A 57,671-nucleotide genomic window follows, 5' to 3' on the forward strand; every position below is an offset into this window, starting at 1 on the left:
TTTTCAGTCCTTTGCTCTACCGACTGAGCTATGGCACCTTTAAGTTTTTGTTTTTAATCTGTTACTTTCAGATTTTTTTGGTGGTGCCAGCTGGATTCGAACCAGCGACACAAGGATTTTCAGTCCTTTGCTCTACCGACTGAGCTATGGCACCTCTTACAACAACTCTTCATTTAAACCCCTCTTTTCCTTTGTTGCGATGCAAATCTAGGTTCTTTTTTCGAATTCTAAAACTTTTGTTGCAATTATTTTTAATGCTTTTTTCAACTGATTGATTCTGATTGAGATAAAATTACATCAAATAAACACTGCAATAATCCAAATACGCTATCTTTGCACTTCACAAAAATGATATGAGTAAAAAAGGTAGAGTTTTGGTAGCAATGAGTGGTGGGGTAGACAGCTCCGTTGCAGCTGTTATGCTGCACGAACAAGGCTACGAGGTTATTGGTATTACTATGAAAACTTGGGACTATGCATCAGCTGGTGGCTCATCAAAAGAAACTGGTTGTTGTAGTCTAGATAGTATCAACGATGCGAGAACACTTGCCGTTGGATATGGCTTTCCTCACTATATATTGGATATACGCGATGAATTTGGTGACTATGTAATCGATAATTTTGTTGATGAGTATATCGCAGGTCGCACACCGAATCCCTGTGTTTTGTGCAACACGCACATCAAGTGGTCCGCATTAATGAAACGTGCAGATAAGTTGGATTGTGAATTCATAGCCACTGGACATTATGCAAATATTCGCATGCATGACAATGGACGTTATGTTATCTCTAAAGGTCGGGATGAAAATAAGGACCAGTCCTACGTACTATGGGGGGTCTCCCAAGAAAATCTAGCCAGAACACAATTTCCACTGGGAAATTTCACAAAAAAAGAAATCCGTCAAATGGCATTGGAAATGGGACAAGAAGAGCTCGCTAGCAAATCGGAAAGTTATGAGATCTGTTTTGTGCCAGATAACGATTATAGAGCATTTTTACGTCACAAGAGACCAGCTTTGGATGAAGAGATAGGTCCTGGTAATTTTATTTTATCAGATGGAACTGTAGTCGGAAAACATATAGGCTATCCATACTTCACCATCGGTCAACGGAAAGGTTTAGGAATTGCGCTTGGAAAACCCATGTTTGTTATCGAAATATTGCCTGAAAGTAATTCCGTGGTTTTGGGAGAAGAGCATGAACTTGAAAAGTCCCAAGCATTTGTTCGGGATATCAATTTGGTAAAATACGCATCATTGGACGAGCCACTAAATGCGGTTACTAAAATACGTTACAAAGATGCTGGAGCGCAATCTATATTGACTCAACAAGGTAATATTATGCAAGTAGACTTTACACATCAAGTAAAAGGAATAGCACCAGGACAATCCGCAGTGTTCTACGAAGGAAATGATCTTCTTGGAGGTGGCTTTTTGATGAAGTAGAACGTTAAATTTCGTTATAAATAAAAAAGAGGGATGCATGACACATCCCTCTTTTTATTTTATGAATCTTTTCGTTAGATTTTAGCAATCTCTTGTGCAAGATCAATGATTTTGTTTGAGTATCCCCACTCATTGTCATACCAAGAAACAACTTTCACGAAGTTGTCATTCAATGAAATACCAGCTTTAGCATCGAAAATTGAAGTACGTGCATCACCTAAGAAATCTGTAGAAACAACTTCATCTTCAGTATATCCTAAAATACCTTTTAATTCGCCTTCAGAAGCTTCTTTCATAGCTTGTTTGATTTCTTCATAAGAAGCACCTTTTTCCAAACGTACAGTTAAATCAACTACAGATACATCGGCAGTAGGAACACGTAAAGACATACCAGTTAATTTGCCTTTCAATTCAGGAAGAACCAAACCTACAGCTTTAGCAGCGCCTGTTGAAGAAGGGATTATATTTTGATAAGCTCCACGGCCACCTCTCCAATCTTTCGCAGAAGGACCATCTACTGTTTTCTGTGTAGCAGTAACAGCGTGTACAGTGGTCATTAAACCTTCAATAATACCAAATTTATCGTTCAATACTTTTGCTACAGGAGCTAAACAGTTTGTAGTACAAGATGCATTTGAAACAATTGTATATTCTGGTTTCAATTCTTTGTGATTAACACCCATTACGAATGTAGGCGTATCGTCTTTTGCAGGCGCAGACATTACGACTTTTTTTGCACCAGCGTCAATATGTTTTTGCGCTAACTCTTGCGTTAAAAAGAAGCCTGTAGATTCGATAATTACTTCAGCACCAACTTCATCCCACTTCAAATTAGAAGGGTCTTTTTCTGCAGTGATACGGATCGTTTGTCCGTTTACGATAAGGTTACCATCTTTTACCTCGACAGTACCATCAAATTTACCGTGTGTAGAATCATATTTAAGCATGTAAGCCAAGTAGTCAGGTTCTACCAAGTCGTTGATTCCAACAATCTCGATGTCGCTACGTGTAATCGCTGCTCTGAATGCTAAACGGCCAATACGACCGAATCCGTTAATTCCAATTTTCATTTTATTAATTTTTATTAATGTAATACTTTACTAAATTTTGAACTGGCTCTTTGATTATGTCACCAATATGTAAGCCATATTCTGCTCCCAGTTCACGAAGCACATCGGCATAATTGCTAGCGACAGATCCCGTAAAATTAAAAAGATTGTCGGGGTATGTTTCAGCCAAAGGTAGGAGATAGGTTTTAATGTAAACTTCTAATCCCTTTTTTATATGCTGTGCAAAATATGTCTCTTCTCTATTTTCGTAAATAAAGTCCGCAAAGCTTGTCAGGAAAAGATTAGGATTAGGGTTATAGTAGATACGGTCTAGAATAAGTCGGCGGTCCAAATTATATTTATGAAGGAGTTTCTCACGGATACCAGTAGGCATCACGTCGGTCAAAAAATCCTTTAACAACTGTCTTCCAAGCCAATTCGTAGATCCTTCGTCAGCCAATATATACCCTAAACCATAATTGTTAGGCATAAGCTTCTTTCCATTATAAAACGCAGCATTTGAACCACTTCCTATAATTCCGATAATTCCTTTCTCGTCACCAAATGTGGAAATAGCAGAAGCAAGCACATCATGGCTCGCTTTTATCTTCGCATTTTTAAAAAACTGTGAAAAAATTATTTCAATTTTTTCCTGCCGTTCAGGTGAAGAAGCTCCTGCTCCAAAAAAATAAATCTTCCTTATTTTTTCTGCATTATTTATTAAATGGTTGCTTTTGTTCAACAGTTGTAGGATATACCGCTCATCCTGTATATAAGAATTGATACCTGCAGTACGAAAACCGTGCAATACACGACTTTTGTCCGCAATTCTCCAGTCAGCATACCTAGAACCACTAAAAACAACTACAATCATACTCTTCTTTAAATAGCCATTACTTTTGCAATCTCCACCAAATCCTCGTTCAACTTAAGTTCTTTTTTACTTAAGGCTTCCTCGAGCGGAGTTGTTACAATCTCAGACCCACGAATACCGACAGTTGCTCTTGAGTTTCCTTTCAACAGCTCATTAACAGCTGCGTAGCCCATACGTGTAGCTAAAACGCGATCTGCACTACTTGGTGCTCCGCCTCGTTGTAAGTGCCCTAAGATACTAACTTTTATGTCAAAATAATCAAATTTTTCATTGACACGTTTGGCGACGTTAGAAGCTCCACCATTTTTATCACCCTCTGCAACAATTACGATCATAGATGACTTATTCCGGTCAGCGCCATGAGCCAGCATCTCAATCAATTCTTCAATTGCTGTATCCTTCTCAGGAAGTAAAATAGCCTCTGCACCACCTGCAATACCTGCGTTCAACGCTATACACCCCGAATCCCTACCCATTACTTCAACAAAAAAGAGTCGATTGTGAGAGGCTGCTGTATCGCGGATTTTATCAATAGCATCGATAACTGTATTGTTTGCAGTATCATAGCCAATTGTTAAATCAGTACCATTTAGGTCGTTGTCAATTGTACCAGGGATACACATTACTGGGATATCATATTCTCTAGAAAATATTTCCGCACCAGTAAAAGTGCCATCTCCACCAATAGCAACTAACGCGTCAATACCTGCTGCTTTCAGATTTTCGTAAGCTTTTGCTCTCCCTTCAGGTGTTCTAAACTCTAAACAACGTGCTGTTTTTAGAACTGTACCTCCTTGTTGAATAATAGAGCTCACCGATTTACTCTCCATATCAAACATGGAGTTTTCAATCATTCCTTGGTAACCGTGATATATACCTGTTACTTTTTTTCCATTGTACAAGGCTGTTCTTACTGCTGCGCGAATTGCAGCATTCATTCCCGGAGAGTCACCTCCGGAAGTAAAAACACCTATTCTTGTTATTTCTTCCACTCGATTAATCATTTTAGGTATTACGAATATAGTGTGTATTTTTTACACTATTAAATTTTTTTTTGCTTTTTTTAGATTATTGTAATATAATTGATAAAGTTTGTAAAGAAATTAGCAGACAGGTCATCTTTGAACTATTTACACTTTACTTAAAATTTGAGATTATTTTGCAGACCCATTTTACCATAGACTGTGTTATTTATAGCTTTAATGAAGGAAAATTACAAGTGTTACTTACAGAAAGAAACCAATATCCTTACAAGGATTGGTGGGCCTTACCCGGCTTTTTCGTAGAAAAGGAAGAGGAAATGGAGGATGCTGTAAAACGTATCCTTTACGAGCATACGGGGCTAAAAGATATATTTATGGAACAGTTGGGTGCATTTGCAGGCGTAAAACGACATCCCCAAGGTAGAATTATGACTGTTGCTTTCTCAACGATTGTAAAATATGACGATGTCAAATCCAAAATTCGACCTATTACATCTTATATGAAGCAGGCGAAATGGTTTGCTATTAACGAACTCCCAGAGTTAGCCTTTGATCATAACCAGATTATCCAACAAAGTCTTCAAAAATTAAAGTACAGTATTAACTATTCAACAGCAGTCTATGAATTGCTCCCCGAAAAATTTACACTGACACAACTACAACAGGTGTATGAAGCGATCTTAGATAAGACGCTAGACAAACGAAATTTTCGGAAGAAAATTGCAAATTCAGGCTTTCTTAAAGAATTGCAAGAAGTTCAGAAGGGGGTGTCGTATCGAGCAGCGCGTTTATATAAATTCGACAAAAGGAAGTTCCTTAAACAACTAGGCGTAGAGTAAGCGCTAGAAAACCAGATAGATATCTTTTTGTATTAATTTACTATTAAATTACAATTCATTTTGAGTTGTAGCTTGGTATGTATTGCTCTTTTTTTTATTTTTGAACGTTTTTTGAAAAAAGTCAGAAAGTACAAAGGTAAAAATGGAGAACAAAAAGGACCATATTATTCAGGTTGCACTTAAAAGATTCGCACATTATGGGTTCAGTAAAACGACCATGAGCGAGATTGCAGCAGATTTAAATATTACCAAAGCAAATCTATATTACTATTACCCGGACAAAGATTCGTTGATAAAGGATGTACTTGTTCACATATCAGAAGAAATTGTCAATAGGGAATACGGTATTTTAGAAACCTACGATGGTAATTTATTAAATACATTAAATAACCTCTTAGAAGTTCGTGCAGATTTCCTCAAAGAATATTATGTATTGCACATTAGCGAAAATTTAGAGTGGATCAAAGGACAAGGCGTTGGGACTATCCTAGAAGCTTTACATCAAAAAGACATTGAACTGATGTCTGATTTATTTGGTCGAGCTGTTAAAGCAAGAGAAGTATTGTTAGATGATGTTCAAGCGGATGCAGCATCCTATGTTCATGTTATTAAGGGGCTAAGTCTTTTGTGTAGCGTAGGTGATGTTATTTCAGGCATGCCAAATAGTCGCAATGTCGAAGAGATTTTAGAGAGCCAGAAGCAGGCTACTAAATTTATATTTAACAATAAGATAATAAACAAAAACTAATTTTACAGATAATTTTTTTCAAAAATGAACTTTAAATTTTTGAGTGTTTTAACCGCAGGCATACTTCTTTCTTGGAGCCATCTACAAGCTCAAGAAACATTGACACTGCAACAGGCTGTTAAATTTGCTTTGGAGAATAAAGTGGAGGCGCAGAAGTCAAAACTTGACATAGCAAATGCACAGTATAAAATTGATGAGGTGAGGGCAGGTGCCAAACCTCAGGTTTCTGGTGCAGGTACATTAACGTACAATCCGATGCTCCAGCAAAGCGCACTGCCAGGAGAGTTGTTAGGTAGGCCAGGAGAAACGCTAATGGTCGCCTTTGGCCAAAAATGGCAGTCCAACGCAACTTTAAGTGTAAATCAGCAGATATTCAATCAGGCATTATTTACAGGTCTAAAAGCGGCGAGTACAACACGAGAATTTTATCAAATCAACAAAGATTTGACTGATGAGCAATTAATCGAAAAAGTGGCTACTGCATATTATCAGGTGTTTCAATCGCGACTGCAAGAGCAAACTGTAGAATCAAATTTGCAAAACACCGAAAAAAACCGCCAAGTTATTCAAGGTCTAGTTGAAGCAGGACTTGCTAAGCGTATAGATTTAGATCGAACAACAGTACAAGTAAACAACCTTAAAGCTCAACTTCAACAAGCTATAAATACTTCACAGATACAAGAAAATGCTTTAAAATTTGCTATTGGTATGGATGTCTCAGCAGATGTTGAACTTCCGTCAGAAACCTTTGCAATAAATCCTCAAGTAGCAGATTTGCAAAACAACACTATAGAAAACCGTACCGAAATACGTGTTTTAGAAAAGCAAACAGAGCTTCTTGAATTGGATAAAAAAGCAACATTAGCTGACTATTATCCAACACTTTCCTTTTCCGGAAATTTAGGTTATCTTGGAATGGGACCGGCTTTCCCGATTTTTTCTCAAAATTCTAATGTATCTTGGTCTGGTTTCTCTGGCCTTAGCCTCAATCTATCTATTCCAATCTACAATGGAGGAAAAACGAAAGCTCAAATTGGTCAAAAAAATGTAGCTATCATGCAAGCAAAGGCTGATCTTGAAGACACCAAGCTCGCTTTGTACATGGCAAACGATAATGCAAGAACACAGATTAAAAACAGTTTGTTGACCATAAACTCTAGCGACGCGAATGTAAAACTTGCAAAAGAAGTTTTAGAGAATACGCAAAATAACTATCGCAATGGATTAGCTACTTTAACGGATCTGCTCGATGCGGAAAATTCTTACGCTGACGCACAGACAAACTACAACACGGCCTTATTAAATTACAAAGTTGCCGAGGTCGCTTTAATTAAAGCAAACGGAAATTTAAAATCTTTAGTAAACGAATAACTAACTTATCATATGAAATGTCCATTATCGTAAAACACGAATGAAATTAACCCTGAAGGGCCCATCGAAGATAATCTGGATATTCCATATCAACTTAAAAAAACAAATTATTTACATATGAAACGAGTAATAATCGCTGTCATAATTATAGCTGCTGCATTAGCAGGAATCATGTTTTTATTAAACAAGAATAAGGCGAAAAACGAACAACAAACTGCTGTTGTAGCGCAGAAAAATGCTGCAGTTGCTATACGAGCAGATTTAGTAGATTTACGCGACGTAAATACCCAATATATCACAAATGGGGTTTTTGCACCTAAACAAGAAGTTAAACTTGCAGCGGAAGCAGCAGGACGAGTTATTAAAGTATTGGTAGATGAGGGCGATTTTGTACGAGCGGGGCAAACATTGGCAATTGTAAATGGAGATAAACAATCGGTAAATGTTAATAATGCGCAAGCAAATTACAATAATGCGAAGTCAGAACTTGCTCGTTTTGAAAGTGCTTATGCTTCAGGTGGCGTAACACAACAGCAAGTAGATCAGGCTAAACTGCAGTTGGAAAATGCGAAAAACAACTTGAAGACAGCGGAGCTATCTGCATCTGATTTGAATGTGACGGCGTCTTTTGCTGGGGTTATAAACAGTCGAAAAATTGAACCAGGTTCTTATGTAAACGCAGGTACTGAGATGTTTGAAATTGTTAATATTTCTACCTTGAAACTTATGATCAATGTTGATGAAAAAAATATTGGTCAAGTAAAGATCGGTCAATCAATTAAAGTTGAATCAGCAGTACTTGCAGGAAAGACTTTCAATGGTATTGTAAAATTCATCGCGCCAAAAGGCGACGCTAGCCTGAACTTCCCTGTAGAACTAGAAATTCAAAATAATTCATCCAACGACCTAAAAGCTGGAATGTACGGCACCGCTTATTTTGGTAGCGAAACTACTATGCAACTTTTAACTGTTCCCCGCAGCGCCTTTGTCGGAAGTATCAGCTCAAATCAAATTTTTTCCATAGAAAACGGTAAAGCTGTATTAAAGAAAGTAGTCTCAGGAAGAAGTTTTGGTGACTATATAGAAATCGTTTCTGGACTTGAAAAAGGAACGCAAGTTATCACATCTGGACAAATCAATTTATTAGATGGTACTCCTGTTGAAATTATTAAGTAGTTATCGCAATCCTATTACATGAAAATATCTGAAATATCTATAAAACGACCAAGTATAATTATAGTATTATTTATTATACTTACGCTTGGTGGTATTTTCTCTTATACCCAAATGGGATATGAGTTGATACCCAAATTTGAAGTGAATGTTATCACTGTTCAAACTGTTTATCCTGGCGCTGCACCATCAGAGGTCGAGACATCGGTAACTAAAGTTATAGAGGACGCTGTTGCAAGTTTGGAGAACGTCAAAAAGATCGAATCTAAATCCATGGAATCTGTTTCGGTCGTAATGATTACTTTGAACACAGGGGCTGATGTCAATTTTCTACTGACAGATGCACAACGGAAAATCAATGCAGTTGTAAATGAGTTGCCAGATGATGTAGAAACACCAGCTTTATCGAAATTTTCGATTGATGATGTTCCTATCATTAATTTATCTGTAACGTCCAAGTTAACAGAAAAGGAGCTTTACGACCTACTTGATCAAAAGATTCAACCCATTTTCGCTCGTATTAACGGTGTCGCTAAAGTAGATATGATTGGTGGTGAAGAACGTGAAATACAGGTCAGTGTAAGTCCTGAGAAGCTCGAGGGATACGGCCTTTCTATTGTTCAGGTTCAACAGTCGATTGCCGCTGCAAATCTTGATTTTCCAACAGGAAATGTAAAAACAAGAAGCAATCAAACGACTTTACGCTTATCTGGTAAATTTACATCGTTAGATGAATTGCGAAATCTACCTCTTACTACACCTAAAGGTATTCAGATTCGCTTAAGCGATGTTGCAGATGTGCAAGATGGGATTAAAGACGTTGAAAAGATAGCACGTTTAGATCGCCAGAATACCATCATTCTTCAAGTTTTCAAACAATCAGATGCGAATGCAGTTGAGGTTTCGGAACTTGTCCAAAAAACAATCGGCACTGTTCAAAACGATTATAAAGAGCAGGGTGTGCAAGTGGAAATTGCTAATGATACGACGGAGTATACCTTAACAGCTGCTGACAATGTGGTGCATGATTTGATGATAGCGATAGCCTTAGTTGCATTCATCATGTTGTTCTTCTTGCATAGTTTACGGGATGCTTTTATTGCTGTTGTTGCGATTCCTCTATCGTTGATTGCTACATTTATTTTCTTAAATGCTTTAGGGTATACGTTGAACCTTATGTCTTTACTAGGGCTTTCACTTGTAGTAGGGATTCTCGTAGATGATGCGATTGTGGTTATCGAAAACATCCACCGTCATATGCAAATGGGAAAAAATAAGGTACGTGCAGCTTTTGATGGCGCAAAAGAGATCGGTTTCACTGTATCGGCAATTACGTTGGTTATTGTAGTCGTATTTTTACCGATTGCAATGTCGTCAGGATTAGTTTCGGACATCTTACGTCAGTTTTGTGTTACTGTTATGGTATCCACATTGCTTTCTTTACTTGTATCTTTCACTATTGTTCCATGGCTTTATTCGAGAATGGGACAATTGACTCATATTGATAAGAAAACCTTTTTTGGACGTATTCTTTACGGTTTCGAAGCAGGCTTGACAGCCTTAACACATTGGATAAGCGGACTATTAGAATGGGCTCTTAAAAGTCGACTCAATAAAGTGTTGGTATTGATCCTCTCATTGGTTTTACTTGTCGCTTCTTTCATGTTGGTTGGCAAAGGTTATATAGGTTCTGATTTCTTCCCGGGAAATGATAAAGGAGAATTTTACTTACAAATAGAGATGAACAAAGATGCGTCATTGGAACAGACAAACTTCATGACGCAGAAGGCCGAGAACTATTTGTCACAAAAACCTGAGATAGCGCGTACTATTACAACAGTAGGTCAGGCTTCTGATGGTACAATGAGTACTTCTGGATCCATGTATAAATCCGAAATCCAAATCATTCTGCAGGACGGCTTCAACCAGAAAGAGCCTACTAAAGTCTATTCAGCGAAGCTGAAACGTGAAATGGAGAATGTATTAGTGGGAGCGAAAGTAAAAACTGTAAACATGGGTATCATGGGGGCAGAACAGGCTCCGTTGTCTTTAACTATTATAGGATCATCTCAAGAAGATGCATTGGAAACAGCTCGTCAGTTCGAAGAACTACTTCGTAATGTTCCTGGTGCCTCGGAGGTAAAATTGACGTCAGAAGATGGTAATCCGGAAATTAGTGTTAAAGTAGATCGTGATAAGATGACAAAACTTGGGCTCGATGTATCCACTGTTGGTATGACGATGCAAACTGCCTTTTCTGGAAATGATGATACAAAATTCCGTGCTGGTGACACAGAGTATGATATAAACATTCAGTTTGAAGAATTTGGACGTGGAAGTATTGATGATGTAAAGAATTTGAAATTTATCAATAAAGATGGACAGGCAATGCGTTTAGAACAATTTGCAGATGTTGAATATACTTCAGGACCAAGCTTATTGGAGCGTCGTGATAAATCGCCTTCTGTTTCCGTTCAGGCGCAGGTTGTTGGTCGTCCGACAGGTACCGTGGCATCTGATTGGCAGACAGAATTCGAAAAAGTCAAACTTAAACCAGGTGTTTCTTATAAATGGGGAGGAAACATGGAAAACCAAGAAGAAGGATTCGGGAGTTTAGGAGTGGCATTGTTAGCATCCATTTTGCTCGTTTACTTAGTTATGGTTGCATTATACGATAGTTTTGTGACACCTTTCGTTGTACTTTTCTCTATCCCGTTATCATTTATCGGAGCGCTACTTGGCTTAGCATTAACTAATCAATCTTTAAACATCTTTACCATCTTAGGTATTATCATGTTAATTGGTTTAGTGGCTAAAAATGCGATTATGTTGGTCGATTTTGCAAACCATAAAAAAGATAATGGTTCTAGTACATATGATGCCCTAATCGCTGCAAATCATGTGCGTTTCCGCCCTATTTTGATGACAACAATTGCCATGGTCATAGGTATGTTGCCTATTGCTCTTGCAACAGGTGATGGAGCCGATATGAATAGAGGTCTTGCTATTGTCATTATTGGTGGGCTTTTGTCTTCATTATTCCTTACTCTTGTCGTTGTACCGGTCGTTTATTCAATTTTTGACAGCTTAGGTCGTCGTTTTGGAAGCAAGGAAAAAGTAAAATATGCAGAACTAATTTCTGCTGATTATGTACATGCTGATGATTTTGTTGACGAAATGGACGTTAAACATTAACGATAGCGATAACAAAAGAAAGGGGCTGTCCACAAATGTTGGATAGCCCTTTTTTATTGGATTTTAAACGGTTCCCCACAGGTATATTTCAACTATTCAATTCCCATGGTATTGCTTTAACGTCTTGGACGATGTACTTTTTTGTCATCGAACATAAAACAAAATTACTGACCAAAATATTACAAAAGTCAATAATTAAAACCAGAGAACTTACTTAATTTTGACACATGTTAAAGCCAGTCAAATTATCAATAATTGAATTACTGACGTTGATTTTTACAGCAACATTGGTGAGTGCCGGAATTGTAATATCGAGAATAGATGTTGCTTGGTTTGAAAATATTTATGCGGTTGAAGACGGTTTTGTCGAGAACTGGACGGTAGTCCCTTTAATTGTGGCTACATTTTATGCGGTCTTCCTTTACAGCAAATTGAATAAACATAAACCGTGGCAATTTAAAGTAATCAGCATACTCATCGCATGCTTTTCCATATTTGTAGCTGGAGAAGAAATAAGTTGGGGACAACGCATATTTAATGTGGAAAGTTCTACATTCTTTCTTGAACATAATGCACAAGGAGAAACTAATTTACACAATATGGTGGTCGGGGATAAAAAGATAAATAAAATTATCTTTTCGCAACTCTTAACGGTATTGATGGCATTTTATTTACTTGTACTTCCTGTAGTTCATAAGAAAAATAAAAAATGGAGAGAGTTCATCGATATGTCCGGTATTCCAATACCTCAACGCTATCAAATTGTAAGTTGCCTTATTCTCTTTGTTTCTATTTCATTAATTCCTTCGGGAAAAAATGCGGAAATCTTAGAAGCGGGTATTACGACTTTATTCTTACTTATTTTTCTTTTTCCTAAAAATGCCGAAGCTTTTGCCCTTATACCACAAGGATCTGGTGAACATTCGAATAAAATCGCACTTAACGCATGATTGAATTGATCCGTGAACACAGTAGATTAGGAGTTACATTTATTCTATTGCTAGCTAGTTTATCTGCTTCAGCGCAAGTAAATGTAGGTATCAATTTAGGTGGTAATCTTTCTAATGCAGATGGCGTTTCTTTTCGTTCCTCAAGACGATTAGGTTTCCAAGCAGGAGGGACTTTAACCATTGGTTTCCATAAGCATATGGCTATACAGGCAGAACCTTCATTCAATCTCACCCGAATACGGGCGAATGATGAAACCAGCAATAGAGAGGATGGCATTCAAAAGGGAAACAAAAGTTTACAATTTTTTAATTTACCTGTTTTGTTCAAATTAAAAATAACACCTGCTTTTGCACTTTTAAGCGGAATTGAATTTAATAAATTAATTAATGATCAACAATATCGCCTGAACAACGATGAGCCGGCTTTCAAAAGTGGAAATCGATTAGGTTATAGTTTAGGAGCTGAACTTGGCAAATTTTATTTTCGATATCGCGGAGTTTCTAAATCGACCAGAGTTGGAGGCAATTGGAATGCCGTAATCGAACAATATCAGTTCGGCATACGTTGGATATTGATTTGATTGCGTTTAGCTCTAAGAAAAATGAAATTGTATCTACTAACTTTTTCAGTATGCCCTAAATTGATCGCTCGTAGAATAGAGATGACCGAATATTTGAGCAAGCATGTGTCGAACCTGCAACTTGTTTCCGTCGAGTTACAAGATGGAATTTCAGCAATGTCTTTCATCGCAAAAGGTCGCGTGGAAGAATTAATTCTAAATTTACTACGTTTAAAAGGTTTCAATCTGAGCTTCATGCAGGCAAAACAAATAGATCCAAAATAAGCCTGTATCACTAAAATGCCACTACATTCATGAACGAAAGAATTGAGAGCTTTCTAATGGAACTTTCTAAGATTTTCCAGTTTACTAAGAAGAGCTGTCGCGAGATATTTTTGCCACCATATGAGTTTAAAGAGATTGTTAGACAATGTTATGAAATAGGCTGGAAGTCGATGTCTTTAATAGGTATGACTAGTTTCATTGTTGGCATCGTATTCACCATGCAATCGCGACCATCTTTAGCGAAATTTGGGGCAACGGCAATGATCCCAGCCATGGTATCTATCGCTATTGTTAGAGCTCTCGCCCCATTGGTAACAGCACTTATATCATCTGGTAAGATCGGTTCGCAAATAGGTGCGGAATTAAGTTCGATGAAGGTAACGGAACAAATAGACGCAATGGAAGTTTCTGGAACTAATCCAATCAAATTCTTAATTTCTACTCGTGTTGTCGCTACAACGATAATGATTCCTATTCTTTGCTTTTATGCGGCTATGTTAGGTCTTTTAGGGGGATATTTTAGTATCGCGGAAAAAGATCAGATGAGTATTTTAGCTTATTTTACACAGGTATTTGGGATTTTGAAATTTGTAGATTTAGGGGCGATGGTATTCCGGGCTGTGACGTTTGGTTTTACCATTGGCCTAACAAGTAGTTATGTTGGCTATTACGCAAAAAATGGTACTCAGGGAGTAGGGAAGGCCTCCAATTCAGCCGTAGTTTCTTCGATGTTTTTGGTTTTTATTGAAGAGTTACTTATTGTGCAATTCCTTTCTGTATTCAATTAATTTTACAAAAGCAACTGAAACGGGATATAAGATCCTTATCATTTCACAGCAAGACCGTATATTCTTATAAAATGATAGACACTATCAAGGAATATAAAAAACGTCGGTAGATCGTGGTATTATTATTGTTAAAACAACCAAAACATATTTCCAATACTATTACTGACTTAATTTAACTATTGGAAATACGTTATATTACTTATTCCTATTTTCGAATCAGAAAAGTCGAAGTTCCGTGGGCATACAAGCGCCCCTTTTTATCGATGAGTTTCGCCTCCATCAATGCAATAGTACTACCAAGTTGGATAATCTTACCCTCTGCCTGCATTTTTCCTCTTTGCTGCCTTACAGGACGTAAAAAGTTTACCTTAAATTCTAATGTTGCAAAGCCAATTCCTTTTTCAAGTGTAGAATGAAGTGCACAAGCCATGACCGTGTCGAGTACGGTAGATACCATTCCTCCGTGAACACATCCCATTTGTGTGTAATGAAACTCTCGTGGTGCAAATTCAAAAATAACAGTTCCCTTTTCTACTAATACAGGAACCATATCCATGGTATTCAAGAATGGGGGCAAAGGTAAATCGCCAATTAATACAGATTTTAGATATTCTAATCCTGTCATTTCTTTTAACTTTACTACCGACGTCGTTGGGTCTTCCCATTTATATGTACGTATTCTTTCAGACATTTTATTCGATTTAATGCATTCATAATACCTTATGAAAGGCGTTTTAATAAATGTAATAATTATGAATTAATGCTCAGATATTAATCACTCTCAACTGGAAATAAAATAAGCTGAATTGGACAAAATTGCAGTTGAAATGTACGAGTAAAGATTTCGAAAAAAACTTCCAGCATGATATTTGCTGGTAAAAGTTGTAAACCTCATTATAAAGCCAAAGAAATGGCAACATTGAATATAAATTTATTCTTAACCAAAAAAAGGAGGCTATTATGAACCTTGTCCAAAAAATTGAACGCTGGGGAGACAATCACCATCCGCGTTGGCTTGATGTGTTACGTATCTTATTGGGAGTTATTCTATTTGCAAAAGGGATTAGCTTCATTGGTGATCGCGATACAGTGGCAGAGCTTATTCGCCAGACTCATTTTCAGTTGTCCATCTGGTCAGCTGTTCATTATGTAGTTTTTGCGCATCTGGTTGGAGGCCTATTTATTATGTTGGGACTCCAAACTCGATTCGCAGTATTAATTCAGCTTCCCATATTATTTGGTGCTGTGTTTTTTGTGAACATCACGCACGGCTTTAGTTTTTTAAATTCTGAGTTTTGGCTATCATTGATTGTTTTATTCCTGTTATTTGCTTTTCTTATCGTAGGGTCAGGAAAATATTCGTTAGATAATATGATGGACAAACCGGGCTATCGACGTTCGATATAAAAAAGAAGAGGCACTCTAAAGTGCCTCTTCTTTTTTTTAAACTACCAAATTTTGATACGTTCTTCTTTTGTTTTATACAGCTTATCACCTGGTTTTGTCTCAAATGCTTCGTGAAAAGCATCAAGATTGATAATAGGTGCAAAGGCGCGGTATTGAGCAGGGGAGTGTGGATCTGTTTTTACTTGATTTACAATGTACTCTTCTGTTGTTTTAGAACGCCAAATAGTAGCCCAAGAAAGGAAGAAACGTTGCTCTGGTGTAAAACCATCAATTAGCCCGGGATTTCCCTTATCTTTCAGATACATTTTCAATGCATCGAATGCGACCGATGAACCTCCCAAATCTCCAATATTTTCACCTAATGTAAATCGACCGTTTACAAATACGCCTGGAACAGGTTGAAAAGATTCAAATTGTGCTACCAATGCATCACCTGCAGCATCAAATTTTTCTTTATCTTCTGCAGTCCACCAGTTGTGCATGTTACCATTACCGTCAAACTGTGATCCTTGATCGTCAAAACCATGTGACAATTCGTGACCAATTACTGCACCAATCCCTCCGAAGTTAACTGCAGCATCCGCTTTGTAATCATAAAAAGGCACTTGTAAAATTGCAGCAGGGAAAACGATCTCGTTGAACATCGGATTATAATAAGCATTCACCGTTTGTGGAGACATTCCCCATTCCGATTTGTCTACTGGCTGACCTTGCTTTGCTAAGTTCTTCTCAAAAGACCAGCGGCTTAAACTACGAACATTCTCAAATAGAGAATTGCCTACTGTCAATTTAGAGTAGTCCTTCCATTTATCAGGGTAACCGATCTTAACCGTGAACTTGGAGAGTTTCTCTATCGCTTTTACTTTAGTGGCATCCGACATCCAATCTAAATTTTGGATGTGTACTGTAAACGACTTGATAAGATACTGAACCATCTCTTCACAAGCTGCTTTAGCTTCAGGAGGGAAGTTTTCTTTTACATACAATTTTCCTAGAAGTTCACCTGCAGACCCATTTACAAAAGACAAACCTCTTTTTTCTAACGCTCTTTGTTCTTTTTGTCCACGTAGTTTTCTACCGTAGAAATCGAATGCCAACTCATCCAAATCCTTTGTTAGATAGCCCGTCGCATCGTTCATGATGTTGAACTTTAGATATTCCTTAATTTGAGGAAGGTTCTCTTTGGATACGATTTTATCTAAGTTTTGGTAGTACTTTAGCTCACTAATAATAACAGTGTCAGCAGTAAATCCCAGCTGTTTAAAATACTTCGAAAGATCTACATTTTTAACCAACGTTCCCAAATCGGCTACAGCAACTGGGTTGTATTGCTTTTGCACGTCACGCTCCTCCTCAATAGTCTGTAAAAAAGACGCAATTTGCTTTTCAAAAGCAACAATTTTAGGACCTTTTAAATCACGTGTACGTTGATCAACTTTGCTGTATAAACTAGAGATAAAGTTTGCATATTGTCCCAATGTTTCTGTATTCTTCTCGTCAACTTTCTGATAATAAGAGCGACCCAATCCCAAGCTACCACCTCCAAGATAAACTGTATTACTATTACTGTTTTTCATATCAGCATAGACATAGGCGCCAAAAAATGGATTCCCACCTTCTGGACCAACCTCTAACAAATAGGCATAAAGATCATTAAGGCTTTTTATTGCATCTATTTTATCCAGATAAGGTTTAATCGGGCTAGTACCTAATTTATTCCTAGCATCAAAATCCACAAAAGATTTGTACAAATCGGCAATTTTTTGGGCATCCGATCCCTTTGTAAAGCTCTGACCTAATGATTCTTTTAAAATCTTTAGAACGGCGATGTCCGTATTTTCAGCAAGCTCATCAAACGATCCCCACCGCGCTTTATCGGAAGGAATTTCTGCCGTCTTCATCCAGTTTCCATTGACATAATTATAGAAATCATCCTGAGGACGTATCGATTTATCCATGTAGGATAAATTAATAGCCTGATGTTCTTGGGCAAATAGAAATCCTCCTGACGCAGCTACAATAGCCGCCATAGCAAGAAATTTTTTCATACGTTTTTATTTTGTTGTTTTTTAATTTACCTATGCAAACATAGCAAAAGTTGTGAGGAAAATTGGTAACGATTACATGGTAAAATAGGTTATTTTGCGTATTTTTCGCGATGATTTGGGAAGTTGACGGTCAAAAGATTAAAATTATAGTAAAAGCTACCGAAGGTATTGAAATACATCGTTGGGATAGTGACCATAAGGAAATTTTAGTATCGGGCAATATTTCGAAAGATGAATTAAAATGGTCGATTAAAAATTTGCTAGCAACTGGGGCGTTGGTACAAGGAGATTTTACCGTGGAACCAATAGGTGTATTCGGCCGCAAATGGCCTGTGCGCAGATTATTACATCCGCAACAGCCCTTTTTTTATGAAAATATCATACATTGTTACGTCAAAGGGGATAAGATTTCAGCGAAAGATCAAAAAGAGATAGAAAAACAATTACTTCTTCAAGAAATTTCCAGGGAAGTTGCTAAATGGGAAGAATATTTTCGGATTATGATTCCAAAAATCAGTCTTCGTAAAAATACGAAAAAACCATTTTCTATTACCTCAAATAAAGATGGGATTCTTTTCGACAGTACACTCTGTCATCAATCTATTCCATTGCTTCATTTTTGTGTATTCAATGCGATTGCGGAGTATATTTCTTTATCGAAGGATAGATATCATGAAATACTAGAAAAAAAGTATCCTACACACTCCAGTCTGACTAGAATAATAAACTATGAATACAACGAATCAAATTACAATTAAACTGCCGGTACCTCATCTAATTTTTGCAAAATTCTTGGCTACAGGTGATTCTCTTCTTGATTTATTTTCTGTAGAACAAATCAATACAATACAGACTTTTGTGCTTGAAAATCTAAGCGATCGGGATGGTGCTCCTATGCTCAATGACTTAAAAACAAAACTATTAAAATATGAAAACGATAGCGCGATATGAAGTTTTAGACTATACTTCACTATTAATCGTCGATTTTGTTGTTCGGATATTGAAGCTTGCCAATCCGATTATATTGATTTTAACTTCAGCTACCTACATGAAAACATTGAAGCCACTGCGCAGTATTTCCATTGGAACTTAGATAATTAATATTTGTTCAATAAGCATAGTATCTCCGAAAAATCTTTCTATCCTTTCTTCAAATATTTCGTAAGAATAACAATAGTTTGTCCTTCTACTTTACCCTCTATCTGTGTTGGATTATCTTGTACTAACCGTATATTTTTTACAACCGTCCCTAATTTAGCCGATAGCGTAGAGCCTTTAACATCTAACGTTTTGACAAGAACTACTGTATCCCCTTCAAACAGCCGGCTTCCGTTGCAGTCTTCGTGAAACTGTACGATACTGTCTTGCTCATGATCACCCGTTTTTTTTGCCCAAGCAAGAGTTTCCTCATCGAGATAAAGAATATCTAAATTATCCGCGGCCCATCCCTCATGGCGCAAACGGCTAAGTAATCGCCACGCTACCACCTGGACAGGTGTGTACTCTGACCACATTGTTTCTGAAAGCTTACGCCAATGCTCGCTATCCATCTGCTCTTTTTTTTCAATCTGATCTAAACATTTTTGACAAGTCAATATTGAATTATCAAAAGTTTCTTGTGTTTCTGGCGGCACAACATAGGTCGTCAAATTTTCCGTATAACCACACAATTCACAACTATTATTACTTCGATTCAAAAGCTGAACTATCAACGACATATCTTGTTTTTTTGGAACGCGAATTTACAGTTTTTTATCGAGAAAAGGTTTTTTGATTCAACTTACTAAATCAGCATATTATTTTGTAATATTGAATTGTTAATAAACCAAAGCTTATGAAATGGCAAGGCGGTCGTAAAAGTGGTCATATCGAAGATAGAAGAGGTATGACAGGAGGGCAAAAACTCACCTTAGGAGGAGTGGGCAGTATAGTTGTAGTTGTCATCGCGCTACTATTTGGCGGTGATCCTGAACAGCTCTTGAACCAATTACAACAAAATACGACCCCTGAAATATCCGAACGTGCTTATGAATCAACAGAAGAAGAAGATAAACTCATTGAATTTGCGGATGTAGTTTTGACGAGTACAGAAGATGTATGGAATAATATTTTCAAACAACAAGGCAAAACGTATCCAGAAACGAGTTTAGCGATATATAATGGAAGCACAGAGACTGCAGGCTGCGGAGTCGGCAAGGCTAGTTATGGACCTTTTTACTGCCCTAGTGACCAAAAAATCTACCTAGATCTCAGTTTTAATAAAGATCTATCTCAAAAGTATGGTGCAAAAGGCGAATTCGCTTTGGCTTACGTTATCGCGCATGAAGTCGGGCATCATGTGCAAAATGTACTTGGTGTGTTACGGAAAACAGATGCTTCACGCATGCATTTATCTGAAAAGGAATCCAATAAAATTTCTGTCATGACCGAGCTTCAAGCGGACTTTTACGCTGGTGTCTGGGCACATCATCTAAAGAACTACAGTACAATTGAACTCACATATCAAGACATCGTAGATGGCATGAATGCAGCAGCAGCAGTTGGTGATGACCGTCTTCAAGAAGAAGCCCTTGGTCATGCCAATCCAGAATCCTTTACACACGGCACATCAAAGCAGCGTATGGATTGGTTCAAGAAAGGATATGATACGGGGGATATTTCGGAAGGGGATACCTTTAGTGCTTCAGATTTAAAATAACAAATTATTGAACCAGTAAATTACATCCCCGAATATCACTATTATCGAAACGGCCCAATATTTCAAAAGAATTGTCGGAATTAAGCTTACCTAAATCCTGGGTCGCGATAAAAGAACAAGAATAATAGTTCGCTAAATCAATAACGTTAATTGCTCCGGTTTTTTGATCTTTTAATAAGCTTAGAGGGTCATTTGTATCTCTAATAAGTATTTTCATCCAAGTTGGAGATTGAAAAACTCCAGCTCCAAAGGAATAACCTTGGGACAACAACTCTGTCATACCATACTCCGAATGAATTGAAGAAACGCCAAACCCCTCACAAAGTGTATGATGCAATTCTTCCCGGACCATTTCCTTTCGTTTTCCCTTCATACCCCCAGTTTCCATTACCATTAAATCAGGAAAATTCAACGAATAGCTTTCGCAAAAATCAAGTAGTGCATAAGTAACGCCTATTAACAAAGTCTTCACACCCTCTTTTTTCAAAGAGAGAAGGGTCTGATAAAGATCTTGGTGATTGTAAAGAAAATAACCAGAAGCTTTATGTCTACTTTGCTGAATTAAATCATCGACCATATAGATCAAAGAAGAACCGGTGCGTTCTAAATAAGAGGGGAGAAGAGCAAGTATAGCTATCTCCTCTACATTGCCATAATAATGCGCAAAACAAGAACGGAAAGATCGCTCGTACCAAGAAATGTCGACAACTTCATGTTTGCTCGTAATCATCCCTGTAGTCCCTGAACTGGTAAATGTAATAACAGCGGGTTCCTCAGAAGCAACGATTTGTTGACTTTTAAATAGCTCTATTGGTAAAAAAGGAATTTCTGTATAATGAGACACCGCGTTTAAATCGGTATGTAAATAGTCGACAAAGCGTCTATACACCACATTATGTTCGTACTGAAATCTAAATACAGCTAAAGCAGCTGTATTAAAATCCAATTCATTTTGGATAGAAAATATATTATCCTGCATAATCATGTTGGAAATACAAAGTTAATGCAATTTTATCGTCAGCACTACTTTTTTCCAACTATTCGTAAAAGCTTTCACCATATTACTGTAGGAAAGTTCGAAACTACCCCGTGTACGAATATCTAAAAATAGATTCTTTTCCTAAAGTAAAAGGAAGCTCTATAGCTTCCTTTTACTGCGATTTAAATTTTTGAGAATCTTAAATCATTCCTCCATCAACAGCGATAACTTGCCCATTGACATAGGAAGATAAATCTGATGCTAAAAACAAACATGCATTAGCAATATCTTCAGGCTCACCAACACGTTTCAATGGTATATTTGCTTCCCATCCAGCGACTACCTTAGGGTCAAGCACATCAGTCATTTCCGTACGAATAAAACCTGGTGCTACGACATTAGTCCGAATATTACGAGAGCCCAACTCGCGTGCCACCGACTTAGAAAAACCGATAATACCCGATTTTGACGCCGCATAGTTCGCTTGTCCTGCATTTCCCTGAATACCAACGACAGAACTCATGTTAATAAATGACCCCTTACGATTTTTCATCATCACTTTGGAAGCTGCCTTTGTGACATTAAAAATTGATTTAAGATTGATATTTATCACATCATCCCAATTCTCTTCTGTCATGCGCATCAACAAACCATCTTTTGTAATACCCGCATTATTAACGACTATATCCAATGTTCCAAATTCACTTACAATATCGTCCACAAGCTTTTCCGCTTCAACATATTTTGAGGCATCGGAGCGATAGCCCTTCACCTTCGTTCCAAAAGCCTGTAGTTCTGCTTCTAGTGCTTCACCTTTCTCGACAGAAGAAAGATAAGTAAATGCAACGTTTGCTCCCTGTTGCGCAAAAACTTCAGCAATTTTCCTGCCGATACCTTTAGATGCTCCAGTTACAAGCGCTGTTTTGCCTTCTAGTAATTTCATTTTATCTAATAGTTTCCTTTTCAAATAATCCCACAAAAATGTTAAATATCTGTAAAATATCACGAATTTATTTTTCATTTTCCTTGATGCATCGTCTTATTCAAAAAGGACAAACACCGTTAGGATAGGGTCAAAGGCATCTTAATTCTTAAAAAAATGACAGTAATAATGAAAGAATTTTGACATTTTCATTGTATAAAAACCAATTCGAATGTTAATTTTGTACGGAACAAAAAAATCATGGGTAAAAAAACTAAAAAATCTGAAGTCGATGTTGTCTTGATCGGTGCAGGTATCATGAGTGCAACATTGGGAACGTTAATTAATGAACTAAATCCTGATATTAATATTGAGATCATAGAACGTTTAGACGTTGTTGCTGCAGAAAGTTCAGATGCATGGAATAATGCGGGTACAGGTCATTCCGCGTTGTGTGAATTGAATTACACCCCCGAGCAAGCTGACGGCAGTGTTAAAGTTGCAAAAGCCATTAATATTGCTGAACAATTTGAGATTTCAAAACAGTTTTGGACCTATTTAGTAAAAAAGAATATTCTAAAAAATCCATCTGAATTTATACGCCAGGTACCACATATGAGTGCTGTATTTGGAGAAAAAGATGTGAAATTTCTGAAAACACGTTACGAAACCATGGTTAAAGAAAACCTCTTTAAAGGTATGGTTTACACCGAAGATAAGGCTACTTTAAAGGAATGGATACCTCTTATGATGGAAGGCCGTTCAGATGATGAGCAAATAGCTGCTACTCGTATGGAGATCGGTACAGATGTTAATTTCGGTTCTTTAACCCGTGATCTTGTTAACCATTTAGAAACAAAAGGAAATATCAAGCTCGCTCTTAATCAAGAGGTACGTGATATTAAAAGAAAGAAGGATTACCGTTGGGGAATTGAAATTAAAGATTTAACAACTGGAGAAAAACGTGAGATAAAAGCAAAATTTGTGTTTATCGGAGCTGGCGGACGATCGTTGTTGTTACTAGAAAAATCGGGAATTCCGGAAGCAAAAGGCTATGGTGGTTTCCCTGTTGGCGGACAATGGTTACGTTGTAAGAATAAAGAGATTATCAAACAGCACAATGCTAAAGTGTATGGTAAAGCATCTGTAGGTGCGCCACCAATGTCTGTTCCACATTTGGATACGCGCTATATAGATGGCGAACAAGCTTTACTTTTTGGTCCATATGCTGGCTTTTCTACAAAATTTCTTAAAAAAGGCTCTTATTTTGATCTACCCGCCTCAATAAAATTATCAAATATACGCCCAATGATTTCTGCTGGCCTTGACAACTTAGACCTGACAAAATACTTGATCACAGAAGTTATGAAAAGCCCTTCAGATAAACTGGATTCGTTGAAACAATTTATGCCAACAGCGAAATTAGAAGATTGGGGGATTGAAATCGCAGGGCAACGTGTACAAGTCATCAAAAAAGACCCAAAACATGGCGGTATCCTTGAGTTTGGAACTGAAGTTGTCTCTAGCTCGGATGGATCCATAGCAGCTCTCTTAGGAGCTTCTCCTGGAGCATCAACTTCTGTAGCCATCATGATTAGTTTGCTAAAGAGATGTTTTCCTGAACGTGCTAAATCGGAGGAATATCGCCAAAAACTTAGGGAAATGATTCCTTCATGGGGTAAGAACTTAAATGACGATGCTGAACTTTGTGAAAAGACTCGTCTTCAATCGCAAGAAGCTTTACAACTAGCGTAAAATTTAATACTTATGGGGTGCTTTTGGTGTAGACTTTAGTTTTCTATACCAATTCATAGGCTGAGAATATACCCAAAGAGCTGTTTGCACACTTTCTATTGCACACAGCTCTGGAACCTGATCCAGGTAATGCTGGCGTAGGGATAATTTCTTTTTCTTCCTTAGCGAAACCGTAAGTTTATTGTAGCTCAACTCAATTTATTATTCAGACGGTTTTATGCAATTACAAGAATTTATAGATCATATTCAACAGGCCTTTATCCAAACTTCCTGGTTAGAGCGATTGGCAGTACTGTTTGGTATTGTGCAAGTTATACTGTCTAGTCGAAATCAAATAAGTAACTATTTCTTTGGAATCTTATCCATCGTATTGACTATATCAGTCCTATTTGACGCACGGCTATACGCTGAAATTATACTTAACGTGTATTATTTAGTTATGAGCATCTATGGATTATGGTATTGGAAATTCAAAAATGATAATAAAACTCTACCAGTAAGCAGTTGTAACAAAAGAGAATGGCAAATTGTAGCTGCGATAATTATAGGAGGATATGCACTTCTATATCTGTTCCTTAGCCATTTTACAGACTCTGATGTACCTATGTTAGATGCAATTGTATCCAGTACAGCTTGGGCTGGCATGTGGCTTTTGGCCAAACGAAAAATTGAAAACTGGATTTTATTAAATTCCAGTAACATTATTGCAGTCCCATTATTGTTTTACAAAGAGTTATACCTATTTGCAACGCTAACAATCGTGTTGTTTATTGTAGCCATATTCGGGTATTACCGATGGAAAAAAATAATACAAACACAAAGAATACCTTCCTATGCTTAGCAACGAACATCAAACGATTATAAAAGACAACATTCGCTTAGCGATCAGCCAGAAATGCTTAACAAGTGATATGCTCAAGCTTGTTTATAGCCAAAAGTGGTTTAACCTTTGGGTTCCAAAAGCATATGGAGGGCTGGCGTCAAATTTGGCAGCAGGCTGCCATCTTCTGGAGGAACTAGCATATATAGATGGAGGTTTTGGATGGACGGTAACTTTATGCGCAGGAGCAAATATGTTTGCGGGATTCATCGATCCGGCATTAGCGACTACGCTGTTTCAAAATCCTAACGTATGTTGGGGAGGCAGCGGACAAGTTACAGGGCGAGCAGAGCGCGCAGATAACGGGTTTTTAATTAGTGGACAATGGAAATATGCGACGGGCGCACCACATCTAACACACTTTACTTTAAATGCTTGGATATATGAAAATGGACAACAGGTTTACGACGAACAAGGAAAGCCGATATACTACTCCTTTTTCGTAAATCGTGATGATGTTCTTATTCATTACGACTGGGATACTTTCGGGTTAGAGTGTACAGCAAGTCATAGCTTTTCAATAACCAAATTATTTGTTACGGATAGCCACGTTTTTGAGTTAATCCCTGAAAAAAGAACACATCAGGATATCCTTTTTTCTTACCCATTTGCACATTTTGCCGAATGCACGTTAGCTGTAAACTACTTGGGTATGTTTTTTAAATTTTTAGATCTGCTTGAACGCTACTTTTTTATCAAAGCCACAGACAAGGTCTGGAACAACACAAAAGGAAAATCCCTTTTCAAACAAATTGATGGTGTGCGGCAATCTATAGAAAAGAAAAAAGAGCAGTTATATGCCTTGATGGTTACTACATGGAATGATACAACATCAGCAAACGAAGAACTTGCAGATATTGCAAATTTAAGTCGTATCATAGTCGCTGAGATAAAAAAACAAACTATAGAGCTCTTTCCACAGGCGGGGATTATGGGCGCTCAACGAGAAAGTGAATTAAATATCGTCTTTAGACATCTATTTACAGCATCACAACACGCGTTACTTAATACCTAACAACCCAAAATGAAATATTAACAATCAAATTGGCGAGATGCTTCATACACAACGATTTTACCATTGCTCATTTTAGTAGATAGAATAAGCAGAACACGTTCTTCTTCGTAATTTCGGGGAACAGATATAATAAAATCAGGTTTGTTATCTCCATCAAGATCGCCAACAAAATCGATTCGCATAAAAGTATCTTGAAAGGACTCCTCGCTGAGCAATACTGTCGTTTGACCTTTTGGATCAATCAATTGTAATTGATAGTCAGAAACTTCGTGAAAAATTTCTTCATGACCATCATCGTCTGTGAAGACTTCAGAACTACCAATACTGCCTACCCCCGCTAATCGATAAGTATTTCCAAGAAAATCAAAATCGATTTTTTCGTTTGGCCATATTTTGTTATTCATTAACGAAATAGGTTGAATCTCTTTCGAAGTTATTACTGCCAAATTTGTTAACAGCAAACTCCCAGAACTCGCTTCGATACGTTTTGTTGCAATACCAGCGCAGTCATCATAACCGTTTGATTTTTGATAGTTTAATGGCGTAATTGCGAAAATCGGTCCATCTTGATGAATATCCAACCATTTACCTTTATTTAAGAGAGTTTCAGGATCATCAGCTGTTTCCCAAATCCGATAATTACCTGTTATAAGCGTATTGTTTTCCACGTACTGGATTTCCGGAGGGACTTCTATTTGTTGAGGTTGCTTTTCTTCTACGTTTTTTATAGGCGAAACGTCTATTGAATCAGCAGGTGTAGTGATATCATTTTGTTTGGAAGTTGATACTGCGCTCGTACAAGCAACAAAAAGCATCAATGAAAATATAGCTGGGTATCGCATAAACATTATATTTAGTTGTTGTGATATCCAGCTCTTATATTTTTCAACTGTATATTACAACCAAGGGAGCAAAGCATCTTTCGTTATTCGAAAGGAATCTAGTCTTTTTTCACTATCAAAGATATAGTTTGTTGTCATAATTTCATCAACATCATATTCTTTTATAAAATTGCTTAATGAAGTTGCAATTGTATCTTCATCTCCAACGAAAGTACAAGAAACCATTTGATGAACAGCTCTCTCTATCTCTGCTATGCCATCGTAGATTACTTTTTCAGTAGGAGGGGACAGTGGTCTGCGATGATTTGTCAAAATACCGGCAAACATATTAAACAAACTCGTGGATAAATATTTTGCCTCAATGGTACTATCGGCACCAATCACATTCACACAAGTGATAAAATAAGGTTTTTCTAGATATTTGGATGCTTTAAATTCTCTTCTATAAATATCGGCTGCCTGTGCAAGCATTGCAGGAGCGAAATGAGCGGCAAAAGCATAAGGGAGGCCGAGTTCCGCAGCTAAATGTGCAGAATCAGTACTAGATCCTAATATATAAAGAGGAATATCCAGCCCCTCTCCTGGAAAAGCACGAACTTTTTCCGATGGATCATCATTTTCAAAGTAGTGTAATAATGTGTTAACATCCTCTTTGAAGTAAAAAGAAGTATTTAAGTTATTTCGTCGCAGTGCCATAGCCGTAACTTGATCAGTTCCCGGCGCTCGGCCTAAGCCCAGATCAATACGTCCAGGATAAATACTTTCTAACGTTCCAAATTGTTCGGCAATTACTAATGGCGAATGATTAGGTAACATAATGCCTCCAGAGCCAATACGTAACTTATCGGTATGCCCAGCGATATGTCCAATAAGAACGGCTGTCGCTGAACTGGCAATATGCTCCATATTGTGGTGTTCAGCCAACCACATACGCTCGTATCCCAAGCTTTCAATATATTGAGCACCTGCAACACTTCTTTCGATAGCTTGCTGTACTGTTTGTCCTTTACAAACTGTCGCCAAATCGAGAGCTGAAAGTTTAATTTTCTTCATTTTTCTATATTTTATCTTCAATAAGAATCGTTCAATGCAAGACCTAACATTATTTAGACCTCGCTTAAATCGCTTAAATTTACGTTCTAATAGAAAAATACATGTAATCCTTATGTAAACAAGAGAGTAGACTTGTATGTCTTATGTCAAACTATTGATTCGCAAATAATCGCCGTGCGTGAATTACAACCAAATTGTCATTTTCTAATTTGGTAAAATAGAGATAATCGTCGCTGCCGTCTTTTATTTTAAATTTTTTACGAAGTTCTTCCACTTTTAAAGGAAAGTTCTTGGCGACAACATTTGCTTTTTTAATTTTAATTTCCTTTTTAAATTGAGCAAGAGAATAGGTCGCATACACTGAAAAAAGCCTCCCAGGAAAAGCATATAAAGGAACGTTATTCGTATACAAGTGGCTATGTTGGTGTAATTTTTGAAGTTCAAACCGCTTGCCCACAATTTTAAACGCACCAGCCTTAGTAATAGCGACATCTGGATCGTAGAGGTAATTTCCTACTTCTAAGCTGAAAGATGAGATTGTAGAACGCTCTTCTTCGTAATTAAAGGAAAAGATTTTCGTTTCTTTTGGCGATAATTGCACGGCATATATACAAGGAACGGCTGTATACCCTTTTTCCTGAACAATCAACAATTCCTTACAGTCATTCTCTACGCTCAATACATAAACGTCTTTAACAAAAGATAAACTGTTTAATGCACTCGCAATATCCATTAAAGGAGCTAGCTTCGTAATCACAACTGGTGCCGAAGAAAAGAATAAGTCCTGGTGGTCTACAACGTTAGGTATACAGTCTTCTAAACGAAAGACCTTTTGCGTTTGCACACGCCTGGATGGATCAATGTAGATATAATCAAACCCCGACGTATTTTCTTTAAGAAAGGAAATGCCATCGCCAGCGTGACAATCCACATGATGAAGGCCCATTTCTCGGAAATTATGAGCCACTATATCAGATAGTTCGGTGCTGATTTCGCAATGCACAATATGGTTTGCCTGCTTAGCGAAATAATAACTATCCACACCAAAACCACCTGTGAGATCAATCAATCGTACTCCCTTTTTCACGAGAGAAGCTTTAAATCTTCCCGTATCCGTGGAAGAACATTGTTCCAAACTAAGTTTTTCTGGAAAGTAGATAAAATCTGTATTTAGCCAATCAGGAACCTTTTTAGTAAGGCGTTGCCGCCCATCAATTTGCTGTGCTAATTCCTTAGAACTTACGCCTGTAAAAGGACTTTTCTGCAAGGCTATAGTCAAGGGGTTTCTATCTTGGTTTTTCAAGATAAAAGATTGTATTTCAGCGCTCAGTACTTCTTTGTTCAATCTGGCAATTAACTAAAAATGGTTTGCAAATTAAAGTTTTCTGACTAACAATTGACAAGTATAACCATCCTTTAGCTCACGTATTATTTCTTTATTAACTAATACGCGGTCAATGGTCTCTTGATTAAAATAACGAATGGTAATAAGTTCAAGCCCTTTTTCTACCGTAACCTTGTACCGTTTCTCAAGTTCCTCCAAGAGCGCGTCCACATTTTTGCCCGTATCATCGATACTGACGAAAAAACTAATTGCGCTGTTATGCATCATATTAATCTTTATGCGATTATGATGAAACAAATTAAAGATATGACTAAGATTATCCTCCACAATAAACGAAAAGTCACGCGGCTGTATACTTATAAGAACCTGTTTTACTTTAAATATAAATGAAGGAACTGGTAATCCATTATTTGTACTTCGAATAAAAGTTCCTGGTGAAGCCGGATTCAAAAATGAACGTACATTCAGTGCAATCTTTTTATTTTGTAAGGGCTTGATTGTCTTAGGATGAATAACTGTAGCTCCATAATAAGTTAGTTCGATCGCGTCTGTATATGAAAGCTCAGGAATAAGTTCGGTATGGTCAAACCATTTTGGGTCTGCGTTTAATACGCCCGGAACATCTTTCCAAATCGTAATCTCTTCTGCATTCAGACAAGAAGCAAATATCGCAGCAGAGTAGTCGGAGCCCTCACGCCCCAGAGTGGTTGTAAAATTCTCGGAAGTGGACCCTATAAATCCTTGTGTGATAATTACTTCACGGTCTAATATTGCAGGAAGATCACGTCGTATTTTTTCCTCTGTTTTTTCCCAATCAACAGCCGCTTCTCTATACGTATTATCTGTAAAAATAAAATCCCTCGCATCGACCCATTTAACGGGTAATTCCTCCTGTTTAGCGTAAGCTGTTAATATCTTAGAGGAGACAATTTCGCCTAAGGAAACAATTTGATCAAAAAGGTAGTCGTAAGTATCTTGTGGTTCTTCTTCCAAAATCCATTCTACCTCAACAAAGCAGTTTGCAATTTCATCGTAAATCGGATGTTTTACTTCCGGAAAAAGTTGATTTAATATCGCTTGATGCCAAGATTTGACAGCATCTAATAATATAAAAGCTTGTCCCGTTTGCTCTATATAATTGTTTGTTACCTCCATGAGGCGATCTGTTGTTTTTCCCATTGCAGAGACAACAACCAACAATTCATCTTTTCTATATTTCGCAATAATTGATGCGACATTCTTTACGCTTTCCGCATCTTTTACTGACGCTCCTCCAAATTTGAATACTTGCATGTAATTTATTATTCGGTTAGATCTTGGTTGATATGCTTTCCAAAAACTGCTTTCCTTTGTCTGTCATGATACGAGTCAACTCTGGATAAGGAATAAGCAATGTTGTCGAACCCTCGGCATATGATTTAATTTCATAAGGATTATAGTGAAAGAGAAGCCCTTCTTTTGTTAGCCCGAAGTTATCTGCTAAAGAAAAAGTATTTGCCTCGAAGAAATAAGAGTCACCATAACTTGCCGTATCTGTAAGCATTTCTTGTTTACGAAAATAACTTTCAGCTATTTCGCGCAGTCGACTGGTATCTTGTACGATGTCAGTCAATGTTAATTGTTTTTTTTCATTCGTATCGAAATTAAAATAAAGTTCCACCTCCATACCATGCGCACCTCCTGTGTAATCACTAATCACATTTTTTAACGTCAGAAAACCAGGCTCATTTAAGACGACACGACAATTCTGATGCCTGAACCAGGACATAAAGGCCTGATTACCTCCTTCTATTTGTTCTTCAGCATATTCATTAAACCCTCCGAGAAAACTTTCTGAAACCTGTTCAACTGTAGACTCACCGTCTATGAAAATAGCTTTTTTTACAAAATCATCGACCTCTTTTGGAAAAACAGGGTAATGAGCCGTAAAAACAGTAGAATCAATCTCTGTTTCAGTTCCTGAAAAATAGGGACTAAAATCCTTATAATACTCCATGCGATATAGCAGTGTATCATTACCTCCTGCACTATGCAAAGGCACATTACTTTTATCCGAACGATTTTCAGACGCACAAGACCACAAAAAAAATGACGCGCCTATTAATAAACACGACGTTCTATTTACTATACCCAATGACTTTGTAAAATATTTCCCCATTCGTTATCAACCTTCGCTTATACTTTGTTTACCAGACCTTACTCTTTACCATCTTTCAGTTTAAAGTGCTTAATTACACGCTTGCCAAAAATCGTGCTTCCGAGCCTGACCATGTTACTTCCTTGCTCGATGGCGAGTTGGTAATCAGATGACATTCCCATAGATAAGGTGTCAAAATCTTCTTGCTTACGAAAGAAGCTCGTTTTTATGCCATCGAACAACATTTTCAATTCATAAAATTCATCTTTAATGATCCTTTCATTCTCTGTATTTGTTGCGATACCCATCAAACCTCTGATGCGAACATGTTTAAGGTCTGCAAAATCTTCACTACGCAACAATTCGATGAGTTCGGCATGGTCTAAACCAAATTTAGAATCTTCATCAGCAATATATACTTGTAATAAACAATCTATTTGACGATTGTGTTTAGCAGCATGCTTATCAATTTCCTTTAAAACTTTCAACGAATCAACAGACTGCACCATATGAATAAATGAAGCAATATATTTTACCTTGTTCGTTTGCAAATGTCCGATCAAATGCCATTCAATATCTTTTGGTAAAGCCTCTTGTTTATCCACCAACTCTTGCACCATATTCTCACCAAACACGCGTTGTCCGGCTTCATAGGCCTCCATAACTTCTTCGATAGATTTTGTTTTGGAGACAGCGACAAGTTGTACACCTATAGGTTTTAAATCAATTTGAAGTGATTCAATATTTGTTGCAATGCTCATTTTCTTGTAATATCAACGTTCAAAAAACTTTAAAGCGGTTATTCGACCGCCTTTTTGTAAATTTGTACAAACTTACGAAATGCAACGCTTATTAGTTATTATATTATCTTCGTTTTTTTTGCTGATTTCCTGCAAAAAGTCTACTCCAGGTGGAATTTTATCTAAAAGTAAGATGAAAGACCTTTTGGTTGAAGTTCACCTCATCGATGGCTATCTTAACACTTTACCGATAGATAGCAGCCGCAAAGTAATAGACAACTTGTATGGAAACCTATTTGCTAAATATAAGATTGATTCTGCGACTTTTGATGACAACCTCAAGTTTTATTTATCTAATCCTGTAGAATCTAAGAAACTATATGCCGAAATAAATAAACAATTAACAACGGAAGACACAAAATACAGAATGGATGACTCCATAAAAAATGCAAGGATAACGGATAGTATCCGTGTTGTTCAGCATTATATGAAGTTAAGGGATGATGCCCAGAAGCTTATTTTACAGGTTGAAATAGATACTATTCCATTGAATTTCCATATCTATCGTGCAGATTTTTTACAACGCACCGGACTCAATTTAAGCGCATATAATCAGAGTACAATATTTACAAATCCTACGAACACGATTCCATCGACATCTAAAGATGTTGTTCCCGCTGCACCTATACAAAGTAGGCCGGAACAAAAACTACAACGACCAACTCTGGAGCCTTCTCCAAAGACAGGCTTAAGACCTGTGAAAGGTACCAAGGCTTCTGGTCAAATATTAGAATAATAATATGATTTTTCCTAAAAATGCAATAGATAAATTAGGTTTTCTTGATATAAAAAATCTAATTAAAGAAAAATGCCTAAGTGAGCCTGGAAGGGAGATGGTGGAGAAAATTCAACCTCAAGTTAAAATTGATCAAATAGATAAGTTTCTTCGTCAAACACAAGAGTTTAAAGATCTACTCGTCAACGACTCTCCCTTACCGGTTGATCACCTATATCCAATTAAACCACTTGCTGAGAAAGCCCGTGTGGAGGGAGCCTTTTTGGGTGAAGAGGAATTCCATCGCATATTGTTATCCTTACGGACTGTATATGCAGTCATTCGCTATTTTAATGAACGTGAAGGGCAATATGCCAATTTGGAATTACTATTTGAACATCTCCCTATAGAGACGAAAATAATTCGACATATTGAATCCGTTATAGATGATAGGGGGAAAATGAAAGACAATGCTTCTCGTCTTTTGTTAGACCTAACTCAACAAATTTTAAAAAGCGAACAAGAAGCTCGGAAACGTATCGATCAGGTATTTAAATTAGCGCAGAACAATGGTTGGACAGCCGATGGCAATCTTACCATTCGTGATGGACGTTTGTGTATTCCAATTCTGGCAGAAAATAAGCGAAAGGTAAAAGGTCTCATTCATGACGAATCAGCAACTGGTCAAACTGCATATATAGAGCCAGAAGAGGTTTTTCATCTAAACAACAAGGTAAGAGATCTTATTTTCGAAAGACGTCGGGAAGTAATCCGTATTCTTACCCAATTGACAAGCGACTTAAGGCCGCATGTACCATTGTTGCTCTCTTATCATAGTTTATTAAGTAAACTTGACTTCGTTCGAGCTAAAGCATTATTTGCTATTGATATTGAAGCAGAAATGCCTGAGCTTTCCAAAGATGCAGAGATTCATTTGGTAAACGCAAGACATCCGCTCTTAGTTATCAATGCAAAACGAGAACGAGAAAGTATTGTTGTTCCTCTTCATATAAAAATAGATCAAGGGGAACGGGTTATATTGGTCTCGGGACCCAATGCAGGGGGTAAGTCTGTTTGTATGAAAACCGTGGGACTTCTACAGCTTATGGTGCAATCCGGACTACTCATACCGGCAGATGATACATCCAAGGTAGGCGTTTTTAAACAGATTTTCGCAGATATTGGCGATGATCAATCCATAGAAAGTGATCTAAGTACTTATAGTGCACATTTGTCAAAAATGAAGCATTTTACCGAATTTGCAAACGCGCGTACTTTGGTGCTCATTGATGAATTTGGTACAGGGACAGATCCTCTCTTTGGGGGACCTATTGCAGAGGCGGTGCTGGAAGGTCTTAATAAGAAAGGAATACGAGGTGTAATCACGACTCACTATTCAAATCTGAAAGTGTTCGCGAGTAATACGGCTGGATTGGAAAATGCATCGATGCTTTTTGACAATGTAGCGATGCGTCCTTTGTATATTCTCCAAATAGGGAAACCAGGAAGTTCTTATGCATTTGAGATTGCGCAAAAAATAGGCTTAAGCAAAGAGCTTCTCGAATCGGCAAAGCAGAAAATCGGGACGCAACAGAAAAAAGTGGACACACTACTCGTTGATTTGGAACGCGACAAAAAGCTTGTTCATGATACGAAGGTCGCTATCTCAAAACGCGAACGGGAACTCGAATCACTAAAAAAAGAGTATGAAGAACTACAAGGCTATCTTGAAGAAAATAAAAAACAGATTATTCGAGAAGCGAAAGAACACGCAAAACAGATATTAAAAGATGCCAACAAGTTGGTGGAGAATACTATTTCTGAAATAAAATCAGCGCAAGCCGACAAAGAAACGACGAAAGCTTTAAGGCGAGAACTTTATGCTGCTGTAGATAAACATACGGAGAAAAAAACTGCACAAAAGCTGGTTGATAAGCCTGCTGAAACCAACGATGATCCTATAGAAGTGGGGGATTGGGTTAAAATCATTGATACCGATACCGAAGCACAGGTTATTGAGGTCGCCAAAGGCAACAACTTAATTTTGGCTCTTGGCGACTTGAGGACCGTGGTAAAAAAAGCAAAGGTCACGAAGCTAAGAGGCAAAGAAAAAGCAAAAGTCGTTAAGCGACACAAAATAGCTTCTACAGAATCTGTAGCTGATTTCTCTCCGGAAGTAGATATTCGCGGCATGCGTACAGAAGATGCATTGCGTCAGTTGGAAACTGTCTTGGATCGCGCAGTTATGATAGGTTATCCCACTTTAAAAATTCTACATGGGAAAGGAGATGGCATATTGCGTAAATTTGTTCGGGATTACCTACGCAAATACAATCATGTATCTCATTTTGAAGATGAACATGCTGATAGAGGGGGGGATGGTATAACGTATGCCCACATCCAGTAAATATTTTGACATTTAGATATAAGGATACATTTTCATCCTTTGTTGTCTTAGTATTCCAAGATTAAACAATCCCGAAATATGATGACCAGTAGTCAACTGTTTCGGGATATTTTTTTGTATTCTTCATTGAACAGAACGATTTTAGCATGGTAATTGTTGTTTTTAATACGCTTACTTGTTCTAATAATCAAAATAGAAATATATTCAGCATGAGATACCCAGTAACGAAAAATACAATTTTTCTTAGCGTTTTGCTAGCTGCAGCGACATCATGTGCTAGCAAAAAAGCGCAAGACAGTCTGATCCGCGATTGTCCCGACGAAAAGATCATAAATAAAATGCCAACTGTACAACAACCTGGAGTAGACAAGCAATCCAATAGCTATTTTATCTATAAGGGCGAGCGTAGAGAGCTTTCCGAATTCGACATTAATTGGCTAGAGAAGAATTGTAAGGTAAAAGAAAGCATAGTATACTAATTGAATAGCTGTTTGTAAACCCAGCTGGATAACCGTCAATTGTACCAATAGTTCAGTAGACTTAAAACTTAAATATACCGAACTATTGGTATGTGTAGCTTTAGGCTTAACGATTTAATTGTTTGTAAGACGATGTTCTTTAGAGTAAGTCACCATCGTGAAACCTCAAGAATTGACTACCATGTCTACTATTTAAGAAAGGTTATTAAACGAATAAACGTAATCTAGAGCAATGATGGTCTCATTTGCTCGACGTATATTTTTTTTATTCCCAGAAACCTCATAGATAACAGTGAGCAGATTGCCGTTCTTTTCTAAACCTTTACGCTGTAATGTGACCTCATGTTCTTTCATTAAATTTTCGAAGTTCCCTAGATCAGCAACCCCAAAATTTTGAAAAGTGACATAGATTGTTCGTATGAAATAAACGTTGCCAAGAAAGTGTTCAATTTTTTGAAACAATGAGAGGATAATAACCATGAAAACAGTAAGGATTATACCCAAAAGATACTCTTCAAAACCAATCATCATGCCCACTGCTGCCATAGACCAGATAACTGCAGCAGTTGTAAGTCCTTGTACAGAGAACTTTCCTTGATAAATAACACCAGCTCCTAGAAAACCAATACCGGTAATGATATTAGCGGCAATACGATCGTCGGATAAATTTCCCATTCGGGATAGGAGCGTAAAAACTGTGGATCCGAAGCAAATCAAGATAACTGTTCGAAATCCAGCTGATTTGTTTTTATATTCACGTTCAAATCCCACAATTGCGCCACAAAGTATAGACATTAATATGCTATGTAAGCGAGAATCATCTAACCAATCCATCATAAATTATAATATAAAGCTTTAAACAACAAAAATAAGGATCCTATTTAGGAAAAAAGAGTACTATATTTTTAAGAATTATACACGATGATTATATCTTTAAGAAGAAATTACCTAATAATTATCAAGACCAAATCTAATTATGTCAATAACAAATAAATATATGACAGTTTTTGATACAAAATAGAGGGGTTCCATACCAATCATAAAGAATTACAAAAAGAAGTTTTCCACATTTTTGATTTGTTAAATTTTGTTAAAATATCAACAAAATCAAATAATTATTAAAATTTTCAAAAACGAAGTGGCTTAAATAATACCATGCTTTCAAAAATGTGAAATACCTCTGCTTTAAGACCGAACAAATTCATATAATTCTTTGTTACACTGAATATTAAGTTTATGTTAAGTCCGAGGAATATCATAGTCTATTTCTAACTTTGCGGTACTTATAATTAACAGAACGAAAAAAATAAGTATGAAAAAATCTCTACTTTTCTTTGCTCTAGTCCTCGCTAGCTACGGGACTATCCAAGCGCAAGTAACCACAAGTAGTATGTCAGGTGTAGTTACCCAATCTACTGGACACGCAACTGCAGGTGCAACCATCAAAGCAACTCACGTACCGTCAGGAACTGTTTATTCTGGTTCAGCAAACGTTGCAGGAAGATTTAATTTAGCTAATATGCGTGTGGGAGGACCTTATCGTGTAGAAGTTACTTATGTAGGCCAAGACCCTGTGTTTTATGACGATGTCTATTTACAATTGGGACAGCCTTTCATCCTAAATCCTATATTCGGAGAAAATGCAACAGCCTTAGACGAAGTTACGGTTACTGGTAGAAGAGGTGCTAACGACGAAAAAACAGGTGCGTCAACAGTCATTGGAAAAGAACAATTAGAATCTTTACCTACTTTAAGTAGAAGTTTGCAAGATTTTACAAGATTAACCCCTCAAGCAACAGGAAGCAATTCATTTGGAGGAGCAAACAATCGATTTAACAACATAACTATTGACGGAGCTGTGAATAATGATGTATTTGGATTGGCTTCTTCTGGAACACCTGGTGGTCAAGCAAGCACACAGCCTATTTCTTTAGATGCTATCCAACAAATTCAGGTAGTGCTAGCGCCATACGACGTTACTCAAGGAAACTTTACTGGGGGAGGAGTTAATGCGGTTACACGATCGGGAACAAATGTTGTTGAAGGATCCGTTTATTTCTTCGGAAGAAATCAAAATACTATTGGAAAAAGTGTACTTACGGGGGCTCGCTCTGCTGATTTTACTGATAATCAATTTGGTTTTAGGGTTGGTGGTCCAATTGTTAAAGACAAATTGTTCTTTTTTATAAACGGTGAAATGGGGAGACGCTCTGCTCCGCTAGCATTTAATGCGGGTGAAACAGGTGCTACCATGACTACAGCGATAGCAGATCAGATAGCAAACTTTAATCTTTCTGAATATGGTTACGATGTAGGCTCAACAGGACCTATAAACGCAAAAACTCAAAATAGTAAGATATTCACAAAATTAGATTGGAATATTAATGAAAAGCATCAATTTGCTATTCGTTACAACTATATTGATGCTTATGATGACAATATTAGCCGTACTGCAAACTTTTTCCGTTTCGGAAATAATGCTTATAAGTTTAACAATAAACAACACGTTGCGGTAGCAGAATTAAGAAGTAATTTTAGTAGTAGGTTTTCTAATAATTTAATTTTAGGATATTCGGCTATTCGAGACGATAGAGAAACTGCTGGATCTCTATTTCCACAAGTTACAATATTGAACATTAACGGTGTTTCAGGTGCTTCTGCCGAATTTGGATCTCAAAGAAGTTCAGTGGCGAATGAGCTCGATCAAGATATCTTTGAGTTTACAGATAACTTCAAGTGGTATGTTGGAAAACATACGTTTACTTTCGGTACACACAACGAATTTTTTAAATTTAGAAATTTATTTATCAATAATTTGAACGGACGTTGGGATTTCAATAGTGTGGAAGATTATTTGAACAATAATCCTGCTCGCGTACGTGCCACCTATTCTTTAATTGATGGAAACTCTGCTCCCTCTGCAGAATTTAGCGCGGCACAATTAGGTTTCTATGCACAAGGTGAATCTGAAATTGTTAAAAATCTTCGTTTAACATATGGTATCCGTTTAGATGTTCCAGTTATTGGCGACAAGCCATTAAGAAACGAAAAAATTGAAGCATCGTTCCCAGGATATAGAACGGATAACACTCCTAGTGGTAAATTACTTTGGGCTCCTCGTTTAGGGTTTAACTATGATGTTCAAGGAGATCGCTCGATTATTCTTCGCGGTGGAGCTGGTATTTTCACTGGACGGGTTCCATTTGTTTGGTTATCAAATCAGTTTTCAAATAGTGGAAAGTTATTTGGAACAGTTGATGCAAGAACAACAGCGATTAATGGAGGCAATGGTTTCGATCCAGACGTTAATAATCAGAAAAATATGGGTACAGGATCGACAAGAGCAGAGGTTAACTTAGTCACGGAAGATTTCAAAATCCCACAAGTTGCTCGTTTTAATTTAGCAGGAGACTTTAAATTACCTTACGGAGTCACTGCCACTTTAGAAGGGATTTATTCAAAAACAATAAATAATATTGTTTATTCTGACATAAATATTTCAGGTTCAACAGCATCAATTTCATCTTCTTTAAGTGGAGGGGCAGACACAAGACCTTCTTATACAGGTCAACGTGTGAATTCTGGTGATTTCACGAATGTGATTCTTCTTGATAATACGAATAAGGGGTATACTTATAGCTTAACTGCCCAATTGCAAAAAACCTTTGATAACGGCTTCAGTGCTATGGTTGCCTATACAAATGGAAAATCTACTTCAGTTAATGATGGTACTAGTAGCACTGCATTATCAAATTGGGAATATGTTCAAGTTGCGACAAACGCAAATAATCCTGATTTGACAACGTCAATTTTCGATATCAGACACCGTGTTATAGGTACTTTAGGGTACAATATCTCATATGGCAAAGATAAGCTTTATTCTACGGGGATAAATATCTTTTATGCAGGTACTTCTGGACAACCTTTTACATATCTATATAATGGCGATTTAAATGGTGATGGAGCATTTAGTAATGATCTAATTTATATACCGAGAACAGCAAGTGATATCAATTTAGTTCCTTTGACAAATGCAGGCGTTACAACTTCTGCGGCTGACCAATGGACGGCTCTTGATGCCTATATTTCTCAAGATAAATATTTGAGCACAAGGAGAGGGCAATATGCTGAAAGAAATGGTGCAAGAATGCCATGGCAACATCAATTCGATTTAAGAATTACTCAAGATTTGGGTACAATGATTAAAGGTTCGAAAAATAGATTACAATTAACTTTTGATATTTTCAATGTTGGAAATCTATTGAATAAAGATTGGGGTCGAAATTATGCTATTTCAAATCAAGCTTATCAATTGATCACTTACACTACATCGAACGGAGGTGGGTTTACTTTCCGCGCTCCTGATGCAGATTTTAATGTTGCAGATTTAGCATCAAGATGGCAGGGACAATTCGGTATTCGTTACATATTTAACTAATATCAAAAAAATGATAACATATAAAGTAGGCCGTTCAAATATGAATGGCCTACTTTGTTTTTTTAAATACGGTAATAGCAAACAGATTATTACTGTTATTGCTGTTGCTGTTGCATTTCCAGAAAATAACGGTAAGAATTTTTCTCTTCTGCTGTTCTAGGGCTAGCACTTGTGTATACAGGTTGAATAGTCGGTTCATGTGTTATTTCCTTCGTGTGCTCATTACCGATAACAACTGATACAGTCAAAATATGATCGGAGGTCCCTTTGTAGGTTCCTTTCACTGGTGTGCAATCATTAAAATCTCTACCATAAGCAATTTTAATATGCCTTTCATTTACCCAGCAGTTATTCGTTGGATCAATACCTTTCCATCCTAATCCTGGAATATAAACCTCTACCCACGCATGCGTTGCTCCTTCTCCACGAAGTTCACTACTGCTTGGACATATATACCCCGATATATAACGAGATGGAATCCCTAGCATACGGAGCATAGTAATCAATAGGTGCGCGAAATCTTGACAGACTCCCGCTTTCAGTTGCCAGATTTCATCAACCGTACTTTCCACTGTTGTAACGCCCTGTTTGTAAGAGAAGTTTTTATAAATGAAACTCGAAAGCGCATCCACCGTCTCCGTGATATCACACCTATCATCTACGTGCTGTTCAATAACATGAAGTATTTCCGCATTAGAATGTATATGCTCCAATTGTAAAAAATCAACAAAGGGGAACTCCCACTTTAGTTCGCGCAAGGTCAAACGCTGTTCATCGGGAGATAAGGATTGCTCACCGAATACATGAGGCAATGTTGAAACTTTCATTTCAACTCTTATTTCTAGCTGGTTATGCGGTTCAACAATGGTGAAGAAGCCCACTTTATTTGAAAAATAATCGTCAAAATAATCAATATTCACAGTTGGGCAGATACGGATAGTATGTTCAAGAACATGCTGCTGATCGTCCGATTTAGGATAAAGAATAAGTTGATTTGCGCTATCTGTAACCTCTGAAGGATAGGCATATCGGGTAATATGAACAATGGTATATGTTGACATGATTTTAATATATATTTCCGAAATAATCATTGTTTAACACTCTATTCAATTCCAGGTAATAATCCTGGACAGTATTCAAATACTGAATCCTACCTTCATTCGTTGCGGGAACTTCAATATATTGAATGTATGAAAAAGCCTTTCCAATAATAAAAGTGAGTTTAGGATGATGTAAGCCGATCTCCTCTTTTTTCATAAGCTGCAAAAAGGAAGTAATCTGCGCCCAACTAAAATGAAGAGAATGCGGAAAATTACTTTTGCTTATGATTTGTTCAAATACCAAGTCAGGATCGAGATTTCCAACATGCTCACGAAGGTAAGTTTCATAACCATTCAAGGCAATCAGAAGATAACGCCAGCGCTGGTCATCTGTTTTTTCTGGCAAAGACTCGTCTAATGTGATTTGATATTTTAAGAGATCAATTATTTGCAAACCACGCTCTACGAGTTTACCCATTTGTAAAAAACAAAAAGCCTCGCCACGGTTCATGGAATTATGTATAACCCCATCAAATAACAATGTCTGTTTTATCAATTGATCCATTACACTAATAGGATCAACAGCCATCAGAACTTGTAATTGCTTCTCTCGAATAAGATGATAAAAGTCATTCAAAGATTGCCAAAGTTCACGATTAATATGATCCTGCGCGCTACGAGCATTTTCGCGCGACTTAAAAACGTTATTCAGTATAGAAAAATCCTCTTGGGCATGAAAAATCAATTGGGGCAAAACATCGTGCCCATTAGCCATCTTCGGACTATCTAGCGAAAAATGTCGGGCTATTTGTTCCCAGTTTACAGCGACCAAACCGTCTTGATCGGATATATATATGGAATTTAAAACGCGAAGGTGAATATTGGATCGCTCCATGTAACGGCTCATCCAATATATATTTTCAGCAACTCTACTCAGCATAATATAAGGTTAATATCAATCAATAATCCAGGTATCTTTACTTCCGCCTCCCTGCGAAGAATTGACAACAATGGAGCCTTCCTTCAGCGCGACCCTTGTCAATCCTCCAGGGACAATTTCAATGCCGTCAGGGCCGAAAAGTGCAAATGGTCTTAAATCGACACGTCTAGGTTGTAGGATGCCATCAATATAGCAGGGTGCCGTAGACAGTTTTATAATTGGTTGCGCAATAAATTGTCGGGGATTTTTACGTATTTCTACGATGTAATTCATGATTTCTTCATCTGTTGCACAATTTCCTATTATCATCCCATATCCGCCACTTTCGTTTGTTCGCTTCACAACCATTTCACGAATATGCTTTATCGTATACTCTCGTTCATCCTGATTTTCCATACGATACGTCGGAACCGACTTAAGGATCGGCTCCTCATTAAGATAATAACGAATCATTTCAGGAACATAAGTGTAGATAGCTTTATCATCAGCAACTCCATTGCCCATGGCATTGACAATATTAACATTACCCTTTCTGTATACGTGATACAAGCCAGGAACGCCAAGCATACTGTCTGCACGAAACACCAAAGGATCCACAAATTCATCGTCAACGCGTTTGTATATGACATCAACCTTTCTTAATCCCTTTGTTGTTTTCATAAAGACGAAATGATTTTGAACAACTAAATCACGACCTTCGACCAATTCGATTCCCATCAAACGCGCTAGCGTTGTATGTTCAAAATAAGCTGAATTGTATATGCCTGGAGTAAGTAATACAACATTAGGCTTATCACTCAGATGACATCCCAAAGCCAATAGATTCTTAATCAGCAGATCGGGGTAGTGACCAACCGGACGAACTCTATTCTCTACCAAGCGATTTGGAAACAATCTGTAACTCATTTTACGGTTTTCAAGCATATAGCTTACACCAGAAGGAGTTCGCAAATTATCTTCTAATACATAATATGTCCCATCGTAATCCCTAATCAGGTCAATGCCACTAATATGTGTATAGATGTCAAAAGGTACATCAACATTGACCATTTGTCGAAGATAATTCGGACAAGAAAAAACGAGACTTGAGGGAACGATATTGTCTTTTAAAATAAACTGTTGGTGGTAGATATCTTTTAAAAAAATATTTAATGCCTTCAAACGCTGTTTAATCCCAGCTTCTATGTGATGCCAATCCGCAGACTCCAAAACGCGAGGTATGATGTCGAAAGGGAAAATTTTTTCGATCCCCTCGCCATCACTATAAACTGTGAAGGTGATTCCCTCGCGCATAAAGAGCTTTTTCGCCATTTCATCCTTTGCTGACAAAGAGGTTTCTTGCATTTTTAATAGGGATCCGATTAATTTTTTGAAATGGGGGCGAATTTCCCGATCGACCATCTCATCATACACTCCATCGAGCTGCTGATATGTTTTTAAAAGAGTGTTTTCCATAATACCAGGTCGTTAAATAGATTAAAACAATGGAATTTAGTAAATTTTTAAAATAAAAACTATTTTATTTTAAAAATAAATATAAAATCAAGATTTATTTTTAAAATAAATCAATAAAAATGGCGTATGTTTGAATTTTAGGAAATAAAAAAGCGTCATTATTAGATAATGACGCTTTTTGTCGCTCAATAAGTTCTTAAAAGTTGGGTTTAAGTAAATATTTGTCGTAAAAGCGAAAGATATGCTCTACAGCCTCATCTGCAGAATCCACCAAACGATATAATTTTAAATCCTCTTCAGCGATATAAGCATTACTTAGCATCGTATTTTCAATCCATTCAAATAATCCTTTCCAATAATCGACTCCCACAAGAACAATAGGAAACCGCGCTATTTTTCCCGTCTGAATCAATGTTATCGCTTCAAAAAGTTCATCCATTGTTCCAAAACCACCCGGCATGACAATATATCCCTGTGAATATTTCATAAACATGACTTTTCTCACGAAAAAGTAATTAAATTCAAGAAGCTTGTCCCGATCGATATATCGATTATGAAATTGTTCATGAGGTAACTCTATATTTAAACCTACAGATTTACCTCCAGCTTCATAGGCACCTTTGTTAGCCGCTTCCATGATTCCGGGGCCACCACCTGAAATTACACCATATCCTTTATCCGCCAACAAGCGAGCAATCTCCACAGTCATTTCATAATATTTATGTTCTGATTTTGTGCGAGCTGAACCGAATATAGAAACACAAGGTCCTATTTTTGCTAATTTCTCAAATCCATCAACAAACTCGGACATGATTTTAAAAATCTGCCAAGAGTCCTTAACCTTTATTTCTTGCCAAGTCTTGTTGGCAAACGAATTCCTTATTTTGTCCTCTTTTACCATATATCTATATATTGTTAAGAACCTAATATAAGTATTTTTTATGCAGGAATAAAGGGATTGTAGCGAACTTAATGTAACATACACTAGATGTATATTATTTAATTTTTAATTTCTAATTTTGTGGCTATGCATTTTTCTTCACGATTATTAGAACTGGCTGTCGATGAGTTTGGACGTTTACCTGGAGTAGGGAAGAAGACAGCTCTTCGTCTTGTCCTTCATTTGCTTAAACAACCAAATGCTGAGGTAGCTCGTTTTACCAATGCAATCAACCAACTCAAAGATCAAATTAAATATTGTAAAAGTTGCTTTAATATTTCAGATCAAGACACCTGTGAGATTTGTCTATCCAATAAGCGAGACCACGAAACCATTTGCGTTGTAGAAGACACTAGAGATGTAATGGCTATCGAAAACACGAACCAATATAACGGGGTGTACCATGTCTTAGGCGGACTTATTTCTCCTATGGACGGCGTTGGACCTTCTGACTTAAAAATAGAAGCTTTATTGGAGCGATTAAAAACTGGTAACGTCAAAGAAATTATTTTAGCACTTAGTGCAACAATGGAAGGTGACACAACCATATTTTACCTTTATAGGAAGCTCAAAGAGTTTGATATCCAGATTAGCACAATCGCTAGAGGAATTGCCTTTGGCGGCGAACTAGAATATGTCGATGAAGTAACACTGGGCAGATCTATTGCAACCCGGATTCCATACGAAAGAACAGTCGGCTAGGTATTTGCAAAGACTTTTAAATCTTTTTTAAAATCCACGAAAATCCCAAGCTTGTAAATAGCATAATAAGCGCAGTACCCATCCAGAGTGATTCGTAGCCATAATGTTCCGCAACATATGTCCCCAAATAGGGAGAAAATATGTTGGCAGCGGCAAAGGAGAGGGAATTAAAGCCCATATAAGCTCCTTGAGTATTTAATGTTGCGCGAGCAGCACTTATAGTTGCTGTAAAAGGAAGCGTAAGCATTTCTCCAATAGACAAGATGAACATCGAGAGATAAAGCCAAGCAACTCCAAAAGGCGCATTTAACATGAAATAAGCAAGTCCCGCCACGGCAGTACCGAAAATCATTACCTGACGTGGCGTGAATCGGTGCTCTACGGTGTGCACGAGCAACATTTCAAAAATAACAATACAAAAACCACTAAATCCTAGAAGCAGTCCAACAGCACTTTCACTCATCATTTTAGCCTCCTTGTAAAATAATGGAAGTGTACTAAGTAGTTGAAAAAAAGCCATAGAGAAAAGGCAACAGAATATATTGAATACAATAAAAGGAGGATCCAGATATGCATTTCTATCTGCAGCTGTTAACTTTTTATCCGATTTTAGCAACGGTTTGATATCTCTACGAGGTTTACGTTTTCTAAAAAAAACGACAAAAACAATAGCTGCCAAGACCGCAGCTAAAGCATTTCCATAAAAAATCCAATCGTAGGAAAATCCCGCTAAAAATCCGCCAAGCGCCGGGCCAATAGAAAAACCTAAGTTAATAGCCATTCTATTTAAAGAATATGCCTTTGTCAAATTTTCCGGCTTTGCATAACGGGCTACTGCCACCGAGTTGGCGGGACGAAAGGTCTCGGCGATCAATGTCAATAAAAAGATCATTCCTGCCAAGCTTTCAAAGGATGTAAATTGAGGTAAAATGAGAAATATAGGCACAGTAAGCAACAAGCTGCAAGCTTGTACTTTAAAATTACCAAATCTGTCCGTCAACCAGCCGCCTAGCCATGATCCGCACACAGATCCCAAGCCAAAACACCCCAAAACGATGCCAACCTGTGGCTTAGTAAAATGAAGCGCTGAAGACATATACATACTCAAGAATGGAATAACCATTGAACCCGTACGATTGATGAGCATCACCGTAGCTAAAAGCCAAGCTTCTGTTGACAGCCCACGGTACGAATCTGTATATAATTGAATCAGCTTCTTCACAAGAATTCTTTTTATACTAACCAGTTACTTGGCGATCCAATCGTTGATCTATGGCGTAATGCTGTGCAATAAATTCCTTGTTGCCTGTGCTTTTATTAAACACGATATCCAGTCGTCCTAACCGAATACCCGCAAAGCCCATTTGGTTGATCCAAACTTCTTGGCCATCTAAGTTTTTAATTCGTGTTGGTTCGTCAAGGAAAGTATGCGTATGTCCTCCTAGAATAATGTCTACATAACGCGTATTAGCAGCTAGCTTGATATCGGAAACCTTGTCATCTTCGTACTTATACCCCAAGTGTGACAAACAAATCACCAAATCACATTTCTTCTCGTCTTTGAGCATCTTAGCAATACGGTTTACAACTGGTATTGGGTCTAAGTATTTCATTCCTTTATAACTATTAGGATCCACTAGGCCTTCGATATCTATTCCTACGCCAGTTAAACCAATACGTAAACCACCTTTAGATAGAATTATATAATCTTGTGTTTTACCTTCAAGTACGGTCCCCGCAAATTCGTAGTTAGCCGTAAGAAAAGGAAAGCTTGCCTTATCTAAATATTTAACAAGGCCTGAAAGTCCGTTATCAAACTCATGATTTCCAAAAGTGCCGGCTTCATACCCTAATTTAGACATCAATTCCAACTCTAATTTACCGCCGAACATGTTAAAATACGGAGTGCCTTGAAACATATCTCCAGAATCCACCAATAAAACATTTTTTTCTTCACGTTTTATCTTTTGAATCAATGTGCTGCGACGGGCAACACCACCTAAGCCTTGATATTTAGAGCCATCCAGTGGAAAAGGTTCGATCCTACTATGTACATCATTAGTGTGCAAGATAGTTAGCCGCACTTCACTCGCCCTGTGCTTCGCAAAAGTGGGGAATGAACCCAAAGTTGTCAACGCTCCTAAAGCAACTGATTGCTTAATAAAACCTCTTCTATTTATTGATTTGAATTCTTCCATCTAACTGTGATTGAATGTGTTTACCTTGATTGGTTAATGTGGAAATATACTCCATTAAAGTTTCTCTTACGCGTTGGGGGTAATCCTTACGTGCTGATACTTTATCGAAAAAGTGAACATAGTCGCCACCGTTCGCCAAATAGTCATAGGTAACTAAAGTATAAATAGCATTTGGATCTACCGTTTTTCCTTGAACCAAAAATTGTGACACCTTTCCTTTGTCAACTGTAAGCTGTATGCCACTCGCCGGCTGTCCACCCGTTTCCGCCATAAAATCAGCCCATCGCAACATATCGACACCGGTAAGCTTAAGGATGCTCACAGAGTTTTCAAAAGGCATAATTTCAAAAATATTGCCTACCGTAACATTACCTGCTTTTAATTCTGAACGAATACCGCCTTTTGTTGCAAAACTTACCTGCACCTCAGGGTCTAATTGTTTGCCCTTCCATAAGAGAGCATCAGCAAAGAAATTACCAACCAAACTTTCTCCCTCACGACTTTTGGTCAGCGCAAGATCGGAAACACCGATAACACGATTCATTTCTGCTTCTAATTTCCCTTTATAAGGCAAATAATAATTAACAATACTTGTATCGGCTATGATGGCATCATCGATTTGGTAATGTTGCTCTTTACTCACAGTAGGGTGCAATTGTGTCTTGCAAGACGAGCTGAGCAGCGCCAAGAAAACGAAAGAACGCCAATGCAAAGAAATTTTCATATCCACGAATTTTTGAGACAAAGGTAAACACTTAAATCAAATATTATTTGTCGATGCAACAATATTCTTCATTAAATAACATGAAAGTAACTTATAATGAAGCAGGCGTTTTGTTCACACAAAACGCCTGCAGCTATTTTTTTTATAGAAAGCTCTATTTCTTCACGATCTTATATAAGCGACCAGCATCTGTAATCGCAAATAGTTCGCCATTTTTACCTTGCGCTACATCTCTAAAACGTTGGCCTTCTTTCTCCAAAAGCCGCTCTTCACCAACCACTTTATTATCTTTAATGACCAAACGCGCAATATGCGTACTACTAAGCCCTCCAATAAAAAGACTATTCTTCCATTCAGGGATAGCATCCCCCGTATAGAACATCAATCCGCTAGGTGACAACACAGGATCCCAGTAATAAACAGGTTGTTCCAATCCTTCCTTTTGTTGGATAGGAGGGGTGCCTATTTCTTTTCCACTGTATTCAAGACCATAAGTAATTATTGGCCAACCGTAGTTTTTGCCTGCTTCTACGCGATTTAGTTCATCGCCTCCGCGTGGACCAAACTCTGTTTCCCAAAGATCGCCTGTTTCAGGGTGAAATGCCAAACCTTGCACGTTACGGTGTCCATAACTAAATATTTCTGGTCTTGCATTTGCATCTTGTGCAAATGGGTTTCCTGCCGCAGGTTTTCCATCTGTCGTAATACGGATAATCTTACCCAATGCGGATTTTAAATCCTGCGATTGCGGCCTAGTTTCCAATTCCGAACGTTCACCCGTACTAATTAGTAAATTTCCCTCCTTATCGAAAATAATACGTCCACCATAGTGAAGTTTACCATCGAAAGTAGGTAGGGCTTGATAAATAACTGATGCATTTTCAATAGTTTTCTCGTCATCTGCTAGGCGACCTTTGCCCACAGCGGTGTGGTTCCCCCCTTTGACAGGTTCAGAAAACACCCAATAGACCATTCTCGATGTAGCAAAATCTGGAGCTATAGTGATCCCTAATAAGCCTCCTTGTGCCTGCGCATCCACTTTTGGTAGACCTGTTATAGCCTCACTCAACAGGCCATCCTGAGATACGATGCGCATGGTACCTTCTTTTTCAGTAATTAACAGACGACCATCAGGCATCAATGCGATTCCCCATGGCGACTTTAATTTATCTGTCACTACCGAATGTTCATAAGGTGTTGTTGTTTTGATACCGGCTATTCTTGTCTGTCCTTCAAAGGCCGGCTTATAGTCTGTATTCGCTTTGTTTTTTTCAACCGGCGGATAGATGCTGTCGGATTGCGAGACGGTCCCTTCCGATTTATTGGAAGAAACACCGTTACTACAGGCATTTCCGAAGATAGCAACTGATGATAATAGTAAAGCAGGGATTGTCTTTCTCATATAGTTAATCTGATTTCTAGTATGTCTAGAATTATAATCCAAAAATACAGCCTTTTGTTTCAATTTTTAACGAAATGCAAAATAATATATTTATTTTCTCATGCTAATCTAAAACAAGAACATATTACAATTCGTATTTATCTAACCAAAAAGCAAGATCTTCTTCTTCTGTACAAAGTGCCGTTTGAAACCCCAGAGCTTTTGCAGTTGCTAAGTGCTGAGGACTGTCGTCGATAAATAAAGTCTCTTCTGGAATAATATTCGTCTGTTGAATCACTTTTTCAAATATAGCTGCATCAGGTTTCCGCAATCCCATCAAATGTGAATAGAAAGTTTGTTCGAAAAACACACTATTATCAGGAACAGCATATCTATCCTGAATATGTCGCATGCAATACGCATAATGGATTTCGTTGTTGTTACTGAGAAGGAAACAGCGGTATTTAGTTTTTAGCTCGTTTAGCAATTCATGTTTTCCAGGAGGAACACCGATAAGTAGTGCATTCCATGCCGTATCAATTTCACTATCGCTTAGCTGTAAATTTTCAGCCCGACTTCGAATCGCATCACGAAATTGAGTTGCAGAGATTTCGCCCCGGTCAAAAGCGTCAAATAAGTCATCTTGCCCTTTATGTCCGAAGAAATCTTCTACATTTTTGATACCCAAAGAGATAAATGCTTGACGCACCTTGTTGAAGTCAATCATAAAGATGACATTCCCATAATCCAGAATAATATTTTCAATTTTTTGCATAGAAAATTTTGTTTTCTCGATACAAATATCGATAATTGCATCGTCAAAACGGAGTAACAACGAAGAATTGATAAGAATAAAAAAACTGCGCCTATAGCTCAGTCGGTTAGAGTAGAAGACTCATAATCTTTTGGTCCCTGGTTCGAGCCCAGGTGGGCGCACAAAACAAAAGCCGCTTTTCTGCAAAGAAAAGCGGCTTTTTTCGTTTCTTAGAGCAATTAGAACCATTTGCCCTACGCCGAAAAGCAAACCGCTATTCGGTGTGATTTACGTAGATTAAACGCTCTATCATCAATAACCTGATAGTCAAAATTATTAATAACAGAGCAAGCGGATACATCAAAGGTGTATCCGCTTTGTCAAAACAAAAAAAATGGATTATCCCCAAACTTCTTGTACAATTTCACGGATAAGGCAAAGTTTTTTCCACTGATCTTCTTCGGTGAGAATATTACCTTCTTCAGTTGAGGCAAAACCACACTGTGGACTGAGGCTCAACCGCTCTAAAGGTACGTACTGTGCGGCTTCCCTGATCCGTGCTATGATAACTTCCTTATTTTCCAATACTGGGCTTTTGCTGGTTATTAGTCCAAGAACCACATTTTTTCCTTCAGGCACAAAACGCAGTGGCTCAAAGTCTCCCGAACGCTCATCGTCGAATTCTAAATAAAAACTTTCTACATTTTCCGCTGCAAACAACGTGGAAGCTACGGGCTCATAGCCTCCCGATGTAGCCCAAGTAGAGTGGTAGTTGCCCCGGCACACGTGTGTAGAAACCCTTAAATCTTTTGGCAGATCCTTTAATGCGTCATTGTTCAGGCGCAGATAGAGTTCTTTAAGCTCATTAGGATCATAGTTATCACCGGCCATGTTTTTCCAGAAGTCGGCATCACAGAGCATTCCCCACGTGCAGTCGTCAAGTTTTAAGTCGCGGCATCCCAAAGTATATAATGCAAGTATGGCATCATTGTAAGCCTTGGATATATCCCTGTAAAGATCCTCTCGGTTGGGATAAAACTCATTCACCCGCTCTTCATTGCTCTCTCGTACCAGCTCTGCATAGAACTGCGCTGGTGCTGGTATACTTTGTCTTGGGATGACATCGTTTCCGGCTACTTCTTTCAAAAATTTAAAAGAAGCGAGAATCGGGTGTGATCCATCAAATCTGAGTTTGCCATTTAGGCGTGCAGAATCGTTACGAGTCTCCTCACCATGGAACATATAGCCACGAGGCATTAGATTGTGTTCTACACCCTCAAATCCCCAGAAGAAATCAAGATGCCAGTAGCTCTGCCTGAATTCGCCATCACTGACTGCGGATAGCCCGGCTTCCTTCTGTTTTTGAACTATTCTTCTAATTTCGTCATTTTCCACTTCTGTAAGCGCCTGGCGGCTTAGATTTCCTCTTTCAAACGCAATACGGGCATTTTTGAGAGCTTCAGGTCTTAAAAAACTACCTACGGTATCGATCTTAGCTGTGTTTACTGTATACATAATTCTATTTTTTTACAAAAATACTTAAATAGTATTTTTGTTCTGGTTAAAGATTTAAATACAGTAAATAAAACCTATGAATACAATTTTTGTGGCATAATATTCTTTTTTGAACGTTTTAAGATGGCTGCAGGAGATAAATTATCTTAAAGCTTGTGAATGCGATGGTAGCTATGTTACCCAACCAAGATGTCTGTTTTTCGTATATCACATTTATCAGCGTAAACCACATTGTGATGCCTGTGTTGGAAGTTATGGAACTGCAACAAAAAAGTGGAGACATTTTTCAATTACGACTGTTGATGTTGCAATAAATATTGATAAGTTGAGATCCGCTATTTTGTTACAAATATGTAACGGTGTTAAATTTTAAATTTCCAAAAATATCAATAAATCGCCTTTCTAATTCAGAAACGAACTTTTAGCATCTTTTAGTTAGGATGAACCGTTTGACTTGTAATCAGTAGGTCATTGGTTCGATTCTGATAGGATGCTCCTGTTAAAAAAGTATTTTTTACGAAGAAGCCGCTTTTTGCGTTTTAAGCGAAGATTAAGAACCTCTTTTTTTGCCATTCGGGGCCTCCGAAAATGACATGATTTACATAAATTTTTGTTGAACTTAAAGTGTTACAATAGTTTTACTTTGAAGCGAAAAAAATCCATGTCCATTTGGGCTTTCTTCGCCTTTTCTTTTACCCTTGTTCTACCCTTGTTCTGACTTTCTTCGGTCGCCGCTTTACTTTTTTCTTACTGTCGTTATACATTTTCTTTACTGAAGTAACCAAACAGTATAACGGGAGTATCATAAATGTACTTCAACGGACGAACATTTAGCGAAGGTTCTAGGGAATTGGTTATAAGAAGCTCCGAAGAAGGGTTATCCATCCGACAGCTTCCGACAAGATGTAAGTACACTTCCGCCAACCATCCGACAAATCGCTCCCAGCACTATTTTTTTATTGATCTACTTTCTATGTTTGTTATGTCAGGCAGGAATACTGGTGTGAATATCCTGTCATAATTGAATTTTTAACATTAAAAAGTAAAGAAGTTGTTGATTGATATAGATCACAAAGTAATGGAGGAGCTACAGGGCTACTTGATTGCAAAGTCATGACGTTGTAGACTTACAGTAATACTTATTTTGATAATCCAATGTTAGAATTTGGAAAAAGTGTTATATTGGTGTTTTAGAGGATCGACTTTGTAAATATCAGAAAAACAGATTTCTCCGCTACTAATTAAAACTATGATCATCGGATTAGACATTGGCACATCATCTACGAAGGCTGTTGCGTTCGACCTCAGCGGCGAGGTTTTAGCTCAACACAGCGTACCTTATGCGATACTAAGCCCTTCAGAAGGATATTACGAACAAGACCCAGAAATTATGTATTCCGCTTGTATCGAGTCTATATCACAAGTGATGGTCAAAATACAAGGATTCAGTAATATACTAAAACCTATATGTGTCTCGGTTAGTAGCGCCATGCACGGATTGATAGCCGTTGATAAACAGGGTAATCCGCTGACGAATTGCATCATTTGGGCTGATCGAAGAAGTGAGGATATTGCAGTTAATTTGCAGAATAGTGAGGAAGGCAGGTTGCTATATCAACAGACAGGGACACCGATTCATCCTATGTCATTGCTCTGCAAATTAATATGGATAAAGTCTAATGATCAAAAATTATTTATTCGATCTAATAAATTTATTGGTATTAAAGAATTTCTTTTCTATCGGCTCTTTGGTGTATATGTCGTTGATCATTCTATTGCATCTGCTACAGGGCTTTTCGATATACGTCATTTAATATGGTCCGATTTGGCATTGAGTTTAACGGATATATCAATCGAACAGCTATCAACCCCTGTTACGGTTGATTATGTTTTAAATTCCCTTGATAGAGAGATCGCTAACTTAATGCACATTCCCGAAGACACTCCTTTCGTTATTGGTGGCAGCGACGGCTGTTTAGCCAATCTAGGCGTGGGAGCAGTAAAACCAGGCGTGGCTTCCGTAACTGTTGGTACAAGCGGGGCTATCCGGGTAGTCAGCCCTCAGGCAAACAGTGAACAAAAACAAAGACTATTTAGCTATCTTTTAAGGCCAAATGAATATATAATTGGAGGAGCAGTTAATAACGGAGGTGTTTTACGCAGTTGGTTTCAAGATAACTTCTTGAACGAATTGTGCCAAATAGGAGGGGATAAAGATGCAGCTGTATTATTAGACGAAATGGTCGACTCTGTTGCTCCTGGATCCGAGGGCTTAATTTTTTTGCCTTACCTTACTGGTGAACGTGCGCCTCATTGGAATTCCAATGCAAAAGGAGTTTATTTTGGTATACAGCTACAACATACCAGGGCTCACTTCGCTCGTGCGATGATGGAGGGTATGCTGTTTGCAATCTATAGTGTCGGAATCGCATTGGAAGAAACCACAGGGCCAATTAATTGCATCTATGCCAGTGGAGGTTTAGCGCGCTCGTCCGTATGGGTGCAAATGTTAGCGGACGTTTTTAATAAGCCTGTATATATTAGAAATACGATAGAGAGCTCGGCCTGGGGAGCTGCATTGATAGGTATGGAGGCATTAGGTGTTACGGTAAGAGAAAATGAGAAAAAAATAACTGCAGAGGATGTAGCTCACAATATTGAATATCATTATGAACCCAGTGAAGAAAACCATGCTGTGTATATTAAAAATTTCAGGAAGTTTGAACGCCTATACCACAAACTGGAAGGAGAGTTTTAAATTATAATATAAATCGTTATGCCTTTAATCATTGTCGTACTCGGAGTCGCTCTATTACTTATATTAGTCACTTTAGTCAGATTAAATACGGTATTTTCACTGCTGATCGCTTCTGTCGCCGTGGGATTTGCTATGGATATGCGTGCTGTAGATATTCTTAAATCTATTGAAACAGGAGCGAGTTCTACAATGGGGCAGCTGGCACTTTTACTCGCTTTTGGAGCTGTTTTAGGTAAATTGATGGCCGACGGTGGGGCAGCTGAGCAGATTACAGTTGTGCTAACTAAGGTATTCGGCAGACAGAATTTGCCTTGGGCAATGGTTATCACAGGCTTTCTAGTAGGAATCCCTCTTTTTTACAATGTAGGTTTTATCGTTTTGGTGCCATTCGTTTTTATGGTTTGTGCGTCCAACAAACTTCCTATTTTATATGTTGCTATTCCTCTATTAGCGGCTTTGTCTGTTACGCATGGTTACTTGCCACCTCATCCAGGAGCCACCGCTATAGCGCTTACCTATCAAGCAGACATAGGTTTGACAATGGCATATGGAATTATAGTCGCAATTCCAGCAATAATTATTAGCGGACCATTCTTCGGAAGGACACTTAAGGAAATTCCTACCAATCCTCCGTCCGAACTTTTTTCCGAACAAAATCATACTGATGAAAGGAAGCTTCCAGGATTTGGATTAAGTCTGTTTACGGGACTGTTTCCCATAATTTTAATAACTCTGGGTTCTTTCTCTTATTTACTATTGCCGAATGGGTCTTTTTTGCTAATAGCATTACGCTTTTTAGGCGATCCAGTTGTCGCTTTAATGACGGCATCCCTAGCTGCGATGTATACGATGGGGATTCGTCAAGGTAAAAGTTTAAAGCAACAATCAGAAAGTGTGGAAGAGGCTATCCGTGGTATAACGATGATTCTTTTTATCATTGCAGCTTCTGGAGTTTTCAAACAAATTTTGGTTGATAGTGGTGTAGCGATCTATATTGCGAATTTGACAAATGATCTTACCCTGTCGCCACTCGTACTAGCGTGGTCTATAGCTGGGATTATTCGTTTAGTTATCGGGTCGGCTAGTGTTGCCGGGATCACCGCAGCAGGCATTATGTTGCCTATCGTGCAGACAAACGATATTACACCGGAATTAATGGTATTGGCAACCGGCGCAGGTAGCTTGATGTTCTCACATGTCAACGATCCAGGGTTTTGGATGTTTAAATCCTATTTTGGACTTAGCATGAAAGATACATTTCGCTCTTGGACCGTTATGGAAACATTGGTATCCATTATAGGGCTAATTGGTGTTTTAGCTCTACACTGGTTGGGACTTTGATTTTTATAATCTATAAAGTTACTATCAATTCTGGGTATTCTTTATTACTTCAAAAGCATAGCTTCTTTATGCTGTAGGATCGTGCGAATAGTAAGTGATTCTATTTGTTCTAAAAAAATCTTATGGTGGGGTGAGGGGATCGTGATTTTGTAGCTTTTCCCTTGGACTTCTATAAAAAAAAGTACACCGTGTTCTTGTTTGTTCTCGTCTACGAGTAACGTGTATTTTTTAACAATCGTATCCAATCCGTTTGTTTCCTGCACTAATTTTAATAAGCGTTCCATCGTTTATCTTTTAGAATGTTCCTCGATCATCTCCTTCTTGCAGTACCAAAGTAGCCGTATTGGTGTGTATACGGAGACGATTACTTATACTTGACGTAAATATACGCTCCAAAAAGTTTCGATTTCGTTTGACAACACAAAGGAGATCTACTCGATTTTGTTCTATGTATTTATTTATGCTATGCTCAATGGACTGGTCGAAATCCAGGATAACAAATTCAAGATTATGACCTTCGGAGCTCCTCCGCCAACGTTCTATAGCATTGATGATATGAACATCACCTTCTTTCTGCACGTAAGCACATTTAACATTAACCTGGAAAGGTTTAGCTAACTCAAGGATTGCTTTTAATGCAATTTCGTCTTTTTCCCGAAAAAGGGTTGTAAATAAAATTTCTGTGATGCCTCGAAACGAAGCTTCTTTAGGAACGGAAAGCACAGGTATTTTAATTCCTCGAATAACCCCTAACGTGTTAGAACCAAATATTTTTTCTATAACACCTTGATCACGATTCGTACCCATGACGACCAATTGGATATTTTCTTTTTGAATTAGACGTTCAACATTATAGACCACTGTACCCTCCTCAAATAAAAATGTTAATGGCACACTGTGAAGATTGGATTCTGCGGCTAATTTACGAAGCTCAGCGGAATGCTTTGTAAAGTTCTCAAACTGTTGTAGCTCGTAGTTTTCATAAACTTCGGGAATAAGTTCTGGTTGTCCGGCATGGGTAGCCGAAAGCACAGGTTGCATGTATGTGTGTAATATAAACAGTTCGGCATCTAATTCTTTAGCTAAGTTTAACGCATAAAGAAATGCATTATCAGCCGCTTCTGAAAAATCTGTTGGGAATAAAATCTTTCTCATAGCGATGGTGTTTGATAGGAAGCAATTTACACTATTTTTTGTTCTAAAACAATCTAATATAAATGTTGTTTAAATTTCAAAATAGTTGTAGCGTATCTATTTTTTCTATCGTTTATTGCAATACGTAAAACAGAATAATATGGGGAAAACAACTCTCTCTTCAGATAGTAGAAGATTATTTCCTTAAATTGGCATATCGGAACAGACAATTTTAAGTGAAGATCATTCAACAATATTGGAAGAAAAACAATTCATTGACCTTGAGAGAGGCTTTGGAGGACTGTGTTTTGAACAAAACCGAGCGTGGGAAAGCCTTCTTATATAAGAAATACTACGGTTATGTAATGGCGGTCGTTATTCGTTACATTATGATTGAAATGGAAGCCGAAGAGGTTGTTAATGAAAGTTTTGTTAAGGTTTTTAGAAAATTGCAGCAATTCGAGAGACATGAAGATGATCAAGCTTTGGAGAAAACCTTTCGATCTTGGTTAGCAAGAATTGCCGTTAATACGTCAATTGATGCGCTCAGAGCGCGAAAGCAAACCCAATTTTTTGAAGACACTACTGAAGAAGATCTGAAGACGCATG

At 37.7% G+C, this 57,671-nt stretch carries 53 protein-coding genes and 2 tRNA genes (1 of these 55 running past the window's edge); 27 read left to right on the forward strand and 28 right to left on the reverse strand.

Annotation, left to right across the window (positions count from 1 at the left end; translation table 11 throughout):
* Positions 1-78: 78 nt before the first annotated feature.
* Positions 79-154 (reverse strand) — tRNA-Phe (locus ACSZOX_RS08965).
* Positions 155-353: 199 nt separating this feature from the next.
* Between ACSZOX_RS08965 and mnmA the strand changes: the two genes are divergently transcribed.
* Entirely contained in the window at positions 354-1,445 is a 1,092-nt protein-coding gene (mnmA, locus tag ACSZOX_RS08970) for a tRNA 2-thiouridine(34) synthase MnmA (protein ID WP_437919544.1), read from the forward strand.
* A gap of 74 nt (positions 1,446-1,519) precedes the next feature.
* Here mnmA and gap read toward each other — a convergent pair whose 3' ends face one another.
* Genes gap through pfkA form a run of 3 tightly spaced genes read right to left on the reverse strand, consistent with a single transcriptional unit; the run spans position 1,520 to position 4,360 of the window.
* Positions 1,520-2,515 carry a type I glyceraldehyde-3-phosphate dehydrogenase gene (gene gap, locus ACSZOX_RS08975; RefSeq protein WP_437919545.1) on the reverse strand — a complete coding sequence of 332 codons (996 nt, stop codon included), beginning with the start codon at positions 2,513-2,515 and terminating at the stop codon, positions 1,520-1,522.
* 4 nt (positions 2,516-2,519) lie between these two features.
* Positions 2,520-3,368: a hypothetical protein gene (locus ACSZOX_RS08980; protein ID WP_437919547.1), complete on the reverse strand. Its 849-nt coding sequence runs from the start codon at positions 3,366-3,368 to the stop codon at positions 2,520-2,522.
* 8 nt (positions 3,369-3,376) lie between these two features.
* Positions 3,377-4,360: a 6-phosphofructokinase gene (pfkA, locus tag ACSZOX_RS08985; RefSeq protein ID WP_437920103.1), complete on the reverse strand. Its 984-nt coding sequence runs from the start codon at positions 4,358-4,360 to the stop codon at positions 3,377-3,379.
* Between the two features lie 167 nt (positions 4,361-4,527).
* Between pfkA and ACSZOX_RS08990 the strand changes: the two genes are divergently transcribed.
* The 9 genes from ACSZOX_RS08990 (at position 4,528) to ACSZOX_RS09030 (ending at position 14,260) form a co-directional block, all read left to right on the forward strand.
* Positions 4,528-5,190: an NUDIX hydrolase gene (locus ACSZOX_RS08990; RefSeq protein WP_437919548.1), complete on the forward strand. Its 663-nt coding sequence runs from the start codon at positions 4,528-4,530 to the stop codon at positions 5,188-5,190.
* A gap of 142 nt (positions 5,191-5,332) precedes the next feature.
* A complete protein-coding gene (locus tag ACSZOX_RS08995; protein ID WP_437919549.1) occupies positions 5,333-5,938 on the forward strand; it encodes a TetR/AcrR family transcriptional regulator in 606 nt (201 codons plus the stop codon).
* A 24-nt stretch (positions 5,939-5,962) separates the two neighbouring features.
* A complete protein-coding gene (locus ACSZOX_RS09000) occupies positions 5,963-7,309 on the forward strand; it encodes a TolC family protein (RefSeq protein WP_437919550.1) in 1,347 nt (448 codons plus the stop codon).
* Between the two features lie 117 nt (positions 7,310-7,426).
* Complete coding sequence (locus ACSZOX_RS09005) at positions 7,427-8,485, forward strand: efflux RND transporter periplasmic adaptor subunit (protein ID WP_437919551.1); 1,059 nt, start codon at positions 7,427-7,429, stop codon at positions 8,483-8,485.
* 18 nt (positions 8,486-8,503) lie between these two features.
* Positions 8,504-11,677, forward strand: a complete 3,174-nt coding sequence (locus ACSZOX_RS09010; RefSeq protein ID WP_437919552.1) for an efflux RND transporter permease subunit — start codon at positions 8,504-8,506, stop codon at positions 11,675-11,677.
* Between the two features lie 227 nt (positions 11,678-11,904).
* Positions 11,905-12,627 carry a hypothetical protein gene (locus tag ACSZOX_RS09015; protein WP_437919553.1) on the forward strand — a complete coding sequence of 241 codons (723 nt, stop codon included), beginning with the start codon at positions 11,905-11,907 and terminating at the stop codon, positions 12,625-12,627.
* Positions 12,624-13,208, forward strand: a complete 585-nt coding sequence (locus ACSZOX_RS09020) for an outer membrane beta-barrel protein (RefSeq protein WP_437919555.1) — start codon at positions 12,624-12,626, stop codon at positions 13,206-13,208. Before ACSZOX_RS09015 ends, ACSZOX_RS09020 begins: the two co-directional genes overlap by 4 nt.
* A 21-nt stretch (positions 13,209-13,229) precedes the next feature.
* Positions 13,230-13,472 (forward strand): hypothetical protein, encoded by a 243-nt coding sequence (locus ACSZOX_RS09025; protein ID WP_437919556.1) that lies wholly within the window; start codon positions 13,230-13,232, stop codon positions 13,470-13,472.
* A 29-nt stretch (positions 13,473-13,501) separates the two neighbouring features.
* Positions 13,502-14,260, forward strand: a complete 759-nt coding sequence (locus ACSZOX_RS09030; protein ID WP_437919557.1) for an MlaE family ABC transporter permease — start codon at positions 13,502-13,504, stop codon at positions 14,258-14,260.
* A 205-nt stretch (positions 14,261-14,465) separates the two neighbouring features.
* Here ACSZOX_RS09030 and ACSZOX_RS09035 read toward each other — a convergent pair whose 3' ends face one another.
* Positions 14,466-14,951 (reverse strand): PaaI family thioesterase, encoded by a 486-nt coding sequence (locus tag ACSZOX_RS09035; RefSeq protein ID WP_437919558.1) that lies wholly within the window; start codon positions 14,949-14,951, stop codon positions 14,466-14,468.
* A gap of 269 nt (positions 14,952-15,220) precedes the next feature.
* Here ACSZOX_RS09035 and ACSZOX_RS09040 point away from each other — a divergent pair, with 269 nt between their 5' ends.
* The gene (locus ACSZOX_RS09040; RefSeq protein WP_437919559.1) at positions 15,221-15,667 is read left to right on the forward strand and encodes a DoxX family protein; all 447 of its coding nucleotides are present in this window, start codon (positions 15,221-15,223) and stop codon (positions 15,665-15,667) included.
* Positions 15,668-15,708: 41 nt separating this feature from the next.
* On the opposite strand, the gene ACSZOX_RS09045 is transcribed toward ACSZOX_RS09040, so the two are convergent.
* Positions 15,709-17,715, reverse strand: coding sequence for a M13 family metallopeptidase (locus ACSZOX_RS09045; RefSeq protein WP_437919560.1), 2,007 nt, complete (start codon positions 17,713-17,715; stop codon positions 15,709-15,711).
* A gap of 110 nt (positions 17,716-17,825) precedes the next feature.
* Here ACSZOX_RS09045 and ACSZOX_RS09050 point away from each other — a divergent pair, with 110 nt between their 5' ends.
* The 3 genes from ACSZOX_RS09050 to ACSZOX_RS09060 are packed head-to-tail and all read left to right on the forward strand — an operon-like array spanning position 17,826 to position 18,808.
* Entirely contained in the window at positions 17,826-18,473 is a 648-nt protein-coding gene (locus tag ACSZOX_RS09050; protein ID WP_437919561.1) for a hypothetical protein, read from the forward strand.
* A complete protein-coding gene (locus ACSZOX_RS09055) occupies positions 18,445-18,666 on the forward strand; it encodes a hypothetical protein (protein ID WP_437919562.1) in 222 nt (73 codons plus the stop codon). The genes ACSZOX_RS09050 and ACSZOX_RS09055 overlap by 29 nt, the downstream gene beginning before the upstream one ends.
* Positions 18,644-18,808 (forward strand): hypothetical protein, encoded by a 165-nt coding sequence (locus tag ACSZOX_RS09060; protein WP_437919563.1) that lies wholly within the window; start codon positions 18,644-18,646, stop codon positions 18,806-18,808. The genes ACSZOX_RS09055 and ACSZOX_RS09060 overlap by 23 nt, the downstream gene beginning before the upstream one ends.
* Positions 18,809-18,854: 46 nt before the next feature.
* Here the strand turns inward: ACSZOX_RS09060 and ACSZOX_RS09065 are convergent, their stop codons facing one another.
* Complete coding sequence (locus ACSZOX_RS09065) at positions 18,855-19,433, reverse strand: PhnA domain-containing protein (RefSeq protein WP_437919564.1); 579 nt, start codon at positions 19,431-19,433, stop codon at positions 18,855-18,857.
* Positions 19,434-19,549: 116 nt separating this feature from the next.
* Here ACSZOX_RS09065 and ypfJ point away from each other — a divergent pair, with 116 nt between their 5' ends.
* Positions 19,550-20,413, forward strand: coding sequence for a KPN_02809 family neutral zinc metallopeptidase (ypfJ, locus tag ACSZOX_RS09070; RefSeq protein ID WP_437919565.1), 864 nt, complete (start codon positions 19,550-19,552; stop codon positions 20,411-20,413).
* A gap of 4 nt (positions 20,414-20,417) precedes the next feature.
* Here the strand turns inward: ypfJ and ACSZOX_RS09075 are convergent, their stop codons facing one another.
* A complete protein-coding gene (locus ACSZOX_RS09075) occupies positions 20,418-21,398 on the reverse strand; it encodes an acyl transferase (protein ID WP_437919566.1) in 981 nt (326 codons plus the stop codon).
* A gap of 193 nt (positions 21,399-21,591) precedes the next feature.
* Positions 21,592-22,335 carry a 3-oxoacyl-[acyl-carrier-protein] reductase gene (gene fabG / locus ACSZOX_RS09080; protein WP_437919567.1) on the reverse strand — a complete coding sequence of 248 codons (744 nt, stop codon included), beginning with the start codon at positions 22,333-22,335 and terminating at the stop codon, positions 21,592-21,594.
* Positions 22,336-22,575: 240 nt separating this feature from the next.
* Between fabG and ACSZOX_RS09085 the strand changes: the two genes are divergently transcribed.
* The 3 genes from ACSZOX_RS09085 (at position 22,576) to ACSZOX_RS09095 (ending at position 25,964) form a co-directional block, all read left to right on the forward strand.
* Positions 22,576-24,069 carry a malate:quinone oxidoreductase gene (locus ACSZOX_RS09085; RefSeq protein ID WP_437919568.1) on the forward strand — a complete coding sequence of 498 codons (1,494 nt, stop codon included), beginning with the start codon at positions 22,576-22,578 and terminating at the stop codon, positions 24,067-24,069.
* A 217-nt stretch (positions 24,070-24,286) separates the two neighbouring features.
* The gene (gene pnuC, locus ACSZOX_RS09090) at positions 24,287-24,910 is read left to right on the forward strand and encodes a nicotinamide riboside transporter PnuC (RefSeq protein WP_437919569.1); all 624 of its coding nucleotides are present in this window, start codon (positions 24,287-24,289) and stop codon (positions 24,908-24,910) included.
* Positions 24,903-25,964 carry an acyl-CoA dehydrogenase gene (locus ACSZOX_RS09095; protein WP_437919570.1) on the forward strand — a complete coding sequence of 354 codons (1,062 nt, stop codon included), beginning with the start codon at positions 24,903-24,905 and terminating at the stop codon, positions 25,962-25,964. Before pnuC ends, ACSZOX_RS09095 begins: the two co-directional genes overlap by 8 nt.
* 17 nt (positions 25,965-25,981) lie before the next feature.
* Here the strand turns inward: ACSZOX_RS09095 and ACSZOX_RS09100 are convergent, their stop codons facing one another.
* From ACSZOX_RS09100 to ACSZOX_RS09125, 6 genes are all read right to left on the reverse strand, one after another.
* Entirely contained in the window at positions 25,982-26,806 is an 825-nt protein-coding gene (locus tag ACSZOX_RS09100) for a hypothetical protein (protein ID WP_437919571.1), read from the reverse strand.
* A 54-nt stretch (positions 26,807-26,860) separates the two neighbouring features.
* Positions 26,861-27,859 (reverse strand): LLM class flavin-dependent oxidoreductase, encoded by a 999-nt coding sequence (locus tag ACSZOX_RS09105; protein WP_437919572.1) that lies wholly within the window; start codon positions 27,857-27,859, stop codon positions 26,861-26,863.
* A 151-nt stretch (positions 27,860-28,010) separates the two neighbouring features.
* A complete protein-coding gene (locus ACSZOX_RS09110) occupies positions 28,011-29,204 on the reverse strand; it encodes a THUMP-like domain-containing protein (protein WP_437919573.1) in 1,194 nt (397 codons plus the stop codon).
* A 30-nt stretch (positions 29,205-29,234) separates the two neighbouring features.
* Positions 29,235-30,497, reverse strand: a complete 1,263-nt coding sequence (locus ACSZOX_RS09115; RefSeq protein ID WP_437919574.1) for an aspartate kinase — start codon at positions 30,495-30,497, stop codon at positions 29,235-29,237.
* A 16-nt stretch (positions 30,498-30,513) separates the two neighbouring features.
* Complete coding sequence (locus ACSZOX_RS09120; protein ID WP_437919575.1) at positions 30,514-31,362, reverse strand: DUF3298 domain-containing protein; 849 nt, start codon at positions 31,360-31,362, stop codon at positions 30,514-30,516.
* Between the two features lie 38 nt (positions 31,363-31,400).
* The gene (locus ACSZOX_RS09125; protein WP_437919576.1) at positions 31,401-32,102 is read right to left on the reverse strand and encodes a YggS family pyridoxal phosphate-dependent enzyme; all 702 of its coding nucleotides are present in this window, start codon (positions 32,100-32,102) and stop codon (positions 31,401-31,403) included.
* A gap of 79 nt (positions 32,103-32,181) precedes the next feature.
* Between ACSZOX_RS09125 and ACSZOX_RS09130 the strand changes: the two genes are divergently transcribed.
* From ACSZOX_RS09130 to ACSZOX_RS09140, 3 genes are all read left to right on the forward strand, one after another.
* On the forward strand, positions 32,182-32,877 hold the full coding sequence (locus tag ACSZOX_RS09130) for a DUF4296 domain-containing protein (RefSeq protein ID WP_437919577.1): 696 nt from the start codon (positions 32,182-32,184) through the stop codon (positions 32,875-32,877).
* A gap of 4 nt (positions 32,878-32,881) precedes the next feature.
* Positions 32,882-35,263, forward strand: a complete 2,382-nt coding sequence (locus ACSZOX_RS09135; protein WP_437919578.1) for an endonuclease MutS2 — start codon at positions 32,882-32,884, stop codon at positions 35,261-35,263.
* Positions 35,264-35,472: 209 nt separating this feature from the next.
* Positions 35,473-35,742: a hypothetical protein gene (locus ACSZOX_RS09140; protein WP_437919579.1), complete on the forward strand. Its 270-nt coding sequence runs from the start codon at positions 35,473-35,475 to the stop codon at positions 35,740-35,742.
* Positions 35,743-35,934: 192 nt separating this feature from the next.
* Here ACSZOX_RS09140 and ACSZOX_RS09145 read toward each other — a convergent pair whose 3' ends face one another.
* Positions 35,935-36,579 carry an MgtC/SapB family protein gene (locus tag ACSZOX_RS09145; protein ID WP_437919580.1) on the reverse strand — a complete coding sequence of 215 codons (645 nt, stop codon included), beginning with the start codon at positions 36,577-36,579 and terminating at the stop codon, positions 35,935-35,937.
* A gap of 475 nt (positions 36,580-37,054) precedes the next feature.
* Between ACSZOX_RS09145 and ACSZOX_RS09150 the strand changes: the two genes are divergently transcribed.
* Complete coding sequence (locus ACSZOX_RS09150) at positions 37,055-40,180, forward strand: TonB-dependent receptor (RefSeq protein ID WP_437919581.1); 3,126 nt, start codon at positions 37,055-37,057, stop codon at positions 40,178-40,180.
* 95 nt (positions 40,181-40,275) lie between these two features.
* Here ACSZOX_RS09150 and ACSZOX_RS09155 read toward each other — a convergent pair whose 3' ends face one another.
* The 4 genes from ACSZOX_RS09155 to ACSZOX_RS09170 all read right to left on the reverse strand — a co-directional run bounded on the left by ACSZOX_RS09155 (position 40,276) and on the right by ACSZOX_RS09170 (position 44,516).
* Positions 40,276-41,241 carry a transglutaminase family protein gene (locus ACSZOX_RS09155; RefSeq protein WP_437919582.1) on the reverse strand — a complete coding sequence of 322 codons (966 nt, stop codon included), beginning with the start codon at positions 41,239-41,241 and terminating at the stop codon, positions 40,276-40,278.
* A 4-nt stretch (positions 41,242-41,245) separates the two neighbouring features.
* A complete protein-coding gene (locus ACSZOX_RS09160) occupies positions 41,246-42,160 on the reverse strand; it encodes an alpha-E domain-containing protein (RefSeq protein WP_437919583.1) in 915 nt (304 codons plus the stop codon).
* 15 nt (positions 42,161-42,175) lie between these two features.
* The gene (locus ACSZOX_RS09165; protein ID WP_437919584.1) at positions 42,176-43,615 is read right to left on the reverse strand and encodes a circularly permuted type 2 ATP-grasp protein; all 1,440 of its coding nucleotides are present in this window, start codon (positions 43,613-43,615) and stop codon (positions 42,176-42,178) included.
* Between the two features lie 196 nt (positions 43,616-43,811).
* Entirely contained in the window at positions 43,812-44,516 is a 705-nt protein-coding gene (locus ACSZOX_RS09170) for a TIGR00730 family Rossman fold protein (RefSeq protein ID WP_437919585.1), read from the reverse strand.
* A 126-nt stretch (positions 44,517-44,642) separates the two neighbouring features.
* Between ACSZOX_RS09170 and recR the strand changes: the two genes are divergently transcribed.
* Positions 44,643-45,257 carry a recombination mediator RecR gene (gene recR / locus ACSZOX_RS09175; protein ID WP_437919586.1) on the forward strand — a complete coding sequence of 205 codons (615 nt, stop codon included), beginning with the start codon at positions 44,643-44,645 and terminating at the stop codon, positions 45,255-45,257.
* A gap of 16 nt (positions 45,258-45,273) precedes the next feature.
* On the opposite strand, the gene ACSZOX_RS09180 is transcribed toward recR, so the two are convergent.
* The 5 genes from ACSZOX_RS09180 to ACSZOX_RS09200 form a co-directional block, all read right to left on the reverse strand.
* Positions 45,274-46,479 (reverse strand): MDR family MFS transporter, encoded by a 1,206-nt coding sequence (locus ACSZOX_RS09180; protein WP_437919587.1) that lies wholly within the window; start codon positions 46,477-46,479, stop codon positions 45,274-45,276.
* A gap of 16 nt (positions 46,480-46,495) precedes the next feature.
* Complete coding sequence (locus ACSZOX_RS09185) at positions 46,496-47,455, reverse strand: bifunctional metallophosphatase/5'-nucleotidase (RefSeq protein WP_437919588.1); 960 nt, start codon at positions 47,453-47,455, stop codon at positions 46,496-46,498.
* On the reverse strand, positions 47,430-48,179 hold the full coding sequence (locus ACSZOX_RS09190; protein WP_437919589.1) for a 5'-nucleotidase C-terminal domain-containing protein: 750 nt from the start codon (positions 48,177-48,179) through the stop codon (positions 47,430-47,432). The genes ACSZOX_RS09185 and ACSZOX_RS09190 overlap by 26 nt, the downstream gene beginning before the upstream one ends.
* Before the next feature lie 154 nt (positions 48,180-48,333).
* Entirely contained in the window at positions 48,334-49,581 is a 1,248-nt protein-coding gene (locus tag ACSZOX_RS09195) for a PQQ-dependent sugar dehydrogenase (RefSeq protein WP_437919590.1), read from the reverse strand.
* 124 nt (positions 49,582-49,705) lie between these two features.
* Positions 49,706-50,335, reverse strand: coding sequence for an HAD family hydrolase (locus tag ACSZOX_RS09200; protein ID WP_437919591.1), 630 nt, complete (start codon positions 50,333-50,335; stop codon positions 49,706-49,708).
* Positions 50,336-50,422: 87 nt separating this feature from the next.
* Between ACSZOX_RS09200 and ACSZOX_RS09205 the strand changes: the two genes are divergently transcribed.
* Positions 50,423-50,496 (forward strand) — tRNA-Ile (locus ACSZOX_RS09205).
* Between the two features lie 217 nt (positions 50,497-50,713).
* Here the strand turns inward: ACSZOX_RS09205 and ACSZOX_RS09210 are convergent.
* Positions 50,714-51,829, reverse strand: a complete 1,116-nt coding sequence (locus tag ACSZOX_RS09210; RefSeq protein WP_437919592.1) for a 5-methyltetrahydropteroyltriglutamate--homocysteine S-methyltransferase — start codon at positions 51,827-51,829, stop codon at positions 50,714-50,716.
* 1,249 nt (positions 51,830-53,078) lie between these two features.
* Here ACSZOX_RS09210 and ACSZOX_RS09215 point away from each other — a divergent pair.
* Positions 53,079-54,587, forward strand: a complete 1,509-nt coding sequence (locus tag ACSZOX_RS09215; RefSeq protein ID WP_437919593.1) for a gluconokinase — start codon at positions 53,079-53,081, stop codon at positions 54,585-54,587.
* An 18-nt stretch (positions 54,588-54,605) separates the two neighbouring features.
* Positions 54,606-55,928, forward strand: a complete 1,323-nt coding sequence (locus ACSZOX_RS09220) for a gluconate:H+ symporter (protein WP_437919594.1) — start codon at positions 54,606-54,608, stop codon at positions 55,926-55,928.
* Between the two features lie 44 nt (positions 55,929-55,972).
* Here ACSZOX_RS09220 and ACSZOX_RS09225 read toward each other — a convergent pair whose 3' ends face one another.
* Together ACSZOX_RS09225 and ACSZOX_RS09230 are read right to left on the reverse strand one after the other, a co-directional pair.
* Positions 55,973-56,212: a hypothetical protein gene (locus ACSZOX_RS09225; RefSeq protein ID WP_437919595.1), complete on the reverse strand. Its 240-nt coding sequence runs from the start codon at positions 56,210-56,212 to the stop codon at positions 55,973-55,975.
* A gap of 10 nt (positions 56,213-56,222) precedes the next feature.
* On the reverse strand, positions 56,223-57,083 hold the full coding sequence (locus tag ACSZOX_RS09230; RefSeq protein ID WP_437919596.1) for a universal stress protein: 861 nt from the start codon (positions 57,081-57,083) through the stop codon (positions 56,223-56,225).
* Between the two features lie 215 nt (positions 57,084-57,298).
* Here ACSZOX_RS09230 and ACSZOX_RS09235 point away from each other — a divergent pair, with 215 nt between their 5' ends.
* On the forward strand, positions 57,299-57,671 hold the 5' portion of the coding sequence (locus tag ACSZOX_RS09235) for an RNA polymerase sigma factor (RefSeq protein WP_437919597.1). The gene runs 239 nt beyond the window's last position; the window shows 373 of its 612 coding nt (coding positions 1-373); the start codon lies at positions 57,299-57,301; its stop codon lies off the right edge, out of view.

The organism is Sphingobacterium sp. LRF_L2 (assembly GCF_965644235.1).
Lineage (GTDB): Bacteria > Bacteroidota > Bacteroidia > Sphingobacteriales > Sphingobacteriaceae > Sphingobacterium.

What these genes read in the sequence shown, in the direction of transcription:
- ACSZOX_RS09060 (WP_437919563.1), top strand. Translation starts at nt 18,644, where the DNA reads ATGAAAACGATAGCGCGATATGAAGTTTTAGACTATACTTCACTATTA.
- ACSZOX_RS09185 (WP_437919588.1), bottom strand. Translation starts at nt 47,455, where the DNA reads ATGGAAGAATTCAAATCAATAAATAGAAGAGGTTTTATTAAGCAATCA.
- ACSZOX_RS09220 (WP_437919594.1), top strand. Translation starts at nt 54,606, where the DNA reads ATGCCTTTAATCATTGTCGTACTCGGAGTCGCTCTATTACTTATATTA.
- ACSZOX_RS09215 (WP_437919593.1), top strand. Translation starts at nt 53,079, where the DNA reads ATGATCATCGGATTAGACATTGGCACATCATCTACGAAGGCTGTTGCG.
- ACSZOX_RS09100 (WP_437919571.1), bottom strand. Translation starts at nt 26,806, where the DNA reads ATGCGATACCCAGCTATATTTTCATTGATGCTTTTTGTTGCTTGTACG.
- ACSZOX_RS09225 (WP_437919595.1), bottom strand. Translation starts at nt 56,212, where the DNA reads ATGGAACGCTTATTAAAATTAGTGCAGGAAACAAACGGATTGGATACG.
- ACSZOX_RS09125 (WP_437919576.1), bottom strand. Translation starts at nt 32,102, where the DNA reads ATGAGCATTGCAACAAATATTGAATCACTTCAAATTGATTTAAAACCT.
- ACSZOX_RS09030 (WP_437919557.1), top strand. Translation starts at nt 13,502, where the DNA reads ATGAACGAAAGAATTGAGAGCTTTCTAATGGAACTTTCTAAGATTTTC.
- ACSZOX_RS09115 (WP_437919574.1), bottom strand. Translation starts at nt 30,497, where the DNA reads ATGCAAGTATTCAAATTTGGAGGAGCGTCAGTAAAAGATGCGGAAAGC.
- ACSZOX_RS09045 (WP_437919560.1), bottom strand. Translation starts at nt 17,715, where the DNA reads ATGAAAAAATTTCTTGCTATGGCGGCTATTGTAGCTGCGTCAGGAGGA.
- ACSZOX_RS09035 (WP_437919558.1), bottom strand. Translation starts at nt 14,951, where the DNA reads ATGTCTGAAAGAATACGTACATATAAATGGGAAGACCCAACGACGTCG.
- ACSZOX_RS09105 (WP_437919572.1), bottom strand. Translation starts at nt 27,859, where the DNA reads ATGAAGAAAATTAAACTTTCAGCTCTCGATTTGGCGACAGTTTGTAAA.
- ACSZOX_RS09085 (WP_437919568.1), top strand. Translation starts at nt 22,576, where the DNA reads ATGGGTAAAAAAACTAAAAAATCTGAAGTCGATGTTGTCTTGATCGGT.
- ACSZOX_RS09000 (WP_437919550.1), top strand. Translation starts at nt 5,963, where the DNA reads ATGAACTTTAAATTTTTGAGTGTTTTAACCGCAGGCATACTTCTTTCT.
- mnmA (WP_437919544.1), top strand. Translation starts at nt 354, where the DNA reads ATGAGTAAAAAAGGTAGAGTTTTGGTAGCAATGAGTGGTGGGGTAGAC.
- ACSZOX_RS09200 (WP_437919591.1), bottom strand. Translation starts at nt 50,335, where the DNA reads ATGCAAAAAATTGAAAATATTATTCTGGATTATGGGAATGTCATCTTT.
- ACSZOX_RS09130 (WP_437919577.1), top strand. Translation starts at nt 32,182, where the DNA reads ATGCAACGCTTATTAGTTATTATATTATCTTCGTTTTTTTTGCTGATT.
- ACSZOX_RS09095 (WP_437919570.1), top strand. Translation starts at nt 24,903, where the DNA reads ATGCTTAGCAACGAACATCAAACGATTATAAAAGACAACATTCGCTTA.
- ACSZOX_RS09135 (WP_437919578.1), top strand. Translation starts at nt 32,882, where the DNA reads ATGATTTTTCCTAAAAATGCAATAGATAAATTAGGTTTTCTTGATATA.
- ACSZOX_RS09050 (WP_437919561.1), top strand. Translation starts at nt 17,826, where the DNA reads ATGATTTGGGAAGTTGACGGTCAAAAGATTAAAATTATAGTAAAAGCT.
- fabG (WP_437919567.1), bottom strand. Translation starts at nt 22,335, where the DNA reads ATGAAATTACTAGAAGGCAAAACAGCGCTTGTAACTGGAGCATCTAAA.
- ACSZOX_RS09015 (WP_437919553.1), top strand. Translation starts at nt 11,905, where the DNA reads ATGTTAAAGCCAGTCAAATTATCAATAATTGAATTACTGACGTTGATT.
- recR (WP_437919586.1), top strand. Translation starts at nt 44,643, where the DNA reads ATGCATTTTTCTTCACGATTATTAGAACTGGCTGTCGATGAGTTTGGA.
- ypfJ (WP_437919565.1), top strand. Translation starts at nt 19,550, where the DNA reads ATGAAATGGCAAGGCGGTCGTAAAAGTGGTCATATCGAAGATAGAAGA.
- ACSZOX_RS09005 (WP_437919551.1), top strand. Translation starts at nt 7,427, where the DNA reads ATGAAACGAGTAATAATCGCTGTCATAATTATAGCTGCTGCATTAGCA.
- ACSZOX_RS09145 (WP_437919580.1), bottom strand. Translation starts at nt 36,579, where the DNA reads ATGATGGATTGGTTAGATGATTCTCGCTTACATAGCATATTAATGTCT.
- ACSZOX_RS09055 (WP_437919562.1), top strand. Translation starts at nt 18,445, where the DNA reads ATGAATACAACGAATCAAATTACAATTAAACTGCCGGTACCTCATCTA.
- ACSZOX_RS08995 (WP_437919549.1), top strand. Translation starts at nt 5,333, where the DNA reads ATGGAGAACAAAAAGGACCATATTATTCAGGTTGCACTTAAAAGATTC.
- ACSZOX_RS09150 (WP_437919581.1), top strand. Translation starts at nt 37,055, where the DNA reads ATGAAAAAATCTCTACTTTTCTTTGCTCTAGTCCTCGCTAGCTACGGG.
- ACSZOX_RS09190 (WP_437919589.1), bottom strand. Translation starts at nt 48,179, where the DNA reads ATGAAAATTTCTTTGCATTGGCGTTCTTTCGTTTTCTTGGCGCTGCTC.
- ACSZOX_RS09065 (WP_437919564.1), bottom strand. Translation starts at nt 19,433, where the DNA reads ATGTCGTTGATAGTTCAGCTTTTGAATCGAAGTAATAATAGTTGTGAA.
- ACSZOX_RS08980 (WP_437919547.1), bottom strand. Translation starts at nt 3,368, where the DNA reads ATGATTGTAGTTGTTTTTAGTGGTTCTAGGTATGCTGACTGGAGAATT.
- ACSZOX_RS09025 (WP_437919556.1), top strand. Translation starts at nt 13,230, where the DNA reads ATGAAATTGTATCTACTAACTTTTTCAGTATGCCCTAAATTGATCGCT.
- ACSZOX_RS09140 (WP_437919579.1), top strand. Translation starts at nt 35,473, where the DNA reads ATGAGATACCCAGTAACGAAAAATACAATTTTTCTTAGCGTTTTGCTA.
- ACSZOX_RS09230 (WP_437919596.1), bottom strand. Translation starts at nt 57,083, where the DNA reads ATGAGAAAGATTTTATTCCCAACAGATTTTTCAGAAGCGGCTGATAAT.
- ACSZOX_RS09040 (WP_437919559.1), top strand. Translation starts at nt 15,221, where the DNA reads ATGAACCTTGTCCAAAAAATTGAACGCTGGGGAGACAATCACCATCCG.
- gap (WP_437919545.1), bottom strand. Translation starts at nt 2,515, where the DNA reads ATGAAAATTGGAATTAACGGATTCGGTCGTATTGGCCGTTTAGCATTC.
- ACSZOX_RS09020 (WP_437919555.1), top strand. Translation starts at nt 12,624, where the DNA reads ATGATTGAATTGATCCGTGAACACAGTAGATTAGGAGTTACATTTATT.
- pnuC (WP_437919569.1), top strand. Translation starts at nt 24,287, where the DNA reads ATGCAATTACAAGAATTTATAGATCATATTCAACAGGCCTTTATCCAA.
- ACSZOX_RS09195 (WP_437919590.1), bottom strand. Translation starts at nt 49,581, where the DNA reads ATGAGAAAGACAATCCCTGCTTTACTATTATCATCAGTTGCTATCTTC.
- ACSZOX_RS09160 (WP_437919583.1), bottom strand. Translation starts at nt 42,160, where the DNA reads ATGCTGAGTAGAGTTGCTGAAAATATATATTGGATGAGCCGTTACATG.
- ACSZOX_RS09010 (WP_437919552.1), top strand. Translation starts at nt 8,504, where the DNA reads ATGAAAATATCTGAAATATCTATAAAACGACCAAGTATAATTATAGTA.
- ACSZOX_RS09165 (WP_437919584.1), bottom strand. Translation starts at nt 43,615, where the DNA reads ATGGAAAACACTCTTTTAAAAACATATCAGCAGCTCGATGGAGTGTAT.
- ACSZOX_RS09170 (WP_437919585.1), bottom strand. Translation starts at nt 44,516, where the DNA reads ATGGTAAAAGAGGACAAAATAAGGAATTCGTTTGCCAACAAGACTTGG.
- ACSZOX_RS09155 (WP_437919582.1), bottom strand. Translation starts at nt 41,241, where the DNA reads ATGTCAACATATACCATTGTTCATATTACCCGATATGCCTATCCTTCA.
- ACSZOX_RS09210 (WP_437919592.1), bottom strand. Translation starts at nt 51,829, where the DNA reads ATGTATACAGTAAACACAGCTAAGATCGATACCGTAGGTAGTTTTTTA.
- ACSZOX_RS09075 (WP_437919566.1), bottom strand. Translation starts at nt 21,398, where the DNA reads ATGATTATGCAGGATAATATATTTTCTATCCAAAATGAATTGGATTTT.
- ACSZOX_RS09120 (WP_437919575.1), bottom strand. Translation starts at nt 31,362, where the DNA reads ATGGGGAAATATTTTACAAAGTCATTGGGTATAGTAAATAGAACGTCG.